Origin of the sequence: Limimaricola cinnabarinus LL-001 (assembly GCF_000466965.1) — a bacterium.
Classification (GTDB): domain Bacteria; phylum Pseudomonadota; class Alphaproteobacteria; order Rhodobacterales; family Rhodobacteraceae; genus Limimaricola; species Limimaricola cinnabarinus.
This window is the reverse complement of sequence record NZ_BATB01000001.1, coordinates 169,171-209,957: the sequence shown is the minus strand read 5'-3', so window position 1 is coordinate 209,957 and position 40,787 is coordinate 169,171. Positions and strand designations below refer to the sequence as shown.

General features: G+C 68.2%; 42 protein-coding genes and 4 pseudogenes (1 of these 46 running past the window's edge). 22 read left to right on the top strand and 24 right to left on the bottom strand.

The window, feature by feature from the left end; genetic code table 11:
- Window positions 1-51: 51 nt before the first annotated feature.
- The 3 genes and pseudogenes from MBELCI_RS22435 to MBELCI_RS00980 all read right to left on the bottom strand — a co-directional run bounded on the left by MBELCI_RS22435 (window position 52) and on the right by MBELCI_RS00980 (window position 1,850).
- Window positions 52-393 carry a hypothetical protein gene (locus MBELCI_RS22435; RefSeq protein WP_045319521.1) on the bottom strand — a complete coding sequence of 114 codons (342 nt, stop codon included), beginning with the start codon at window positions 391-393 and terminating at the stop codon, window positions 52-54.
- Window positions 394-525: 132 nt separating this feature from the next.
- Entirely contained in the window at window positions 526-882 is a 357-nt protein-coding gene (locus tag MBELCI_RS22430; protein ID WP_369385333.1) for a MarR family transcriptional regulator, read from the bottom strand.
- Between the two features lie 360 nt (window positions 883-1,242).
- Window positions 1,243-1,850: pseudogene (locus MBELCI_RS00980) on the bottom strand (response regulator transcription factor).
- 256 nt (window positions 1,851-2,106) lie between these two features.
- Between MBELCI_RS00980 and MBELCI_RS00975 the strand changes: the two are divergent.
- Window positions 2,107-2,682, top strand: a complete 576-nt coding sequence (locus tag MBELCI_RS00975; RefSeq protein ID WP_021692258.1) for a putative pterin-binding protein — start codon at window positions 2,107-2,109, stop codon at window positions 2,680-2,682.
- Window positions 2,683-2,734: 52 nt separating this feature from the next.
- On the top strand, window positions 2,735-5,302 hold the full coding sequence (locus MBELCI_RS00970; protein WP_021692257.1) for a PAS domain-containing hybrid sensor histidine kinase/response regulator: 2,568 nt from the start codon (window positions 2,735-2,737) through the stop codon (window positions 5,300-5,302).
- A gap of 28 nt (window positions 5,303-5,330) precedes the next feature.
- Here the strand turns inward: MBELCI_RS00970 and MBELCI_RS00965 are convergent, their stop codons facing one another.
- A complete protein-coding gene (locus MBELCI_RS00965) occupies window positions 5,331-6,125 on the bottom strand; it encodes a lytic murein transglycosylase (protein WP_045319520.1) in 795 nt (264 codons plus the stop codon).
- A gap of 103 nt (window positions 6,126-6,228) precedes the next feature.
- Between MBELCI_RS00965 and MBELCI_RS21410 the strand changes: the two genes are divergently transcribed.
- Window positions 6,229-6,534: a hypothetical protein gene (locus MBELCI_RS21410; protein WP_235047544.1), complete on the top strand. Its 306-nt coding sequence runs from the start codon at window positions 6,229-6,231 to the stop codon at window positions 6,532-6,534.
- Complete coding sequence (locus MBELCI_RS00960; protein ID WP_235047543.1) at window positions 6,492-7,322, top strand: S1C family serine protease; 831 nt, start codon at window positions 6,492-6,494, stop codon at window positions 7,320-7,322. Before MBELCI_RS21410 ends, MBELCI_RS00960 begins: the two co-directional genes overlap by 43 nt.
- 16 nt (window positions 7,323-7,338) lie before the next feature.
- On the opposite strand, the gene MBELCI_RS00955 is transcribed toward MBELCI_RS00960, so the two are convergent.
- Entirely contained in the window at window positions 7,339-7,836 is a 498-nt protein-coding gene (locus MBELCI_RS00955; RefSeq protein ID WP_131505493.1) for a hypothetical protein, read from the bottom strand.
- A gap of 88 nt (window positions 7,837-7,924) precedes the next feature.
- Window positions 7,925-9,640, bottom strand: a complete 1,716-nt coding sequence (gene metG / locus MBELCI_RS00950; protein ID WP_021692252.1) for a methionine--tRNA ligase — start codon at window positions 9,638-9,640, stop codon at window positions 7,925-7,927.
- 185 nt (window positions 9,641-9,825) lie between these two features.
- Here metG and MBELCI_RS00945 point away from each other — a divergent pair.
- From MBELCI_RS00945 to MBELCI_RS00930, 4 genes and pseudogenes are all read left to right on the top strand, one after another.
- Window positions 9,826-10,865 (top strand): annotated as a pseudogene (locus tag MBELCI_RS00945) (aldo/keto reductase).
- A gap of 128 nt (window positions 10,866-10,993) precedes the next feature.
- Complete coding sequence (locus MBELCI_RS21405) at window positions 10,994-11,218, top strand: hypothetical protein (protein ID WP_021692250.1); 225 nt, start codon at window positions 10,994-10,996, stop codon at window positions 11,216-11,218.
- Window positions 11,215-11,535, top strand: a complete 321-nt coding sequence (locus MBELCI_RS21400; RefSeq protein ID WP_021692249.1) for a lipocalin family protein — start codon at window positions 11,215-11,217, stop codon at window positions 11,533-11,535. Before MBELCI_RS21405 ends, MBELCI_RS21400 begins: the two co-directional genes overlap by 4 nt.
- Before the next feature lie 3 nt (window positions 11,536-11,538).
- Window positions 11,539-13,164: a carnitine 3-dehydrogenase gene (locus MBELCI_RS00930; protein ID WP_021692248.1), complete on the top strand. Its 1,626-nt coding sequence runs from the start codon at window positions 11,539-11,541 to the stop codon at window positions 13,162-13,164.
- Here the strand turns inward: MBELCI_RS00930 and MBELCI_RS00925 are convergent.
- From MBELCI_RS00925 to MBELCI_RS00905, 5 genes are all read right to left on the bottom strand, one after another.
- The gene (locus MBELCI_RS00925; protein WP_045319519.1) at window positions 13,058-13,705 is read right to left on the bottom strand and encodes an NUDIX hydrolase; all 648 of its coding nucleotides are present in this window, start codon (window positions 13,703-13,705) and stop codon (window positions 13,058-13,060) included. The genes MBELCI_RS00930 and MBELCI_RS00925 overlap by 107 nt on opposite strands.
- Window positions 13,705-14,106 (bottom strand): DUF983 domain-containing protein, encoded by a 402-nt coding sequence (locus MBELCI_RS00920; protein ID WP_021692247.1) that lies wholly within the window; start codon window positions 14,104-14,106, stop codon window positions 13,705-13,707. Before MBELCI_RS00920 ends, MBELCI_RS00925 begins: the two co-directional genes overlap by 1 nt.
- Before the next feature lie 197 nt (window positions 14,107-14,303).
- On the bottom strand, window positions 14,304-14,876 hold the full coding sequence (locus tag MBELCI_RS00915) for a fasciclin domain-containing protein (RefSeq protein WP_021692246.1): 573 nt from the start codon (window positions 14,874-14,876) through the stop codon (window positions 14,304-14,306).
- Window positions 14,877-14,969: 93 nt separating this feature from the next.
- Window positions 14,970-15,677, bottom strand: a complete 708-nt coding sequence (locus MBELCI_RS00910; RefSeq protein WP_021692245.1) for an HAD family hydrolase — start codon at window positions 15,675-15,677, stop codon at window positions 14,970-14,972.
- Complete coding sequence (locus MBELCI_RS00905) at window positions 15,674-15,952, bottom strand: DUF3572 domain-containing protein (protein WP_045319538.1); 279 nt, start codon at window positions 15,950-15,952, stop codon at window positions 15,674-15,676. The genes MBELCI_RS00910 and MBELCI_RS00905 overlap by 4 nt, the downstream gene beginning before the upstream one ends.
- A 176-nt stretch (window positions 15,953-16,128) precedes the next feature.
- Between MBELCI_RS00905 and MBELCI_RS00900 the strand changes: the two genes are divergently transcribed.
- Window positions 16,129-17,517 carry a diguanylate cyclase gene (locus tag MBELCI_RS00900; RefSeq protein WP_045319537.1) on the top strand — a complete coding sequence of 463 codons (1,389 nt, stop codon included), beginning with the start codon at window positions 16,129-16,131 and terminating at the stop codon, window positions 17,515-17,517.
- Here MBELCI_RS00900 and MBELCI_RS00895 read toward each other — a convergent pair.
- Window positions 17,514-18,407, bottom strand: coding sequence for a zinc ABC transporter substrate-binding protein (locus MBELCI_RS00895; protein ID WP_235047542.1), 894 nt, complete (start codon window positions 18,405-18,407; stop codon window positions 17,514-17,516). The genes MBELCI_RS00900 and MBELCI_RS00895 overlap by 4 nt on opposite strands.
- A gap of 149 nt (window positions 18,408-18,556) precedes the next feature.
- On the opposite strand from MBELCI_RS00895, the gene MBELCI_RS00890 reads away from it, so the two are divergent.
- From MBELCI_RS00890 to MBELCI_RS00875, 4 genes are all read left to right on the top strand, one after another.
- Window positions 18,557-19,027 carry a transcriptional repressor gene (locus tag MBELCI_RS00890; protein ID WP_021692241.1) on the top strand — a complete coding sequence of 157 codons (471 nt, stop codon included), beginning with the start codon at window positions 18,557-18,559 and terminating at the stop codon, window positions 19,025-19,027.
- The gene (locus tag MBELCI_RS00885) at window positions 19,024-19,782 is read left to right on the top strand and encodes an ATP-binding cassette domain-containing protein (protein ID WP_021692240.1); all 759 of its coding nucleotides are present in this window, start codon (window positions 19,024-19,026) and stop codon (window positions 19,780-19,782) included. The genes MBELCI_RS00890 and MBELCI_RS00885 overlap by 4 nt, the downstream gene beginning before the upstream one ends.
- Window position 19,783: 1 nt before the next feature.
- A complete protein-coding gene (locus MBELCI_RS00880; protein WP_021692239.1) occupies window positions 19,784-20,578 on the top strand; it encodes a metal ABC transporter permease in 795 nt (264 codons plus the stop codon).
- 91 nt (window positions 20,579-20,669) lie between these two features.
- Window positions 20,670-21,179 carry a CAP domain-containing protein gene (locus MBELCI_RS00875; RefSeq protein ID WP_235047541.1) on the top strand — a complete coding sequence of 170 codons (510 nt, stop codon included), beginning with the start codon at window positions 20,670-20,672 and terminating at the stop codon, window positions 21,177-21,179.
- A 4-nt stretch (window positions 21,180-21,183) separates the two neighbouring features.
- Here MBELCI_RS00875 and dtd read toward each other — a convergent pair whose 3' ends face one another.
- The 10 genes and pseudogenes from dtd to MBELCI_RS00835 all read right to left on the bottom strand — a co-directional run bounded on the left by dtd (window position 21,184) and on the right by MBELCI_RS00835 (window position 29,449).
- The gene (gene dtd / locus MBELCI_RS00870; protein ID WP_021692237.1) at window positions 21,184-21,627 is read right to left on the bottom strand and encodes a D-aminoacyl-tRNA deacylase; all 444 of its coding nucleotides are present in this window, start codon (window positions 21,625-21,627) and stop codon (window positions 21,184-21,186) included.
- Window positions 21,624-22,537: pseudogene (locus MBELCI_RS00865) on the bottom strand (carbohydrate kinase family protein). The gene dtd and the pseudogene MBELCI_RS00865 overlap by 4 nt, the downstream one beginning before the upstream one ends.
- Window positions 22,538-22,612: 75 nt before the next feature.
- Window positions 22,613-23,737: a TFIIB-type zinc ribbon-containing protein gene (locus MBELCI_RS00860; protein WP_021692235.1), complete on the bottom strand. Its 1,125-nt coding sequence runs from the start codon at window positions 23,735-23,737 to the stop codon at window positions 22,613-22,615.
- Window positions 23,738-23,792: 55 nt separating this feature from the next.
- Window positions 23,793-24,913: pseudogene (locus MBELCI_RS00855) on the bottom strand (SPFH domain-containing protein).
- 21 nt (window positions 24,914-24,934) lie between these two features.
- Window positions 24,935-25,546: a DUF2927 domain-containing protein gene (locus MBELCI_RS22425; protein ID WP_369385331.1), complete on the bottom strand. Its 612-nt coding sequence runs from the start codon at window positions 25,544-25,546 to the stop codon at window positions 24,935-24,937.
- Window positions 25,543-25,890: a hypothetical protein gene (locus MBELCI_RS22420; protein WP_369385330.1), complete on the bottom strand. Its 348-nt coding sequence runs from the start codon at window positions 25,888-25,890 to the stop codon at window positions 25,543-25,545. The genes MBELCI_RS22425 and MBELCI_RS22420 overlap by 4 nt, the downstream gene beginning before the upstream one ends.
- Before the next feature lie 53 nt (window positions 25,891-25,943).
- Window positions 25,944-27,134, bottom strand: a complete 1,191-nt coding sequence (locus MBELCI_RS00845; RefSeq protein WP_021692232.1) for a toxic anion resistance protein — start codon at window positions 27,132-27,134, stop codon at window positions 25,944-25,946.
- Complete coding sequence (locus MBELCI_RS00840; protein WP_021692231.1) at window positions 27,134-28,030, bottom strand: 5-bromo-4-chloroindolyl phosphate hydrolysis family protein; 897 nt, start codon at window positions 28,028-28,030, stop codon at window positions 27,134-27,136. The genes MBELCI_RS00845 and MBELCI_RS00840 overlap by 1 nt, the downstream gene beginning before the upstream one ends.
- Window positions 28,030-28,242: a hypothetical protein gene (locus tag MBELCI_RS19710; RefSeq protein ID WP_021692230.1), complete on the bottom strand. Its 213-nt coding sequence runs from the start codon at window positions 28,240-28,242 to the stop codon at window positions 28,030-28,032. Before MBELCI_RS19710 ends, MBELCI_RS00840 begins: the two co-directional genes overlap by 1 nt.
- A gap of 67 nt (window positions 28,243-28,309) precedes the next feature.
- A complete protein-coding gene (locus MBELCI_RS00835) occupies window positions 28,310-29,449 on the bottom strand; it encodes a pseudouridine synthase (protein WP_081698450.1) in 1,140 nt (379 codons plus the stop codon).
- A gap of 60 nt (window positions 29,450-29,509) precedes the next feature.
- On the opposite strand from MBELCI_RS00835, the gene MBELCI_RS00830 reads away from it, so the two are divergent.
- The 9 genes from MBELCI_RS00830 to ribD all read left to right on the top strand — a co-directional run bounded on the left by MBELCI_RS00830 (window position 29,510) and on the right by ribD (window position 38,695).
- Window positions 29,510-29,965, top strand: coding sequence for a nucleoside deaminase (locus MBELCI_RS00830; protein ID WP_021692228.1), 456 nt, complete (start codon window positions 29,510-29,512; stop codon window positions 29,963-29,965).
- A 77-nt stretch (window positions 29,966-30,042) separates the two neighbouring features.
- A complete protein-coding gene (dnaG, locus tag MBELCI_RS00825; RefSeq protein WP_045319518.1) occupies window positions 30,043-32,010 on the top strand; it encodes a DNA primase in 1,968 nt (655 codons plus the stop codon).
- A 156-nt stretch (window positions 32,011-32,166) separates the two neighbouring features.
- The gene (gene rpoD, locus MBELCI_RS00820; RefSeq protein ID WP_021692226.1) at window positions 32,167-34,161 is read left to right on the top strand and encodes an RNA polymerase sigma factor RpoD; all 1,995 of its coding nucleotides are present in this window, start codon (window positions 32,167-32,169) and stop codon (window positions 34,159-34,161) included.
- Window positions 34,161-34,550, top strand: a complete 390-nt coding sequence (locus MBELCI_RS00815; protein WP_021692225.1) for a hypothetical protein — start codon at window positions 34,161-34,163, stop codon at window positions 34,548-34,550. The genes rpoD and MBELCI_RS00815 overlap by 1 nt, the downstream gene beginning before the upstream one ends.
- Window positions 34,551-34,683: 133 nt before the next feature.
- Window positions 34,684-36,231, top strand: a complete 1,548-nt coding sequence (locus tag MBELCI_RS00810) for a DNA recombination protein RmuC (protein WP_021692224.1) — start codon at window positions 34,684-34,686, stop codon at window positions 36,229-36,231.
- 129 nt (window positions 36,232-36,360) lie between these two features.
- Entirely contained in the window at window positions 36,361-36,606 is a 246-nt protein-coding gene (locus MBELCI_RS00805) for a hypothetical protein (RefSeq protein WP_021692223.1), read from the top strand.
- 3 nt (window positions 36,607-36,609) lie between these two features.
- Complete coding sequence (locus tag MBELCI_RS00800; RefSeq protein ID WP_021692222.1) at window positions 36,610-37,026, top strand: secondary thiamine-phosphate synthase enzyme YjbQ; 417 nt, start codon at window positions 36,610-36,612, stop codon at window positions 37,024-37,026.
- A 116-nt stretch (window positions 37,027-37,142) separates the two neighbouring features.
- Complete coding sequence (nrdR, locus tag MBELCI_RS00795) at window positions 37,143-37,607, top strand: transcriptional regulator NrdR (protein WP_021692221.1); 465 nt, start codon at window positions 37,143-37,145, stop codon at window positions 37,605-37,607.
- The gene (gene ribD / locus MBELCI_RS00790; RefSeq protein ID WP_235047540.1) at window positions 37,604-38,695 is read left to right on the top strand and encodes a bifunctional diaminohydroxyphosphoribosylaminopyrimidine deaminase/5-amino-6-(5-phosphoribosylamino)uracil reductase RibD; all 1,092 of its coding nucleotides are present in this window, start codon (window positions 37,604-37,606) and stop codon (window positions 38,693-38,695) included. The genes nrdR and ribD overlap by 4 nt, the downstream gene beginning before the upstream one ends.
- Before the next feature lie 7 nt (window positions 38,696-38,702).
- On the opposite strand, the gene MBELCI_RS00785 is transcribed toward ribD, so the two are convergent.
- Window positions 38,703-40,640, bottom strand: a complete 1,938-nt coding sequence (locus MBELCI_RS00785) for a capsule polysaccharide biogenesis protein (RefSeq protein ID WP_021692219.1) — start codon at window positions 40,638-40,640, stop codon at window positions 38,703-38,705.
- Between the two features lie 62 nt (window positions 40,641-40,702).
- Window positions 40,703-40,787, bottom strand: the 3' end of a protein-coding gene (locus tag MBELCI_RS00780; protein WP_021692218.1) for a polysaccharide biosynthesis/export family protein. The gene runs 1,049 nt beyond the window's last position; 85 of the gene's 1,134 nt are visible here — the last part of the coding sequence; the start codon falls outside the window, past its right edge — the gene reads right to left on this strand; its stop codon occupies window positions 40,703-40,705.

The window sequence follows — 40,787 nt, the reverse complement described above, 5'->3', positions numbered from 1 at the left end:
ATTTGCGCAACATCGCCGTGAAGATCAGCAGACAGCAAATCGTAGCTTACGTCAGTGCCCTGAAACCGGGGAGCACCTCAACGCGCCATGACGCTGCATGAACAACAGGCATGGATGAGTTATTATCGCGCGCTGGGCGCACGGCTGGGCATTCGCGACATTCCGGACGATCTCGCGGGGTTTGCCGCGTTCAATGCCGAGGTCGAACAGCGCCGCATGCAGTTTGCCCCGAGCAACCGCGTCGTGGGTCAAGCCACGCTCGACCTGCTGCTCGGCTTCTACCTGCCGCGACGGCTGTTCGGACTCGGGCGGCCGGTGGCGCTGGCGCTGATGGATGCGCCGCTGCTCGCCGCGATGGGCCTGCCCGAGCCGCCGCCGCCCGCAACTGGTCACGGCGCGGCGGCGCGCGAGCTATCCTGCGGGCTACGAGATCGCCGGTCTCGGGGTTTGGCCCTCGAGGGCCAATCGGAGCCTGTCCTGCGGGGCGAACGGGACCATGGCAAGGGAGCGGAAGCTGACGAGCCGCTAGAGGTCGGGACGCGCGGCCGTGGCCGGCGCGGCGTCGGGAGCTTCGAGCGTGTCTGCGAGGTAACGCGTGATCTTGTCGACGGCCCGGGTGAGACCGTCGAGTTCGGACTCATCGAGAAGTTCGGTGAATACCCTCTGGCGGTCGAGCAGACCCGGCTCGAAGGTGGCGAGTGCTGCCTGCCCCTCGGGGGACAGGCGCAACAGCCTTTTACGGCGGTTCGCGGGATCGGGCTGCTGCTCGAGCAGCCCCTGCTGCAGAAGATCCGATACAGACCGGCTGATCTGCGCACGGTCGATGACCATCAGCCGGCTCAGATCCGCCGCCGTGGTTTCCTTGAAGATACCGAGAACCATGAGGATGCGGTAGGAGGTCAGGCTGGTGTCATGCACGGCCAGCTGGCGCGCGGCATGGGTATCGAGCAGCTTGGACAGGCGGCTGATGCGAAACGACAGGCGCTGCTCGAGCTCGGTCAGGGCCCGAAGCCGTTCGGCCATGCGCCGCGGATCGTTCATCATCGCCATCTGGCCGCTCCACCCCCGCCGCTCCGGGCCGCCGACATCCCGGGTCCGACCCTAGCAAGCCGCCGCGGGGCCGTCCATCTGGGGAGAAGCCGTTGCCATGCCATGCCTTCCGCCGGTGCCGGAAACGGCCAAACGAAAGCCCCGGCCGCATCCTGCGGCCGGGGCTTTTCCGGATTCCCGATTTGACAGATGTCAGACCATTTCCTGATCGCGCGCCATCATCGCCGCCTGAGTGCGGTTCTTGGCGCCCATCTTGCGGCACAGCGTCTTGACGTGCAGCTTGACCGTCACCTCCTGGATGTCGTGGTCGAGCGCGATCTCCTTATTGGACTTGCCCTTGGAGATGCCTTCGAGAACTTGTCGCTCGCGCGGGGTAAGGTGCGACACCGCCGGGTTGTCGGCCTCCTTGGCAGTCATGAAATCGACGGGCACATAAGTTTCGCCCATCACCATGAACTTCACCGCGTTGGTCATCGAGCGGGCCGACATGGTCTTGGGAAGGAACCCCGCGGCTCCGGCGGCCAACGCCTCTTCGGCGACGTTCTTGTCGGCGCTGCCGGAGATCAGGCCACCGGGTTGCCACCGCTGGCCTCCAGCGCCGCGCGCAGGCCCTCGAGCCCTTTCATCCCGGGCATCCGGTAGTCGAGCAGCACCAGTTCGAACGGGCCGTTCCCGGTGATCTGTGCCATCGCCTCGTCGAAGCTCGCGCTCTGCGTGGCCTTCATGCCGCAATCGCGCTCAAGGTAGGCGGCCATCATCTCGCGCACCAGGTCATGGTCGTCTGCGATCAGGATACGCATGATCCGTCCTCTCGTGTCGTTGCGGTCCGGCGGTCCGGTATCCCGCGCCAAGGTGGTCCCAAGTCAGGGTAGCAGAAGAGATAAGCTGCGAAACGGGCGAATCCGAGGCCATCCTACATAATTCCGCGTCCAAACCCGTCCAATCCGGGGCATTGTCGCCACGTTCACGCCATCGCGGCACCACAAGGATTCGTAAAATGCTTCTTGATGACGCATGTTGAACGCGTCGTCGTAGAGGATCTGGAAAGGAGCCGACATGCAGATGGTCTACGCTGGCGCCATCGTCGGGCTGACCTTCACGGGGCTGGCGCTGGTCGGGTGGAACATGCCGATGTTTTCGAACGCCGAGCACGAAGCGACGGTGACCGAGGTGCCGCGACCCGCGGCGGCGGGGTCGTCGGCGACCGAACCGGGCGTGCTCCGGATCGGCCGGGGCGACGAGGGCGCGGTGAGGTTCGACCTGCAGGATCTCGATGCGCTGCCGCAGCTCGTGTTCGAGACAGGCACGATCTGGACCGATGGCGTGTCTACATTTTCAGGCGTGCCGGTGGCGGCGCTGCTCGAGAAAGCGGGATTGGAAAAGACGCTGGAACAACCCGATGCGACGTTGGAGCTGATTGCGCTCAACGATTACCGGGTGCGCATTCCGATGGACGAGATCGGCCCGGAACTGCCGATCATCGCAACGCGGATCGACGGCAAAACCGTACCGGTCCGTGACAAGGGGCCTTACTGGCTGGTTTACCCCTATGATTCCGATCCGCGGTTCCGGACCGAGGACGTCTATGCGCGCAGCATCTGGCAACTGGCGAAGATGGTCGTGATAGAGTGAGCGGGAGACGCATGTGAGCGGTTCGGGAGCGTTCCGGCGCGAGCGCTGGCAAATGAACGCACGCACCGGCCTTGGCGTGGCCGCGGCGATCGTCCTGACGGCGGTGCTGTCGCTCGGATGGATGTTGGGACGTCAGATCCGCGAGCTTGAAGGCGCGGGCATCGACAACACCCAGTGGACGCTCGCGCAGCTCGAACTCGAGACCGCAATCTTCGCGCGCGACGTGATCGGCGTGGCGCAGGAGGCGCAGGAAAACGCCGACCGGCTGCGGTTGCGCTTCGAAATCCTGATCAGCCGCCTCGGTCTGGTGCGCAGCGGCAAGATCGGCCGCTCGCTGGTCGAATATCCCGGTGTCCCCGCATTGCTGGAGCAGATCGACGATTACGTGGCACGGGTCGACGCGCTCTTCGCGCAGGAACTGAGCGAAGCCGATCTCGTGCGGATCTATCGCGAAACCCTCGCGGTGCAACCGATGATGCGCGAGCTGTCGCTCGACGGGCTCGACATCCTTGCCGAGATTGCGGAGGTCTATCGCCACCGGGTGCGCCAACAGGCCGAGCTGACGGCGCTGTCGGGAGGGTTGCTGCTGATCCTTCTAGGGGCACTGCTGCGGCTGATCGACGTGCAGCGCCGCCGTGTGCTCGAGCGGGATCGGGTGCTGTCGCGCACGGCGGAGCGGCTGAACTCGGTGATCGGCTCCTCGCTCGACGCGATCGTTCTGGCCGATCACGACGGCATCATCACCGATTTCAACCCGGCCGCCGAGGAGATCTTCGGCTGGCGCAAGGAGGAAATCCAAGGCAGTTCGGTGATCGACACCATCGTGCCGATCGCGCGCCGCGAGAACTTTGCCCAACGGATCAAGGATTTTCTGCGTACGGGGCAGGGGGAGCTGATCGGGGCCGGGCGGGTCGAGCTTGCCGCACGCCGTCGCGATGGCGAAGTGTTTCCCATCGAAGCCGTCCTGACCAGCGTCGAGGGTCCGAAAGGACCGGTCTTCATCGGGTATCTGCGCGATATCACCGATCTCAAGGCTGCTCAGGCGCGACTGATCGCGGCGCGCGACACCGCCGAGCGGGCCGACCGCGCCAAATCGCGCTTCCTGTCGGTGATGAGCCACGAGATGCGCACCCCGCTCAATGGCATCATGGGCGTGCTCGACCTTCTCGAGACATCGTCGCTGGCGCCCGAACAGCGCCGCCAGATCGGCGTGGCGCTGGCTTCGGCCGAGATCCTGCTGCAGCTGGTCAATGAATCGCTCGACATCACCCGTATTGAGACCGGCGAGGAGACGATCGAAGCGCAACCCTTCGCGCCGGGGCCGATGCTGCAGCGCCTCTTGTCGGTGCTGCGACCGCTCGCCGCGGAAAAGGACCTGCCGCTCGACTTGGAAGCCGAGGAGGCGGATCTTGGCCTGTGGTACGAGGGCGATCCGAACCGCGTGGCGCAGATCATCACCAACCTCATCGGCAACGCGATCAAATTCACCGAACAGGGCCTGATCGAGGTGACACTGGGGTTGGAGCCCGACCGCATCGAGATTGCCGTGCGCGACACCGGCATCGGCATCGCGTCCGAGGATATCGAACGCGTCTTTGCCGAATTCGTGACCCGCGCCCGTCCGGAGGGACGCCAAGGCCGCAGCGACGGGCTCGGCCTCGCTATCTCACGGCGCCTCGCGCGGCTGATGGGCGGCGACATCACCGTGTGCAGCACGCTCGGAAGGGGCAGCACCTTCCAACTTACCCTGCCGCTGCACCGGGTGCCGCCGCCGCTCGAAATGCCGGTGCCCGAGCTGATCGCCCCTGCGTCGGGAGCGGCCCGCCTGTCGGTACTGGTGATCGAGGACAACGCCGTCAACCGCATGGTATTGCGCGGCATGTTGCACCAGTTCGGCCACGAGGTGACCGAGGCCCAGAACGGCGCCAAGGGGCTTGAGCGGCTGCGCGAGCAGAGATACGACGTCGTGCTGATGGATTTCGAGATGCCGGTGATGGGAGGCATCGACGCGACCCGCGAGATCCGCGACGGTCTGCCGGCCGACCGGCAATCGCCGATCATTGGCCTGACCGCGCATGGCTCCGCCGAGGCGCGCGCCGCCGGGCTCGCGGCGGGCATGAACGAGGTCTATGCCAAGCCGTTGCGGCTGCCGGTGCTGCGTCGCTTGCTTGCCGCCTTTGAAACCGTGCCGACCGCCGCCACCCCCGATATTGCGTCTGCACCCCCCGCAGAGTTCGTGATCGAGGCCGCTACATCGTCGAGCGCCCAGGCGGCATTGTTCGATATCGACGATTTCGACGATATGGCCGAGATGCTGGGGGCCGAACATCTGGTTCGCGCGCTCGACGCCTTTGAGGCGGATTGGCGTGACTGCCTGCCGCGGTTGACGGGCGACAAGCCTGCCGAAGAGGGCGTGGTCGCCGTGGCGCACAAGTTGCGCGGGGGGGCGGCGATGCTCGGCCTGACCGGTCCGGTCGAGACACTGGGCGAAATGGAAACCCGCGCCCCGACGCTTTATTCCAACGAAGAGGTTGCGGTTCTGCGCCTGCAGATCGAGCGGTCCATCGCCGCGGCCCGGCAGCGGGTCGAAACGTTAGAGCCGAGCGGGGCGGAGGCCTGACCTCCACCCCGCCCGACAATCGACCGGATCAGCCTTGAATGCGCGCCGCCATCAACGCGATGGCCTTCTGGTAGACGCCCGCCGCGTTCCATTCCTGGATCACCGCGAAGTTGGGCTGCCCCTCCTGATAGCCCGCGCCCGGCTGCCAGCCCTTTTGGCGCAGGAAATTGGCGGTCGAGGCCATCGCATCGCTCAGATCAGTGAGATCGACCCGGCCATTGCCGTCGCCATCGACGCCATAGCGCAGGATATTGCCCGGCAGGAACTGGGTATGGCCCAACTCGCCATGCATCGCTCCGGTTGAGCCGGGCGACACCGCGCCGCGATCGACAAGCATCAGCGCCGCCAGCGCGTGCTGCGAGAAGAACTCGGACCGGCGGCAGTCATAGGCCAGCGTCGAGATCGCCGAGAGCACGTTGCTGTCGCCCATGAAGCCGCCAAATCCCGTCTCCATGCCATGGATCGCGATCAGCACGCTTGCCGGTACGCCATACTGGCTCTCGAGGCTCTGCCAGAAACCGGGATTGGAGGCGAGCTTCTTGCGACCTTGGGCGACGATGGTGTCGGCGCCGCGCACCTGCAGGAACTTGTCAAGCGAATAGTTGAAGCTCTTTTGATTGCGGTCGGCATTGATGGTGCGCTGGGCATAGCTGGTCTGGGCCAGCGCGTTCAGCCCGGCCTGTCCGACACCCTGCGCGGCGGCCTCGGCGGCGAATTCCTGTTTCCAGCGTTCGAAGCCGGGGGCGTCGTTGCCGCAGGTGGCGGCGGCAGCCGAGCCCGCGCCGAGCCCGAGCGCAAGGAGGGTGGAAAGCACGTGTCGCAATGGATAACTCCCATGACATGGATGGCGGCCCTATCAGAGGGCCGGTTTGCGAATGGACCTAGCACGGGTCCGTGCAGCGACAACGCCAAAGCCGGGAGGGATCATGCGTGCCAGTCTCGTGGGGGTGATCCTCGCCCTGATGCTCATCGTGGCCTTCATGGCCGGGCGCCAGACCTCGACGCCGCCCGCCGCGCCGCCGGCCGGGACCCTGTCGGTTTCGGCCGAGGCTGCATCGGCGGAGGCGCGCACCATCGCGGTATTCCGCGCCGCGCGCGACAGCGTCGTGGCGATCACCACATCGACACGGATCGTCGATCCTTCACCCGCCGCGCGGGCGAGACGCCGCTCGGCTCCGGCTCGGGGTTCGTGTGGGACGAGGCGGGCCATGTCGTCACCAATGATCACGTGATCCGGGAGGCGAGCCGCGCCACTGTGCAGCTCGCCGACGGACGGTCGCTGCCCGCCCGCGTGGTGGGACGTGACCCCGGCCATGATCTGGCGGTGCTGCGCATCGAAGGGCGTGATCTGCCGGCCCCCTTGCCGCGCCCCGAGGCGGGCGAGGGCGCGCTTCAGGTCGGGCAATCGGTGCTCGCGATCGGCAATCCCTTCGGGCTGGACTGGACCCTCACCACCGGCATCGTCTCGGCGCTCGATCGCGAGTTGCCGGGCGAGGCGGGGCGCATGATCCGGGGCCTGATCCAGACGGACGCCGCGATCAATCCGGGCAATTCCGGTGGCCCGCTGCTCGATGCGCGCGGCCGTCTCGTGGGGGTGAATACGGCGATCTATTCGCCTTCGGGCGCAAGCGCGGGGATCGGCTTCGCGGTGCCGGTGGCGGTGGCGGCACGAGTGGTGCCGCAGCTCATCGAGACCGGGCGCTACGCGCCGCCGAGCCTCGGTCTGGGGTTCGACGCGCGGATCAATGCCGCCGTCAATCGGCAGGGGCTGACGGGGGCGCTGGTGCTGGAGGTCGCGCCGGGGTCGCAGGCGGAGGCTGCCGGGATCGTCCCGGCGCGGCTGGCGCGCGGCGTCTTGCTGCCGGGCGACGTGATCAGAGCGCTAGATGGTGAGGCGGTGGAGGGGCTCGACGACCTGCTGGCCCGGATCGACCGCCGCCGCGCGGGCGAGGAGGTCACGCTCAGCCTCGAACGCGACGGTCGCCGCCGCGAGGTGACGCTGACGCTGAGATCCGGCTGACGCTGAGAGCCGGCCGCTAGGCGCGCCCGCGCTCGCGGCGAGGCCCGCCCCAGATGCCGCCCAGCGCTGCGGCGAACAGCCCGGCCAGGGCCATCGTGCCAAGCACCGGATCGCCAAGGCCCGCCGGAGCGGCCCCGACAAGCTCCGGCACCACTTGTTGCAGCGTTTCGGGGGCAAAGATGGCGGCGGCCGTGACGATCACGAGCAACAGCGCCCAGACGGCGACACCGTGCAAGGCCGCGATGCGGCGGCGTGCGGTTCCCGCGAGCGTGGCAGCGCTCCACCCCGCCCCGATCAGCGCGGGCAGCGGCAACAGCATGGGCCAGAGACCTCCCGGCGCGGGCAGGGCCCCGGCCACGCCACGCCACAGAAGCAACAGCGGCACCATCAACGCCACGCCGATCAGCCCGCCGACCAGCACCGCGCCCCAGGACAGGCCGTCGCCATGCGACACCGGCTCCGCCCCGATCAGGCTGCCGCGCGTGGTGGGGATCTTTCGGAGGGTCTGGCTCATCATGCGCTCCTGTGCTGCGGTCTCACACTAGCGCGATCCGCTCGGGGTCGATCCAGTCCCTTTCAACCGCAGCCGGGAGATTTTTCGCTTAAGCGCTTCGCTTGCCAGCGAAACGCGTCTGCCAATCCTCGCGCTCCTCGTCGGTGATCTTGCGGAAGGTCACGTCGGGCACGCTGAAGCCATGGCCCACCGGCAGGGTGGTGAGCGCCTGCGCCACGTCGCCGGGCCAGGCGTCGTCATCGCTGCGCATTGCCTCCATCAGCTGCGCGCTGGCGTCAGGAATGAAGGGCGCCGAAAGCACCGCATAGAGCCGGATCAGGTTGAGCGCGAGGCGGATCTGCATCGCCGCCGCCTCTGGGTCGGTCTTGAAGCTCGCCCAAGGCGCCGCGTCCTGCAGGTATTCGTTGCCGGCAACCCAGATCGCTCGCAGCTCGGCCGCGGCCTTGCGCACCTCGATCGCGTCCATGTGGCCCTCATAGGCGCGCACCCGGCGTTCGAGATCGGCGATGAGCTGCTCCTCTCGCGCCCCATAGGCCCCGCCCGCAGGCACCTCCTCGCCGAACTTGGAGCGGCAGAACTTGGTGACTCGGCTGACGAAGTTGCCGAGAACGTCGGCGAGATCCTTGTTCACCGACTGCTGGAAATTCTCCCAAGTGAACTCGGCGTCGGAGCTTTCGGGCGCGTGGGACAGAAGCCACCAGCGCCAGTAATCGGCGGGCAGCACCTCCAGCGCCTGATCCATGAACACGCCGCGCCCGCGTGAGGTCGAGAATTGCCCGCCATCATAGTTCAGGTAGTTGAACGACTTGATGTAATCGACGAGCTTCCACGGCTCGCCCGAGCCGAAGATGGTCGCCGGGAAGGAAAGCGTGTGGAACGGCACGTTGTCCTTGCCCATGAACTGGGTATAGCGCACGTCGTCGGCGCCGCGGTCGGTGCGCCACCAGCGCTCCCAATCCGCGCCCTTGCCGGCATCGACCCATTCCTGCGCGCAGGCGATGTATTCGATCGGCGCGTCGAACCAGACGTAGAAGACCTTGCCCTCCATGCCGGGCCACTCATTCTCGCCCTTCTTGACCGGGATGCCCCAGTCGAGGTCGCGGGTGATGCCACGATCCTGCAGCCCGTCGCCGTCATTGAGCCACTTCTTGGCGATCGAGGTGGTCAGGATCGGCCAGTCGGTCTTGCCGTCGATCCACTCCGACAACTGGCCGCGCATGCCGCTCTGTTTGAGGTAGAGATGCTTGGTCTCGCGCGGCTCCAGATCGGTGGAGCCCGAGATCACCGAGCGCGGATTGATCAGGTCCACCGGGTCGAGCTGCTTGGTGCAGTTGTCGCACTGGTCGCCGCGCGCGCTTTCGAATCCGCAATTGGGGCAGGTGCCCTCGATGTAGCGATCGGGCAGGTACCGGCCGTCGGCCTTTGAATAGATCTGGGTCTCGATCCGCTCTTCGATCAGCCCGGCCTCGTCGAGACGGGCGGCGAAGGCTTGGGTCAGACGATGGTTCTGCGGGCTGGAGGAGCGACCGAAATGGTCGAAGGAGAGCCGGAAGCCACGCGCGATCTCGGCCTGCGTCTCGTGCATCTCGGCGCAGAATTCGGCCACCGGCTTGCCGGCTTGGGCGGCGGCCAGCTCGGCCGGGGTGCCGTGTTCGTCGGTGGCGCACAGGAACAACACCTCGTGACCGCGCCCGCGCTGGTAGCGCGCGAAGAGATCGGCGGGAAGCTGACTGCCCACCAGATTGCCCAGATGCTTGATCCCGTTGATGTAGGGGATGGCCGAGGTGATGAGATGCCGTGCCATGCTGCTGGTGTCCTTCGCTGCGTCCGCTCCCCCTGTAGCGATCCCGTCCACGCAAGGCCAGTGGGGCGCGCACCGCCCCGGGAACAGTGGGGCGCGACGGCTTGCCGTCGGGCGCGCGCAGCCCTACCTCTGCGCCTCGCAGACCGGACGGATGAGACCGGCACGAGGACAGGAAGGCCCCGAACATGAAGAAGATCCCCCTTGGTCGCAGCGGTATCGAGGTCAGCGAATGGTGTCTCGGCACCATGACCTATGGCAGCCAGACCCCCGAGGACGACGCGCACCGCCAGCTCGACATGGCGCTCGATGCGGGAATCGATTTCCTCGACGCCGCCGAGATGTATCCCGTGAACCCGGTCAAGGCCGAGACCGTGGGCCGCACCGAGGAGTTCATCGGCAATTGGATCGAAAAGAGCGGCAAGCGCGACGCCTACAGGATCGCCACCAAGGCCGCCGGTCCCAACCCCGGCTGGGCCCGTGACGGCAAGGGTTATGACGGCGGCAACATCCGCGAGATCGTCGAAGGCTCGCTCAAGCGCCTGAAGACCGACGTGATCGACCTCTATCAGCTGCACTGGCCCGAGCGCGGCTCGTATCACTTCCGCCAGTACTGGAGCTTCGACCCTTCGGGTCAGGATCCCGAGCGCACCCGCGATCACATGGACGGTGTCCTTGCCACGCTCAAGGATATGGTCGCCGAGGGCAAGATCCGCGCCTTCGGCCTGTCGAACGAGAGCGCATGGGGCACCACCCGCTGGATCGACCGCGCCGAGGCGCAGGGCGGCCCCCGCGTGGCCTCGATCCAGAACGAATACTCGCTGCTGTCGCGGCTTTATGACACCGACATGGCCGAGATGGCGGTGAACGAGGATGTGCTGCTGCTGGCCTATTCGCCGCTGGCCTGCGGCTATCTCACCGGCAAGTATCAGGACGGCATCCCCGAGGCTCGCGCCTTGCGATCAACGGCGATCTGGGCGGGCGCAAGACCGACCGGGTGATCCGGGCCACACAGGCCTATCTCGACATCGCCGATCGCCACGGCCTCGACCCGGTGCACATGGCGCTGGCGTGGCAGCGCACGCGGCCCTTCGCGGTTTGCCCGATCTTCGGCGCGACCAATGTCGATCAGCTCGAGCGCATCCTCGCGGGACGCGACGTGGTGGTGTCGGACGAGGTGGTGGCCGAGATCAATGCGGCGCACAAGCAGCACCCGATGCCCTATTGAGCCGATGACGGAGCCCGTGCGAGGCTCGGGCTCCGTTTGCTCGCCGATCCACACACCGATCCCTCCGCCGTTTCACTGGCCGACCCGCGCCGTGATCCGGCGGCCCCCCGCACCGACAGGAGACCGCCGTGATCCTCGCCCTATCATTGCGGCTTCGCCGCCCCGCGCCGAGACGGGTGCTCGCGGCGCTTTTGATGCTCGCGGCCTGCGGTGCGGCCGAGCCGCCTGTTCCTGCGGCGCAGGCCCTTGTGTCCCGTGCGGTTGGCGCGCCGATCGCCTCGAGCCTGCGCGGCACAGCCCCCGACCTCAACGGCGACTGGATCGTCGCCTCGGCTATCCTGGCGGTCCGGTGAGCCCCGGTGACCGGGTGACGCTCAAGCTCGATGCCTCCGGCAGCGGTGTGGCGCGGATCGTGGGGGCGGGCGAGGCGCGCCTGCGCGCAGTGACATCCGAGGGCCGGGGCCGCTTCGAGATCGGCGGTCAGCCCTGGTGGCTCCTGTGGACCGACGATGATTTTCGCACCGCGGTGATCGGCGCGCCGGACGGGGCCTATGGCTGGGTCATGAACCGGCCCGGTCAGGCCGGGGCCGACCGCAACCGCGCGGCGGTCGAAATGCTCGATTTCAACGGCTACGACACGGGCGCGCTTTCTACCGCGACGGGGGGCTGAGCGATGGCGGTCACGGGGGCGAGGACGGCGGCCATCATCGGCGGCGGGGTGATCGGCGGCGGCTGGGCCGCGCGGTTCGCACTGATGGGGTGGAACGTTCGCATCCACGATACCGACCCGGATGCCGCGCGCAAGATCGGCGCTGTCATCAAGCGCGCCCGCGCTGCGATGCCGGGCCTGTGGGACGTCGCCCTGCCCGACGAGGGCAAGGTGAGCTTTCACGACGACCTTGCCGAGACGGTGTCGGGGGCGGAGTGGATTCAGGAGAGCGTGCCCGAGCGGCTCGATCTCAAGCACGAGATCTACGCAGCGATCCAAGCGGCCTGCACCGAGACCGCGATCATCGGCTCATCGACCTCGGGGTTTCGCCCTTCGGAGCTGTCGGAGGGGGCCGCACGGCCGGGCCAGATCATCGTCGCGCACCCGTTCAACCCGGTCTACCTGCTGCCCCTCGTCGAGATCGTTACCGGCCCCGGCACCGGCGACGCGCGGATCGAACGGATCCGCACCACCCTGCGCGACATCGGGAGCCACCCGCTGTTTCTGCGCCGCGAGATCGACGCGCATATCGCCGACCGGCTCCTCGAGGCGGTCTGGCGCGAGGCGCTGTGGCTGGTCTCGGACGGCGTGGCAGACACCGCCGAGATCGACGACGCGATCCGCTACGGCTTTGGCCTGCGCTGGGCGCAGATGGGGCTGTTCGAGACCTACCGCATCGCCGGGGGCGAGGCGGGGATGCGGCAGTTCCTTACCCAGTTCGGCCCAGCGCTGAAATGGCCGTGGAGCAAGCTCACGGATGTACCCGATCTCACCGACGAGCTGGTCGAGACCATCGCCAGCCAGTCCGAGGCCCAGTCTGGCGCGTATTCCATCGCCGATCTGGAGCGCATTCGCGATGCCAATCTCGTATCGATCCTGCGCGGGCTCAAGGCGCGCGACTGGGGCGCGGGGCGTCTCTTGAACGCCGCCGACCGTCGTGTCGGCGGCGCGCCCAAGGGCCTCGATGCGATGTCGCTCACGGGACCGCTCCCCACGGGGGCGCGCGCCGTGCCGCTCGACTGGAGCGACCACAACGGCCACATGACCGAACACCGCTACCTGCAGGCCTTCGGCGATGCGACCGACCGGTTTCTCGCGCTGATCGGCTGCGATGCCGACTATATCGCCCGCGGCCAAAGCTTCTTTACCGCCGAGACCCATATCCGGCATCTTTCGGAGGTCCGGGCCGGGGCGCGGATCACGCTCGACACGCAGCTTTTGCTGGCCGAGGGGCGCCGCGTGCGGATTTTTCATCGGATGTGGGCCGACTCGCGGCTGGTGGCGACGGCCGAGCACATGCTGGTACATGTCGATCTCGAAAGCCGCCGCGCCGCTGCACCACCGCCCGATCTTCGGGATCGTCTGGCCCGCATCGCCAAGGCGCATGCGCATCTGCCGCAGCCTGAGGGCGCAGGGCCGCGATCGGACGACCGATCACGCGCAAAGGCGCGCAGGAGGCGGACGAGCCGGAGTAGGGCGATCTTCAGGGCCGGATGTCCGCCTCCATGGTGCCTTGAAAGAACGGCATCGGACGGGCCGGGTCGGGATCGTCCAGACGCGCCCGCACCTCGCGCAGCGCCAGCTGCGTGATCCGCGGCAGGTCGAGCGCCTCGCTCTGTGCCAGCGGCACCCAATGCAGATGTGCCAGCTCATCCTCAGCGCGGTCGAAATCGTCGGGATCACTGGCGAGGTGGTCGGCGCGGGCCAGAAAGAACCGCGCGTCGAAGCGGCGCGGTTGCCCCGGCGGCGTCACGGCGCGAAACACCGGCACGAGAGCGGCGGCATCGGGACGGTGACCGGTGCGGGCGAAACCGCGCCAGCCCGGCGGCGCGTCGGGCCAGTGGGCGGGACGCCCGAGAATCTGGCCGGTCTCTTCCCAAAGCTCGCGGATCGCGCAGGCAGAAAGCGGGGCCGCCAACTCTCCTAAACGCGCGGCATGGGCCGGCTCGAGCGGGGCCGCGAAGCCCACGGTGGCATCCACCGGGTCGAGCGCACCACCCGGAAACACGTATTTCGACGGCATGAAGGCCGCACGCGCGCCGCGCCGACCCATCAGCACCGATGGGCCATCGGGCGTCTCGCGCAGCAGCACCACCGTCGCCGCGTCGCGGATCGGCACGGGGCCGGGCATCAATGCGCCTTGCCGAAGCCATGCATGCGTCGCGCCCACTGGATACCGACGACCACACCCTTGAGCCGGGGCAGAAGATAGAGCGACAGCGCCACGGCGCCTACGGTCAGCACTGTCGCCATGACCAGAGGGTCGGGGCGAAAGCGCGTGAAACCCACATGGATCACCGGGGCCAACAGGTGCCCCACGATCAGGATGGTCAGATAGGCCGGGCCGTCATCGGCGCGGTGATGGCGCAGCTCCTCGCGGCAGACCGGGCAGCGGTCGACCACCTTGAGATAGCCTTGGAACAGCCCGCCCTCGCCGCAGTTCGGGCACCGCCTGCGAAAGCCGCGCAGCATCGCGGGCCGCGTCGGGCGATCCTCGGTCTCGGCGTCTGGCTGGTGGACGGGCTCGCTCATCCGGGGCTCCTCGGGTGGTGGCGTCTGCCCTCCACATGCGCGCTCCGGGATGATTTTGAAAGACCGGGCATCCGGGTTGCGGCGCGATGCCGCGCGTGGGCGGGGCGCACCGTTCTTCGCAAGGCGGCCCGCCGCGCCATGCGCGACGGGCCTGTGGCCGGAGCGTGAGTGGAAGCTCCGACCGTCCCTTCGAAGGATTACTCGACCGCGGGCAGCAGCACGCCGTCGATCACGTGGATCACGCCGTTCGACTGCTTCACGTCGGCGACGGTCACATTGGCGGTGCGGTCCTGGCCATCGGTGATCATGATGGTTCCGTCTTCGCCTTCGGAGACGGTGAAGGTGCAGCCGCCGACGGTCTCGACTTCGTGCATGCCGCCATCATCCTTGATCATGCCGGAGATCGCGTCCGACATCGCATTGGCCGCGACGACGTGGCAGGTCAGGATCTCGGTCAGGCGATCCTTGTTCTCAGGCTTGAGCAGGTCCTCGACAGCGCCTTCGGGCAGGGCGGCGAAGGCGTCGTTGGTCGGTGCGAAGACGGTGAAAGGGCCTTCACCCGAGAGCGTCTCGACCAGATCGGCGGCCTGCACGGCAGCGACGAGCGTGGTGTGATCAGCCGAGTTCACGGCGTTCTCGACGATGTTCTTCTCGGGGAACATGGCGGCGCCGCCGACCATCGGGTTGCCGGTTTCGGCATGGGTCTCGGCCAGCGCGATGGTGGAGGTGAGGGCGATGGCGGTGCCGGCGAAGAGGGCCTTGAAAGTCATGATGTCGTCTCCCTGACATGTCCGGGGGCGATCATGCCCCTCGTGATGCCAGCAGACACGGCGGCCTCGGAGGCTCAGTTGCAGGCTGTGACATCACGGTTTCGTGATGCCTTGTTCGTCGAGCCAGTCGGGCAGCGCGCCGATGTGGTCCAGCACCAGATCGGCATGCGGCGCCAGTGAGTCCCGCGCCGCGAGGCCAGTCAGCACGGCGATCGCGGTCATCCCGGCGGCCCTGGCGGCGTGCAGGTCGTGCAGGCTGTCGCCGATCATCGCACAGGCTGCCGGTGCAAGGCCAAAGGCCGCGGCACAGGCGACGAGCTGGCCCGGAGCCGGCTTGGCGCCATGACCGCTATCGGCCCCCGCGACGAAGCCAAAGCGCGCGGAGAGTCCCGAGGCGTGCAGATGCGCGCGTGCCGGTGCTTCGGAATCGTTGGTCACGAGGCCGAGCGCCAGACGGCGCGCCGCGAGATCGGCGAAGAGCGGGCCAAGTGGCACGGCGGGCACCTGCGGCGCCTTAGCCGACCGCGCGTTCATCCGCGCGATCAGTGCCGCACGATCGCCGCCGGGCAGCAGGGGCAGCATCCGGTCGGCGATCTCGCCCGCGGTCGCGGCGATGACGATGCTGTCGGGCGAAAACCGACCCGCGGCCATGTCATAGCCCAATGCCTCGGCGATCCGCCGTGCGAGCGCCGCGTCGCCTCCGGCTTCGGCTTCGATCAACCCGCGCGACCAACCGCCCCATGTGGCGTGAAAGTCGAACAGCGTGCCGTCCTTGTCGAAGATCAGCGCCGCCGGTCTCACGTCCAGTGCATCCGCGCCGGACCCGCGAGCACCAGCATGGCGGTGTGCGGCTCGTCATAGGCATATCCGGCGGTATCGCAAAAGGCGGTGACCCAAGCGTCGTCATTGGTAAGGAACTCAAGCACCGAGGCCTGGAACCCCGGCTCGGCCGCGCGCGCGCGCAGATCTTCGGCGGCGGCCCCCGTCGCTCCGAGAAACACTGGCCACAGCTCGTCATCGGCGGCCAGCCATCCCAATGCGCCCAGCGCGATCACCTCGGCACGTTCCCGCTTCATCATCGTCTCCCCAAAGCCCTGCGAAAGCATTTGTTAACCATTCCTGACGACCCTGAGAACCGGGAGAGGGCGCAATCCCGATGATGGGTTCGATGATGGGCCCGATGATGGGGCAGCGATCGCGTGAGCGGATCGTCGGCCTGACCGGGCAGCATGGCCCGAACAAGGACACATTCATGTCGGGTCGTATCCTCATCGTCGATCGAATCGCAACGGAAAGAGCGCTTCAGGAGAGCGCCCTCATCGCCGTGGGGTTCGACTGTCTGCATTGCGACGGTTTCGAAGACGCGTTGGCGCGGCTGCCCGATCCGTCGATCGACCTGCTCTTCGTGCCCACCGCGCCGGGCGTTCAGACGGATTTCGACGCGACCCTCACCTTTCTGAAGAGGCTGCGCGCCGTTCCGAACGGTGTACGCCTGCCGGTCGTGGTGGCGGGACGCTGGCCTGCCGGGGGGGAACGGCTCGCGCTTCTGCTCGGCGGGGCCGACGAGGTGGTGGTGGCGCCGGTTTCGACCACGTTGCTGCAGGCGCGGATCCGCAACCTCTTGCGCGCGCGCGACACAGAGGACGAGCTGTCGCGCCGCGAGGCCACGCATCAGGCCTTGGGGTTTTCCGAAGCGGCGGCGACCTTTGCGCCGCGCCAGCGCATTGCGGTGATCTCGCCCGAGGCAGAACGGGGGATGACGGCCTATCGGGGCCTGCCGGAGCCGTTGCGCCGGATCGCGCCGCAAGACTCTTTCACGGAGGCCGGGCATGAGGAGGATCTCTTCGTGATCGACGGGGCCGGTCTCTGTCGGGCGGGGCATCCCGCGCGCGAACTCTACCGCATCGTGGCCGAATTGCGCAGCCGCTCGGCCACCCGCCGCGCCGCGCAGCTGGTGCTGATCCCCGAGACGAGCCGCGAGGCGGCGATGCTGCTCGATCTGGGCGCGGACGACATCGTGCCCGCCTCGGTCGAAACCGACGAGATCGCCTACCGTGCCCGTCGCCTGCTGCGCCGCAAGTCGCTTGCCGATCGGCTGCGCGCGACCGAGAGGCACGGCCTCGAAGCGGCGCTGACCGATCCGCTGACGGGGTTGTGGAACCGGCGCTACGCGCGGCCCCACCTGATCAGGCTGATCACCGAGGCGCGGTCGCGGTCGCGGCCGATCGCAGTAATGCTGCTCGACATCGACCTGTTCAAGGCAGTCAACGACCGCCATGGCCACGCTGCCGGCGACGAGGTGCTGGCGCAGGTCGCGCGGCGGCTCCGCGACGGGTTGCGACCGGCCGATCTTCTGGCGCGGATCGGCGGTGAGGAGTTTCTCGTGGCGATGCCCGACACCAGCCTCGAGCAGGCGCGCATCGCGGCGGACCGGCTGCGCCGCCGCATCCGCGACGCGCCGTTCCGCGTGGCGCCCGAGGTGTCGTGCCGCATCACCGTGTCGGTCGGCGTGGCGATGGGCCCGGGCCGCCCCGACCCCGAACAGGAGGCCGAGGCGTTGATGCGCCGCGCCGACGAGGCGCTCTACGCGGCCAAGGAGACCGGTCGCAACCGCGTCACGGTCAGCCTGAGCGCGGCCTAGCCAAGGCACTCCTCCAACGTCACGGCCAGACCTTCGATCAGCGCCGGGTAAAGATCCGGTCCCGGGGTGAGCATCAGGCCGTCGGGATCGGTCGGAGCGGTCGCGGCCGAACTGTCTTCGCGCAGCAGCGCCACCAGATCGGCGGGCGTTTCGGGATCGCTGAGCACGCAGACGATGCCGCCGATCTCGACCTTGTCGCGCAGCTCCGCAATCCGGGCGGGTCCCGGCGCCGAAGCGTCCGATAGCGCCAGAGCACCCGATGCAGGCACGTCGAAGCGGCGCTCGAAATACTGGTAGGCGTCGTGCGGCACCAGATAGGGCCGCCCCGACAGCGGGGCGAGCCGCGCCGCGATCCGCTCCGACATCGCCGTATCCGCTTCGATCGCGACCGTCGCGTTCTCGCGGTAGGTCCCGGCATTCTCGGGGTCGGTCTCGGCCAGCGTCTCGGCCAGCCGCTCCATCCATGAGGCAGCCACTACCGGGTCGAGCCAAGCGTGCGGGTCGGCTTGGGCCGCGTCCAACGCGTCATGGCCGTGCCCGTGGTCGTACCCTTCCCCTTCCCCTTCCCCTTCCTCTTCCTCCGTCTCGAAGGCCGGATCCTGGCGCAGTGGCAGCCGCTCCCAGCCCTCCAACTCCAGCACCGCGAGCGCTTCGGCCTCGGGGGCCAGCGCTGCGAGGCTGTCGGAGAACCAAGGCAGGAAGGCGGGGCCGGTCCAGACAACAAGGTCCGCTTGCGACAATCGCCGGGCATCCGACGGGCGCAGTGCCACATCATGCGGAGATCCACCCGGCGGCAGCAGCAGCTCGGGCGTGCCCACGCCGTCCATCACCCGTGCCACGAGGCTATGCAGCGGCGCGGTGTCGACGACGACCCGAAGCGGCTCGGCCAAGGCCGGTGCAGCCAGACACGTGAAGCAAGCAGCGAAAGAGACGGTAGAACGCATGGAGACCTCTTGAGCATTTCAGATTTGGAAGTTAGGTGCTATGTTATAACGTCACGATAGGTCAAGACCCGACCAGTAGCTTCGAGGAGACCGCCATGGCCGAACCCGGCTTTGCCTGCGGCGACCATGCCGCCTGCATCCGCAGTGCGATCACCGCCGCCGAGGCGGGATGCGCCGCGTCCGGCGCGCGGCTGACGCCGTTGCGCCGTCGCGTGCTTGAAATCCTGCTCGAAGGCCATGCGGCGATGGGGGCTTATGACGTTCTGGCACGGCTCGACGCCGAAGGCATGGGTTCCAAGCCGCCCGTGGCCTATCGCGCGCTCGGGTTTCTCGTGGATCAGGGGTTGGTGCATCGGATCGAACGGCTCTCGGCCTACGTCGCGTGCGCCCGTCCGGGCATGGCCCATGCGCCGGGCTTCCTGATCTGCCGCGGCTGCGGCGCGGTGGCGGAAACACAAGGTGCCGAAGGGCTGTCGCGCCCGGCGGCAGAGGCCGGTTTCGTGATCGAGCAGACGGTGATCGAGGCCGAGGGGCTCTGCCCGGCCTGCCAGGAGCGCGAGGCATGAGCGCGTTGATCGAGGCGCGGGGGCTGGAATTCGGTCCCAAGGGCGCACCGGTGCTGCGCGACGTGTCGCTGCGTGTCGAGGCGGGCGAGATCGTCACACTCGTGGGGCCGAACGGCTCGGGCAAGAGCACGCTTTTGCGGCTGGTCATCGGCGCTCTGGCGCCGCGGCGCGGCAGGGTGCGGCGCATGCGGGGGCTGCGCATCGGCTATGTGCCGCAAAGCCTCGTGCTCGACGCTTCCCTGCCGATCACCGTGCGCCGCTTTCTCGACCTGCCGCTGCGGGTCGGGGATGCCGAGGCCGAAGCGGCGCTCGATCAATCGGGCGCGGGCGGGCTCGGCGGGCGGCAGATGGCCGCGCTGTCGGGGGGGCAGTTCCAGCGGGTGCTGCTGGCCCGCGCGGTGCTGAACCGGCCGCAGCTTTTGATCCTCGACGAGCCGACGCAGGGTCTCGACCAGCCGGGGCAGGCCGCCTTCTATCGCCGGATCGAGGCGCTTCGGCGCGATATCGGCTGCGGCGTGTTGATGGTCAGCCACGAATTGCATGTGGTGATGTCGGCCTCGGACCGGGTGATCTGCCTCAATGGGCATATCTGCTGCGAGGGCACGCCGGCGGTCGTTTCCGCCGCCCCGGCCTATCGCGAGCTGTTCGGCACCGGGACGGGCGGCCAACTCGCGCTTTACCGTCACGAGCACGACCACGCCCATGAGGGTGGCGGCACCGCGCATCATCATCACCAACATCACGCCGAGGGCTGACATGCTCGACGATTTCCTGATCCGCGCGGGCCTCGCCGCGCTTGGCACCGCCTTGGCCGCGGGCCCGCTCGGCTGCTTCGTCGTCTGGCGGCGCATGGCTTATTTCGGCGATGCGACCAGCCACGCCGCGATCTTGGGCGTGGCGCTGGCGCTGGGGCAGGGGATGGCGGTGTTTCCGGGTGTTCTCGGCACCGCGATCGCCATGGCGATCGCGGTGCATGCGCTGGCGGGGCGGGGCCTTGCGCATGACACGGTGCTGGGCGTGCTGTCGCACGGGGCGCTGGCGGCCGGGCTTGTGGCCGTGGCACTTACCAGTGGAACACGGGTCAACCTCGAACTCTACCTGTTCGGCGATGTGCTGACCGTAACGCGCGGCGATCTGGCCTGGATCTGGGGCGGTGCGGCGCTGGTGGTGGGCGTTTTGGCCTGGCGGTGGCGCAAGTTGTTGACGGCGACGCTGTCGCCGGATCTGGCTCATGCCTCGGGAATCGCGCCGCGCCGCGAAGCACTGGTGCTGACCCTGCTCTTGGCGACCGTGGTGGCGGTGGCGATCAAGGTGGTGGGCGCGCTGCTGATCACCGCGCTTCTCGTGATTCCGGCAGCGGCGGCCCGGGGCGCCGCCCGCACGCCCGAGGCTATGGCGATGCTGGCACTGGGCATGGCGGCGGTTTCGGCGCTGGCGGGGCTTCAAGCGGCACTGTGGTTCGACACCCCCGTGGGACCTTCGATCGTCTGCGTCGCGGTGGCGCTCTTCGTTGGCAGCCTGCCGTTCAGGCTGCTCGGGGTCGCGCGCTGATGATTGCCCAGCGGCATCAGTAAAAATCGCCACGCCTTGCTCTTGCCTCAATTGGTTTGCGAACTAGCGCCAAATCGTTCGAGGAGAGCAGATGAGACGATCCCTGATGGTTGCGGCAGTCGCCGCGCTGCCTGCCCTTGGGCTTGTGCCCGGCTTCACCGGCCTTGCGGCCACCCCCGCTTCCGCCTCCGCAGGCTGCCTCCTGCCTGCGGAGGCCAGTGCAAGGGCGACGCGGATCGCCGCGGGTCTCAACGCCTTTCGCGCCTCGCAGGGCCTGCGCCGGGTGTCGCATGACCCCGAGCTGTCGCGCGCGGCGCAGGTACAGGCCTGCGATCTGGCGCGCAGCGGGGAGTTCGGCCATCGCGGCAGCGACGGCTCGAACCACCGGGTCCGCGTCGAGCGCACAGGCTACTGCGCCGGGGTCAGCGGCGAGAATCTTGCTTGGGGCTATCCCCGCGCGCAGCAGATCATCACCGGTTGGCAAGGCTCGCCCGGCCACCGCCAGGTAATGGCGCTCGATCGCGCGCAGGAGTTCGGCGTAGGCCTCGCGCAAGGGTCCAAGGGCCCGGTCTGGGTTCTGGTGATGGCACAGCCCTGCTGACGCCTCAGCCGGTGATCTCCAGCGGGATGGTCACCGGCCCGTCATTCACCAGTGCCACCTTCATGTCGGCGCCGAAGCGCCCGGTCTCGACCGGCACGCCCAAGGCCGACAGCTCTGCCGCCAGCGCCTCGTAGAGCCGCGCGCCGATCTCGGGCGCGGCGGCAGTCGAGAAACCGGGGCGGTTGCCCGTTCGCGTATCGGCGGCCAACGTGAACTGGCTCACCACCAGCGCCGCGCCGCCCGTGTCGAGAAGCGAGCGGTTCATCCGGCCGGCCTCGTCGCGAAAGATCCGCAACTTGGCGATCTTGGCGGCCATCCTGCTGGGCAGGGCATCGGTGTCGCCCTGTATTGCGCAGACCAGTACCAGAACACCCGGCCCCGCGCGCCCGATCACTGCGCCGTCGACGCTGACGCTGGCCTCCGAGACGCGCTGGACCAGAGCCTTCAAAGCTCGTCGGCCCAGGGCGGGTTGGCGCCGGCGCGGCTGACGGTGATGGCCGCGGCCTGCGCGCCGAGCGCCAGCGCGTCGCGGATCTGCGCTTCGGTCAGCGTGTCGATCGCCTCCTTGGTAAGCAGCCCAGCCCGGTGCAGGCTCACCAGACGCCGGCGTTGAAGGTGTCGCCCGCGCCGACCGTGTCGGCCACCTCGACCTTGGTGGAGGCGACGCTGACGGTGTGATCGTCGGTATAGCCGGTGGCGCCCTTGGAGCCTTCGGTGATGCAGACGAGGGCGGGGCCCTTGGCGAGCATCCGGCGTGCCAGATCGGCGGTGCTGCCCTCGCCCTCGAGCCAGTGCAGATCCTCGTCCGAGACCTTCACGATGTCGGCGCGCGCGATCATCCGCTCGATCCGGGCGCGGTAGGCGGTCTCGTCGCGGATGAAGCTGGGGCGAATGTTGGGGTCGATCATGGTGACGCGGGTCGCGCTCTCGCGCGTCTGCAGCGCCTCGTAGGCGGCGCCGCAAGGCTCGACCACGAGGGAGATACCGCCGAAGAACAGGGCCTCGGCGCCCGGTTCCGGCAGGTCGTCCTCCGACAGCATCCGTCCGGCGGTGTTCTCGTCATAGAAGCTGTAGCTGGCATGGCCGTCGGTGAGCTTCACGAAAGCCAGCGTCGTGGGCCGGTCAGAGATATGCGCCGGGAAGGTATCGACCTTGGAGGCTTCCAGCGTTTCACGCAGCAGGTCGCCGAACATGTCGGACGAAATGCCCGAAAAAAAGCCGACCGGCGCGCCAAGGCGGCCCATGGCGATGGCGGTGTTGAACACCGCGCCGCCGGCATAGGGCGCAAAGGCGGTCTCGCCGCTTTCGGTGCGACGGGGCAGCATGTCGATCAGGGCTTCGCCGCAGGCGAGGATCATCGGATTTCCTTCCGGAGTAGAGGCTGTCGGATCGGCGCGGACAATGCCGCCTGACGCGGGGTCGTGCAAGCGGGCTTACTGGTTGAGATAACCGAAATAGCCCAGAATCGCAGCCGCGATCAGGGCGGCGATCACCGCGAGGGCGATCTTCCACTTGGAATAGGGGCGCGCGCCCTGCACCTTGCCCGACCGCGCGTTGACCACGAAGGCGTAGCTTTGGCCCCGGTAGCGGTAGGCGGCGGTCCAGACCGGCAGCAGCACGTGCTTGAAGGTCACTCCGGACACGCGGGTGTCCAGCGTCTCGATCCGCTGCTGATCGCCCCCGATGTCGCGGCGCACGTCGCTCTGGATTACCTGCTCCATCACCGCACGCGCCTCGGTATAGGCGTCGTCGAGCTCGATCTGGTAGCCTTCGGCCATGAAGCCTGCGACATATTCGGGCCGGTAGGGCAGCAGGGCGGGCAGGTCCCACGGGCCGATCGCGTCGGTATGCGCCTTGGGCAGGGATTTCGAGCCGAGCACCAGCACGTCGTCGAAGAACCGCGCCACCCGGCCGCGCACGCGCCGCCAGCGGATGCGCGGCTCCTGCACCCGCACCTGTTTGCCATCGCGCATCACGGTGCGGGTGACGTAATAGGTGTCGCCGCGCTGGCCGCGATAATCGGTCTCGGTCTGGGCGTCGAAGGTCCAGAAGGGCACGTAGATGCCGTTCATCCGCCGCCCCTTGCGGGCATAGGCCTTGAGGCCGTTGGGCGCGAACCACAGGCTGCCGAGCCATGCGCTCAGCGCCTCGTGGGCGCGGCTCTCATCGATCTCGAAGGGCAGGAGCGCGCGCGGCTTGATATGGCGATGCGTGCCGGTGTCGGCCACCACGGCCGTGTCGCAATAGGGGCAGCGCGTGGCATGGGTGCCGCGCGCGAATTCCACCTGCGCGCCGCAATTGGGGCAGGAGGCGGTGCGCGTCTCCTCGATCTGCGACACCGGCACGTCACCGCGCCGGGCGCTTTCGAAGTCGATCTCGCGCGTGGCGTCGGGATCGCGCAGCGGCGCGATCGCCTCGCGGTGGCCGCAATGGCCGCAGGCCAGCTCCGTGGTGCCGGGCGCGAAATGCATGTCGCTGCCGCAGACCGGGCAGGGAAAGCGATGCTCCTCGACCACGCCGCCGGAAGGGGCGCGGGAGACGCTGGGAATGCCGGTCATGCGGACCTCTCGGATGGCGTCACGCGCGTGGTCACGGTCAGTGTCACGGTTGACGTCACGAGGCGGGCGGTGCCGGAGGCGGGGGGGGCGGCATCACGGTGAAGAGCTGTGCCAGCTCGTCCACATCCTCGGCCCGCTTCCAGCCGTCCTGACCGGCGGTCCAGACGAGGGTGTCGCGCCCAAAGCCGCCCTCGGTCACCATCCGGCCCAGCCGCGCCTTGGAGAAGGGTCCTGAGGTCTGACCGTTCACCGCGAGGTGCCAGACATGCTCGGCCGGCGGCGGCGGCGGGGCGGCATGTTGCTGCGGTTGCTGCATCTGGTGACCGGGCATCGGCCCCCACGGCCCCTGTCCCGCGACCATGCCCATGCCAAAGCCCATTCCCGCCCCCATCGTCCCCGACGGGTTGGCCGCAGCGGTGGTCATCGCCTCGGCGGCGGAATACTGGCCGAAACGGTTCAGGTCGCCGACGATCCCCATCGAGGTGCGCTTGTCGAGCGCACGCTCCACCGCTTCGGGGAGCGAGACGTTCTCGACGTAGAACTCCGGCAGCTCCAGCCCGTATTGCGCGACCACCGGCGCGATCGCCTCGCGCACGACCTTGCCCAGATCCCCGGTATTGGCCGCCATGTCGAGCACGGGGATGCCCGATCCGGCGAGCACGCGGCTCGCCTCCTGCACCACGATGTTACGGATCTGGTAAGAGATCTCGGAGGTGGTGAATTCGCCATCCGTGCCGACGATCTCGCGCAGGAACAGGGCGGGATCCTTCACCCGCATCGCGTAGGAGCCGAAGGCGCGCAGGCGCACCGGCCGAATTCGGGATCGCGGCACATCACCGGATTCTTGGTGCCCCATTTCTGGTTGGTGATCCGGGTGGTGTTGACGAAGTAGACCTCGGATTTGAACGGCGACCGGAACCCGTGATCCCAGTGCTGCAGCGAGGTCATGATCGGCATGTTGTTGGTCTCGAGCATGTAGAGACCCGGCTTGAACACATCCGCCAGCTGGCCTTCATGCACGAAGACCGCCGCCTGACCCTCGCGCACCGTCAGCTTGGCGCCGTACTTGATCTCGTGGCCCTCGCGCTCAAAGCGCCAGACCATCGTGTCGCGGCTGTCATCGGTCCAATGGATGACGTCGATGAACTGACCTGACAGAAAATCGAGTATGCCCATGTGTCGTCTCCCGTGTTGCGCTCAGGCGTTGCCGCCCAGCAGTTCCGCCGCGATCTCGCGCGCGATTGGCGCGGCCTCGACGGCGCTCATGCCGGGGCTGAGCCGCCGGTCGTAGAGCATCTTCAGAAGCAGTTCGTCATGCCGCGTCAGCAGGCCGAACTCCTCGTCGTCGTTGAAGATCGAAGGCCGCGCCTGCGGGCTGTCATTGGCGAGCCCCATGCCTTGGGCCAGCTCCTCATGGATGCAGGCGAGGCGCAGCATGTCGGGATGCTCGCCCCGGATCAGCGCCACGGCGCGGCTGTAGGTGTTGCCGCCATCGCCCGAGAAGGCGATGACAAGGCACAGCGTCGAGCGCGGCGGGTTCAGGAAGGCCCGCACCGAGCTTTCGGCGATGCCAGGCACCATCTGCCTCAGCCTGTCCTCATAGCCCGCGCGGTCATCCTCGTTCAGGATCAGCACCGAGAAGTTGCCTTCCGCCGCGGTCTGGGTGATCGGCACGCCGGTGAGCCGCGACAGCCGCGCACCATAGGCGGCCACGGCGTTGCGGTCGCGCACGCGCTGCTTGGCGGGCACGGTGTCGCCGAACTGCACGTCCATGCGGATCGGGTTTTCCCAGCGGCGCAGACGGCTCATCGTCGCCTCGGCGCGCAGGGTTTCGCCATCGGCACGTACTCATCGAACAGCGCGATACGGATGAAATTGCGCGCCAGCATCGTGTCGGTGAAGGGCGTGTCCGGCCCGCCACCATCGCCGCGCAGCAGCCCTTGGGTTACAAGGTCCGATTGCAGCCGCGCGTAATGCTGCGACAGAGCCTGGCTCGCAGCGGAGCGCGTGGGTTCGGGCGTGACGGCGGGGCGGACGGGCGGTGCAGGCGCGGCTGCGGGGGCCGTCGGCTGGGGGATCTTGGCCGCTGGCTCTTCGCGCGGCGGCGTTACCGGCACGAGTTCGGCCTCCGAGGCGCAGCCCGCCACGAGCATCAGGCCAATGCCCCGCAAATCGACCTGACGGACCGTGCTTGCATTGCCGTGCCTTATCCGCGCGGGGTGGTGCCGGATGATCTGGGCGTGCCGGGCGCCGCGCGGCTGCGCGCCGAACCCAGCGCCGTTTTCAGCTCGCCCTCCATGCGGCGCAGCTCGGCCTCGGCCTCGGCGCGGCGGCGCTTGCCCTCGTCGGCGATGTCGAGGCTCTCATCGATGGTGGCGATCAGCTCGGCATTGGCCGCCTTTACCGCCTCGATGTCGAACACGCCGCGCTCCATCTCGGTGCGGATCGCCTTGTTGGCGCTGCGCAGGTTCTCGGCGTTCGAGCGCAAGAGGTCATTGGTGAGGTCGTTGGCCTCGCGCACCGCGCCCGCCGCCGCTGCCCCGCGCTGGATCGTTACCGCCTGCGCGAGCTGGGTCTCCCACAACGGCACGGTGTTCACGAGGGTGGAATTGATCTTGGTGACGAGGCTCTTGTCGTTCTCCTGAACCAGCCGGATCGAGGGCAGCGACTGCATCGTTACCTGCCGCGTCAGCTTGAGATCGTGCACCCGGCGCTCCAGATCGTCGCGTGCGGCGCGCATGTCGCGCAACTCTTGGGCGGCCATCACCTGCGCCTCTTCGGGGGCGGCCTCCATCTTGGCCTGCTGCGCCGGGATCTCGGTGGCGTCGATTTTTGCCAGCCGCGCCTCGCCCGCCGCGATGTAGAGCGCCAGCTCGTCGTAGAAAGCGAGGGTCTTGTCGTAGAGTACGTCGAGGCTCTCGATGTCCTTCATCAGCGCGTGCTCATGGCGCAGCAGCTCGTCGGTGATGCGGTCGATCTGGCCCTGCACATCGCGGAACCGTTCGGTGAACTTGGCCAGCGGCTTGGCTTTGCCGGTCAGCCTGTCCCACAGGCTGCGCTTGCGATTGGGGTCGAGTTCGGCCACGTCGAAGCCGCGGATTGTGGCGACGATGTCGCGCAGGCTTTCGCCCGCCGGACCCACATCCTTGTTCTGCACGCCCTGAAGCATCGATTGGCTGATCTGCTGCAACTCGGCCTGCGCGCCCGAGCCGAAGCGCACGATGGAGTTGGTGTCGCCGAGGTCGATTTCGCTCATGCGGCGGCGGATCTCGGCGCTCTGCTCGGGTGCGGCGGCCTCGAGCGTCAGCTCGCCGCCGGGATCGGGCAGGCGGATCTGGTTCAGGGTCTCGATCTCGGCCACGCGGGCGGCCGCGGCATCGCGGGTCTTGTCGGACATCACTCGTTCCCTCTTTCAGACGGGGCCACAACGCCTTCGCGCGCCAAGCGGTCCCGCAACACGCGGATCTCGATGTCCATGTCAGTCCGGTCCGAAAGCAGCATCGTCTCGGTCCGGGCCGCGAAGTTGGCGTCGAGATCCGTCAGGAGCGATTCATACTCCGCCCGCGCGGCACTGTCGCGACCCCGCGACCACAGATCGGCGAATTTCACCGAAGCGTCGCGCGCGCCCATCAGATACACCCCCAAGTAACGCCGTGCCTGCGTCAGGTCGCGCGGATCACGCTCCACGGTGCGGATCATCTCGCGCGCCCGGGCCTGAAACGCGGCGACGCGCTCGTCGAGCGTGCGGTCGCGCAACCCCGAGATCGCCTCGCGCATCTGCGCGAGATAGCTTTCGGCCTCGTCCACGACCTTGGCGACGCGGTCCTGCTGGTGATCGTCGACGCCGTCGATGCGCTTGTCCGACATCGGGTCGATGCCGAAGGCTGCGACATGCAGCCCGCTGGCGGCGATGCCATAGAGAAGCGGGCCGAAGAGACCGCCATCACCCGACCACGCGGCCAGCGCCACGCCAAGCCCGGTCAGCCCGGAGGCCATCATCTTGCGCGGCCAAGCGGGGCGGCGCGCGACGGGGCGGGCCCGCCATTCGGCCTCGGCCCGCAGGCCGTCACGCAGCAGGAAGGTGGCGGCGGTCAGCACGCCCGCGCCGACCAGACCCGCAACGAGGCCGGCAGGTCCGGCGCCGAGCGAGAACAGCGCCAGCAGAGCGGGGGGCACGAACAGCAGGTTCACCCGCGCGCCCGCCGGATCGACGCGGGCGGTGTCGCGCAGATCGGGGGCAGGGCTGCGGGTCTGCGGATCGGGGCTGTAGCGCCCGCCGAAGCGCCGGGCCATCAGCCGGCTCCCAGAAGGCCGGTCGCGGTGCCGGCCATCAGGGCCAGCAGCACGAGATAGGCGATGGTACGGAATGGCGCGGGCATGGCGTCCTCCTGTGTGGCAGGCAGCGCCGAACGCCGCCGCGATCCGCCGCGGATCGCGGCGAGGATCTGCGCCCCGGCAAAGACCAGCGCGGAGGCGACAAGGAGCAGCAGAATCAATCGCGTCATGGCCGGGCGGTCCCTTGGCTAGGCCCTTCAGATAATAGGGGGCGTCGCGCGGCTTTTCGAGGGGCGCTCAGCGTTTCGGCGGTTTCGGCCCGCGCCCGCCTCCGGAACCGCCCCCGGGGCCGCCTTTGGGGCCGCCACGCGCGGCGCGGTCGCCTTTCGGGCCGGAGCGATCGGCGTCGAAGCCGGACCGCCCGCCTTTCGGGCCGGTGCGGTCGGTCCTCGAGCCGGGCGTCTCCGTCCTGGCACCGGCCTTGGCACCGGCGCGCCCGGACTTGAACCCGGGCCGGTCGCCATCGCTCGCGACCTTGGCACCAAAGACGCGGCCCGTGCCGCCGGTCGACCGTTTCGTTTCGCTGGCCTGCTTGCGCGCGCCGCCCGGTCCCTTGGGGCCGGTGCCGGTGCCGGTGCCGCGCAAGCCGGGCTTGGCCCCGGGCGTGCCGTCGGGACGACGGCGCTGGACCTTGGGGCTGTCACCTTCGCCCAACTGCTCCCGCAGCACCTTGGGCCGGATTTCCTCGACCTCGCCGGGTTCGAGATTGCCGATCTGGAACGGCCCGTAGCTGATCCGGATCAGCCGGTTCACCGTCACCTCCAGCTCGGCCATGGCGCGGCGGATCTCGCGGTTCTTGCCTTCGCGCAGGCCGATGGTCAGCCAGGCGTTGGCGCCCTGCTGGCGATCGAAGGTCACCTGCATCGGCTGATAGTCGACGCCCTCGACTGAAATGCCCTTGCGCAACCGGTCAAGCTTGTCCTCGCTCACCGAGCCGTTGATCCGCACCCGGTAGCGCCGCAGCCAGCCGGTCGAGGGCAGTTCGAGCTTGCGCTTCAACTCGCCGTCATTGGTGAGCAGCAGCAGCCCCTCGGAGTTGAGGTCGAGCCGGCCCACGCTCATCACGCGCGGCATGTCCTCGGGCAGCTCGTCGAAGACGGTCTTGCGGCCCTTCTCGTCCGAGGCGCTGGTCACGAGGCCCGCAGGCTTGTGATAGAGCCACAGCCGCGCCGGTTCGGGCGCGGCCAAGGGCGCGCCGTCAACGGTGATGCGGTCCTTGGCGGTGACGTTCAGCGCCGGGCTGAAGATCCGCTCGCCGTTCACCTTGACGCGGCCATCTTCGATCATGCGCTCGGCCTCGCGGCGCGAGGCCACGCCGGCGCGCGAGAGAACCTTGGCGATCCGGTCGCCTCGGGGGTGTCGTTCTTGTCCATCCATTCGCCATAACCGCTTGCGCGCGCCCTTGCCAGCGCCGCGCGACACCGGGCATCAGGGATCATGCGGTTTCGATCCCACATGGACCTCGCGCTCGCCGAGGCGCGCGCCGCCGCCACGCGCGGCGAGGTGCCCGTGGGCGCGGTCGTGGCCGATGCCTCCGGCAGGGTGATCGCACAGGCCGGCAACCGCACGCGCGAACTGAGCGATCCCACGGCGCATGCCGAAACGCTGGCGATCCGCGCGGCCTGCGCGGCCTTGGGCTCCGAAAGGCTCACCGGCTGCGCGCTTTGGGTGACGCTCGAGCCCTGTCCGATGTGCGCTGCCGCCATCTCCTTTGCCCGCATCGCGCGGCTGCATTACGGCGCGGCGGACCCCAAATCGGGCGGCGTTGAACGGGGGGCGCGCGTGTTCTCGCATCCGCAATGCCACCACAGGCCCGAGGTTTTCGACGGCATCGCGGCGGCCGAGTCCGAGGTGCTTTTGAGCCGGTTCTTCGCCGGGCTTCGAAAGCCCTAGGCACACCGTGCGAGAATTGATCGATCGCGGCGGGGCGGGTTCTGGACTTGGGGTCGCGCGGGCCCGATATTGGCGCCATGAGTCTGCCCCCTGGTTTCCTCGAAGAATTGCGCACGCGCCTCAGCCTCGGCCAGGTGGTCGGGCGTAAGGTTGCGTGGGACATGAAGAAGTCGAACCAGGGCAAGGGCGATTTCTGGGCGCCATGCCCGTTCCACCAAGAGAAATCCGCGAGCTTTCACGTCGATGATCGCAAGGGCTTCTACTACTGCTTCGGCTGCCATGCGAAGGGCGACGCGATCTCTTTCGTGCGCGAGACCGAGAACGTCGATTTCGTCGACGCGGTGAAGATCCTCGCCGCCGAGGCGGGCATGCCGATGCCCGAGCGCGACCCGCAGGCGCAAAAGAAGGCCGACCGCCGGGGTGAGCTGGTCGAGGTGATGGAGCAGGCGGTGCAGTGGTTCCGCATGCAGCTTCGCACCACCTCGGCCAGCAGCGCGCGCGACTACCTTGTCGGGCGCGGCCTCGACGAGGCGGCGCAGGCGCGCTGGGAGTTGGGCTTCGCCCCGGACGACCGCGCGGCGCTGAGCCGGGCGCTCAAGGCCAAGGGCATCGCCGAGGAGATGATCGTGGCGGCGGGGCTCGCCGCGCGGCCAGAAGGCGGCGGCGCGGTCTATGACCGGTTTCGCGGGCGCATCATCTTTCCCATTCGCGACGGGCGCGGCCGCGCCATCGCGCTGGGCGGACGGGCAATGGACCCCAACGCACGGGCGAAATACCTGAACTCCCCCGAGACCGAACTCTTCGACAAGGGGCGCAGCCTCTACAACCTCGCCTCCGCCCGCGAGGCGGCGGGCAAGGGCGCGCCGCTCGTGGTGGCCGAGGGCTACATGGACGTGATCGCGCTCTCGGAGGCTGGTCTGCAGGCCGCCGTGGCCCCCTTGGGCACCGCCGTCACCGAAAGCCAGCTTCAGCTGATGTGGCGGGTCCACCCCGAGCCGGTGATCGCGCTCGACGGCGATGCGGCGGGGCTTCGCGCCGCGCGGCGGGTCATCGACCTCGCGCTGCCGCTGATCGGCGCGGGGCAGGGGCTTAGATTCGCGCTGATGCCCGAAGGCCTCGACCCCGACGATCTGATCCGCGCCAAGGGGGCGACGGCGATGCGCGAGGTCGTGGCGCAGGCACAGCCGATGGTGCAGCTGCTGTGGCGGCGCGAGACCGAGGGCCACGACTTCGACAGCCCCGAGCGGCGCGCGGCTCTCGACAAGAGGCTGCGCGATGCCACCGCGCTCATTCGCGAGCCGGATTTGCGCGGGCATTACGAGGCCGAACTGAAGCGCCTGAAATGGGAGCTGTTCAACCCGCGCCGCCAGTCCGGGCCGACCCGGATCGACCGGGGTGGACGCGGCGGTTTCTTCAAGCCGAACCAGCTGCCGCTCGCGCCGAGCTCGGCTGCGCGCGCCTCGATGCTCGCCACCGGTGGCGTGGTCGAGGATCACCTGCGCGAGGCGGTGATCCTCGCCACGCTGATCGCCACGCCCGAGGTGCTGCACGAGTTCGAGCCCGCGCTTGAGCGGATGGATTGCCGTGACCCCGATCACGCGGCCTTGGCGCATGGCATTCTCGCCTGCCACCACGAGAGCGATCTGCGCGGCGCGCTTGAGGCGCGGCTTGGGCAGGATACCCTTGAAACCCTGTTCTCCCAACGCCATGTGGCGATCAGTCCGGGGGTCCGCAAACCCGGCGATGCCGATGTCGCCCGGATGTGTCTGGCCGAGGAGCTGGCCAAGCTCGATGCCCGCCGGGGCCATGCCCGCGAGCTGGCCGAGGCGGTCGAGGACCTGTCGGGGCTGAGCGACGAAGGGCTGACCTGGCGCCTGTCGCGCGCGGCCGAAGCGCTCGACAAGGCGGGCCGCGGCGACGGAGAGGATACGACCGAATACGAATACGGGACCAACGGCGCACTGATGCGGCGCGACGAGAGGTCCGAATTCGACGCTCTTCTGGGGACCATCGCCTTCGGCAAAAGCGGTCCCAAGGGGAGTTGAGACGCGGCCCGTCGCACCGATTCGGCGATGGTTGTTGCGAATGCATGAAAGAATCGGGCGCGGGGAGGTTGCGAATCGCCGCCCTTGCGGGTTGATTCGGGCAGTCCGAATCACTGCCCGCGCTGGACAGGACGTTCACCGAACGAGGAGCCCTTCATGGCCGCGAAAGATACCGACGACCGCAAGGACGACGACCAGGACGGGGCGATGACGCTCGACATGAGCCAGGCGGCGGTCAAGAAGATGATCTCCGAAGCGCGCGAGCGCGGCTACATCACCTATGACCAGCTCAATCAGGTCCTGCCCCCCGATCAGGTCTCCTCGGACCAGATCGAGGATGTCATGTCGATGCTCTCGGAGATGGGCATTCAGGTGACCGAGGCCGAGGAAAGCGAAGAGGCTGATGACGGCGGCTCGCGCGAGGTCGCCACGGTGGGCGGCAACCGCGACGTCACGCTGGCGGGGGCCGAGGCCGAAAAGCTCGACCGCACCGATGACCCGGTGCGCATGTATCTGCGCGAGATGGGTTCGGTCGAATTGCTGTCACGCGAAGGCGAGATCGCCATCGCCAAGCGCATCGAGGCTGGTCGCAATACGATGATCGCGGGCCTGTGCGAAAGCCCGCTCACCTTTCAGGCGATCACGATCTGGCGCGACGAGCTTCTGTCCGAGGACATCCTGCTGCGCGACGTGATCGATCTCGAGACCACCTTCTCGGGCCAGCTTGGCGAGGAAGAGGGCGAAGAGCCGGTGGTCGAGTCTGGCGCCGCGCAGCCCGCCTCCTCCGGAGGCGAACGCTCCGAGGGCCGCTCCGAACTCGACGCCGACGGCAATCCGATCAGCAACAACGACGATGACGACGAGGACGACGAGCAGCACAACATGTCGCTCGCCGCGATGGAGGCCGCGCTCAAGCCGCGCGTGCTCGAGACGCTCGATACCATCGCCGAGAACTTCTCGCGCCTGTCGGACATGCAGGACGCGCGCATGTCGGCGACGCTGAACGAGGATTCGACTTTCTCGAACGCCAACGAGGTCGAGTATCAGACGCTGCGCTCGGAGCTGGTGGTGCTGGTCAACTCGCTGCACCTGCACAATAACCGCATCGACGCACTGATCGACCAGCTCTACGGCATCAACCGTCGAATCATGTCGATCGACTCGAGCATGGTGAAGCTCGCCGATCAGGCCCGCATCAACCGCCGTGAGTTCATCGACGAGTATCGCGGCGCCGAACTCGATCCCACCTGGATGGAGCGGATGGCCGAAAAGCCGGGCCGCGGCTGGCAGGCGCTGTTCGAGCGTTCGGCCGGCAAGATCGAGGAGCTGCGCTCCGAGATGGCGCAGGTCGGTCAGTATGTCGGCGTCGACATCGGCGAATTCCGCCGCATCGTCCAGCAGGTCCAGAAGGGCGAAAAGGAGGCCCGTCAGGCCAAGAAGGAGATGGTCGAGGCCAACCTGCGTCTCGTGATCTCGATCGCCAAGAAATACACCAACCGCGGCCTGCAGTTCCTCGACCTCATCCAGGAAGGCAACATCGGCCTGATGAAGGCGGTGGACAAGTTCGAGTATCGCCGCGGCTACAAGTTCTCGACCTATGCGACGTGGTGGATCCGTCAGGCGATCACCCGCTCGATTGCCGATCAGGCCCGCACCATCCGGATCCCGGTGCATATGATCGAGACGATCAACAAGCTGGTGCGCACCGGTCGCCAGATGCTGCACGAGATCGGCCGCGAGCCGACGCCGGAGGAGCTGGCCGAGAAGCTGCAGATGCCGCTCGAGAAGGTCCGCAAGGTGATGAAGATCGCCAAGGAGCCGATCAGCCTTGAGACGCCGATCGGCGACGAGGAGGACAGCCAGCTCGGTGACTTCATCGAGGACAAGAACGCGATCCTGCCGTTGGATTCGGCCATTCAGGAGAACCTGAAGGAGACCACGACGCGGGTGCTTGCTTCGCTCACCCCGCGCGAGGAGCGGGTGCTGCGGATGCGCTTCGGCATCGGCATGAACACCGACCACACCCTCGAAGAGGTCGGCCAGCAGTTCTCGGTGACGCGCGAGCGGATCCGTCAGATCGAGGCCAAGGCGCTGCGCAAACTCAAGCATCCGAGCCGGAGCCGCAAGCTTCGCAGCTTCCTCGACCAGTGATGGCGCATCGCAAGATCACGCAACTCACCCGGCAGCGCGCTTTCGCGACGATCAAGGTCGTCGCGGAGGCCATGCTCGCCGGTGAAAAAGCGATCACTTATTCCGAACTGGCCAATCGGCTTGGTATGTCCAAAGTCAACGGGCAGGGCCTCGCCAGCTACCTCAATGAGGCGGCGGCAATCTGTGCCGAGCACAAGCTGCCAAACGTCTCCTGCGTCGTGGTCAGCAAGGACAGCTTCGAGCGCGGCGCGCCGATGCCCTCCGAAGGCTCCTTCAGCGACAACCACTACGCCGCCTCGGGGCTGACGCGCGAGGATGTGCCCGCCGAGCAGGAGCGTGTGCGCCAGTACGACTGGCGGTCGCTGCCGACCCTCGATCTCGACGACTGACCGCACCGGCGCGCTTGGGCCATGAGGGACCGGTGGCGCGCCGTCGGTCCCGATCGGCCGGGCGCTTCAACGCCGGGTTGACGGATCAAGGTCGAACCGTGAACATCGGCGCAGTTCCAGCCAGGATGTTCCCATGCCCACCGATCCCCTCATGCTCGTTTCCCTTGGCGCGGCCCTTGTCTTGCTCCTTGCCCTCGTCGCGGCCCTCACCGGGCTCAGGGCCGCGCGTGCGGCCCTTGCCGCCTTGCGCGCCGATCTCGACGCCGGGCGGCGCGAGGTCGAGGATCTGCGCGGCAGTGCCGGGGCCGAGCGCACGCGGCTCGAAGAGCGCGAGCGACAGCTTTCGGCGCTCAAGGAAGAGCTGACAGCGGCCCGCAAGGCCCAGTTCGAAAGCGATGCGGCGCATGGCGAAACTCGGTCGGCCAAGGCGGCGCTCGAGGAGGCCAGGCGCGGCCTGGAGCAGACGCGCAACGACCTGAAGGGGCAGCTCTTGAGCCTCACCGCCGAGATGCGCGAGTTGCAGGAGCGTCATGCGCAGCTGCAATCCGACCACGCCACGCTTCAGGCCCGCAGCGCGGGCGAGATCGAGGCCGCCGAGACGCGCATCTCCGAGCTGAAGGAGTTGCGCGAGGAGATGTCGCGCCGCTTCGAGGAACTGGCGACCAAGACCCTGCGCCAAACCGGCGAGGATTTCTCCAAGGCCAACACCCGGACGCTCACCGAGCTTCTGACGCCGTTCCGCGACCACGTCTCGCGCTTCGAGACGGAGTTGCGGCAGGTGCATGGCAAGGCCGACGAGGAGCGCGCGCGCCTCGGCAAGCAGATCGAGATGCTGACGGTCCAATCCGAAACGATCCGCTCGGAAGCCGCGGCGCTCACCCGCGCGCTCAAGGGCGACAAGCAAAAGCAGGGCGCTTGGGGCGAGATGATCCTCGAACGCATCCTCGAAAGCTCCGGACTGGAGCGCGGCACGCATTACACCGTGCAAGAAAGCCGCACCGACGAAGACGGGGCGCGCTGGCGACCCGACGTGGTCGTCAGGATGCCGCGCGGCAAGAGCCTCGTGGTCGACAGCAAGGTGAGCCTGATCGCCTATGAGGCGGCGGTGAACGCCGAGACCGAAGACGAGCGCAAACGCCACCTGCGCGAGCACGTCGCCTCGGTGCGCCGTCACATCGACCAGCTCGCCGCCAAAGGCTACTATGCGATGCAGGACGGCTCTGTCGATTATGTGCTGATGTTCATGCCGATCGAGGGCGCGCTCTCGGCGGCGCTGTCGGAGACGGGCGACCTGACCGCCTATGCGGTATCCAAAGGCGTGGGCGTTATGACCCCCACGACGCTGATGGTGACGCTGCGCACCGTCGATCACATCTGGACCGTCGAGCGACGCGAGAGCAACGCCGAGGACATCGCCAAGCGCGCGGGGCTGCTCTACGACAAGGTCGCGGGTTTTGTCGGCAACATGGAGCAGGTGGGCCGCGCGCTCGGGCAGGCCAGCCGCGCGCATGAGGATGCGATGGGGCAGCTTTCCTCGGGGCGTGGCAACGTGCTGGGCCAGATCGAAAAGCTCAAATCCATGGGCGCGCGTACCCAAAAGAACCTTGGGGTGGAATTCGACGAGGCCGGGGACGATGCCCCCGAGCCGCTTTCCCTCGACGCGCGAGAGCCTGCCGAATGAGCGTGGGCAGCACATGCAAGGCGTGAGTGTTGCCACACCGCCACTGGTCTTGCGGCTCGCGTAAACTATTCGGAAACCTTCTCCGTGCTCCGGTGTTTGTCATGCAGGATCGAGACGGGAGAAACCGCCATGAAAAAGCCGATTGCCATCGCCCTCGCAGCTGCCCTCACCATGCCGCTCATGGGCATCGCCCCGATCCTGTCCACGGCCGCGGGCTTTGCGGACGTGACCGAACCCGCCGCGCGCTATGACCTTGATGGTGCGATCGACATCCCTGTGTCGGCGGCCGAACTCGACGAATGCCGCGCCACGCTGGAGCAGGTCTTTGTCGGAACCGGCGGCAACCCTTCCGTGCGTTGCGTCATTGCAGGCTGATCCTTGCACGCAAGCTTTGAGATCGACACGCATGGCCCGGGTCTGACCGAATTCACGGACCGGATCACCCGCTGGGTTCGAGAAGCAGCGTCGGACGAGGCGCTCCTTACCCTCTTTGTGCGCCATACTTCCTGTTCGCTTCTCATTCAGGAGAACGCCGATCCGGAGGTTCAGACCGATCTTGCGGCGTATTTCCACAGGCTGGTCCCGGCGTCGAACGATCCATCAATGGCCTATCTCACACATACCTACGAAGGGCCGGATGACATGCCCGGCCATATCAAGGCGGCCCTGCTGCCGACCTCGTTGCAGATCCCGGTGATCGACGGGCGCATGACACTCGGCACTTGGCAGGGGATCTATCTTTTCGAGCATCGCACCCGTCCGCATCGGCGCGAGGTGGTCGGCCTGCTGCGCTGAGGCCGCCCGCGCTATCTGGTGTGTCCGCTGCGACCCCTACCCAATTCTTGGGCATCCTCCTATACTGGCGGTGGAATGCGGGCACTGGCCCCCCAAGAGACGTGACGAGGATCCGGATGCGCTGCCCGTTTTGTGGAAATGTCGATACGCAGGTCAAGGATTCGCGCCCGGCCGAGGACCATGCCGCCATCCGCCGCAGGCGGTTCTGCCCCTCATGCAGCGGACGTTTCACCACCTATGAGCGGGTGCAGCTGCGCGATCTCGTGGTGATCAAGACCAATGGGCGGCGCGAGGAGTTCGACCGCGACAAGCTCGAACGCTCGATCCGCATCGCGCTGCAAAAGCGCCCGGTGGAGCCCGAGCGCATGGACCAGATGATCTCGGGCATCGTGCGGCGGCTCGAAAGCATGGGCGACACCGATATCCCCTCTTCGAAGATCGGCGAGATCGTGATGGAGTCGCTCGCCCGGATCGACACGGTGGCCTATGTGCGCTTTGCCAGCGTTTACATGAACTTTCAGGCCGTGGGCGATTTCGATCGCTTCATGTCCCAGCTTCGTCCCACACCGGCCAGCAAGTGAGCGTGGCGCGGGACCGGCGCTTCATGGTGCTGGCGCTGTCGCTGGGGCGGCGCGGGCTGGGGCGGGTCTGGCCCAACCCCAATGTCGGTTGCGTCATCGTGGCCCAGGGCCGGATCGTCGGGCGGGGTCGCACTGCCGATGGCGGCAGGCCGCATGCCGAGACGCAGGCATTGGCACAGGCGGGCGCGCAAGCGCGCGGAGCCACGGCCTATGTCACCTTGGAACCTTGCGCGCATCACGGTCGGACGCCGCCCTGTGCCGAGGCGCTGGTGGCGGCAGGCGTGGCGCGGGTGGTCGTGGCGGCGCACGATCCTGATCCGCGTGTCGCGGGCCGCGGCATCGCGCGGCTGCGCGTGGCGGGGATCACGGTCGAGACGGGGCTGATGGTGGACGAGGCCCGGCGCGACCTATCAGGGTTCCTGAGCCGGATCGAACGGGGCCGCCCCTTCGTCACCCTCAAGCTCGCGGCCAGCCTCGATGGGCGCATTGCCACCGGCACCGGCGAAAGCCGTTGGATCACCGGGCCGCGGGCGCGGGCGCGGGTGCACATGATGCGGGCGCGGCACGATGCGGTCATGGTCGGTGGCGGCACGGCGCGGGCCGATGACCCGATGCTCACCGTGCGCGGACTTGGCATTGAGCGTCAGCCGGTGCGGGTGGTGGTGTCGCGCAGGCTGGATCTGCCGCTGGACGGCGCGCTCGCGCGCAGCGCCGCGACCGTTCCGCTCTGGCTGTGTCACGAGACGTCGGTCGATGCGGCGCCTTGGACGGCGCAGGGCGCGGTCAGCCTGCCTTGCACGCTGGCGAACGGGCAGGTCGATGTCAGCGCAGCCCTCGCGGCCTTGGGCGAGGCGGGGTTGACGCGGGTGTTCTGCGAAGGCGGCGCCGCGCTGGCGGCCTCGCTGCTCGCCGCGGATCTCGTGGACGAGCTTGCGCTTTTCACCGCCGGCTGCGCGATCGGGGCCGAGGGCACGCCCGCACTCGCCGCAATGGGGATCGACCGATTGGGCAATGCGCCGCGTTTGGAACTGGCGGCGCAGGAGCGGGTCGGGGCGGATCTGATGAGCCTCTGGCGCAGACCGGGCTGACGCGCCCTCAGCGCCGCCAGAGCGGTGCGGCCGAGGCGAACGCGCCCTGCAGCTTGGCCAGCGCGCGCAGCCCCGGCCGGTGCGCGGTGATGCCGGCAGACAACCTGTCGAGCACCAGCTCCGGCGGGCAGGGGCGTCCGGTCAGTGGATCGAAATAGCGCGGCCAGCCGATCAGCGCCGCATGGGCGAGCCCCATGAGATCCGGGCGTGCCCGGCGGCGCGGACAGGGCGGGCCGAGGTCGCGGGTCAGGCCCCAGCCCGCATAGAACGGCGTGCCGAGGCAGGTCACGGGCCGCCCGCGCAACAGCGCCTCGAAGCCGATGCCCGAGGTCATGGTCCAGACCTCGTCCACCGCGCCAAGTGCCTCCAGCGCGTCCACGCGGGCAAGGACCGCATCGGCATGGCGCAGGGGATCAGGCACCGCGCCGGGCCGCAGCCCTGCCTCGATGTCGGGGTGCGGCTTGTAGAGGATCACCGCGTCGGGATTGGCCGCGCGCACCGCCTCAAGCAGCGCGAGATTGCTGCGCACCGGGCCCGCGCCAAGCCGGATGGAGGCGTCATCCTCGACCTGACCCGGCACGAGGATGCGATGACCAGCTGGCAGGTCGGGCAGGGGGGCGCCCGCGAGGTTGTATTTCGACAGCCCCGCCGCGCGCAGTCGCGTTACCAGCCGTTCCGCGCGCCGTCGGTCGGCGTCGGACAGGCCCTCCGAGGCCGCGATGAGCCGTTCCATCCGGCTTTCGTGCGAGGGATCGTAATGCAGGCCGAGATCGTCAAGCCCGAGGCTCGCGGGGGGGACCAAGGCCGCGCCCAACCCGCGCGAACGCAGGAACCCGTCCTCGACCCGCACGGCGCCCCGGGGCGCGGCGCGGTCGCCCCAAAGCATGAGGCGGCGTCCCTGCCGGGTCGCCAGGTTGGCGGCCCGCTCGGGAGGATCGACGAAGCGGACCGCCCGTGCCGTGCCAAAGCCGCGCTGTAGGTGACGCCGCTTCCACAACCGCATGCCGCAGGCGACCCAGCCTGCCCGGTCCTCGCGCCACGCACGGGTCTCGGCCTCGAAGCTGTCGAGCGCGCGCTCGAAGTCGCAGGCGCGGTCCATGTGCGGGTCGTGCCAATGCGGATAAAGGATCATCGCGGTGGCGAAGATCTGCGCGCGGGTCAGCTGCCGCTGCCGTCGATCCACCGGGGCGCGGTCCTCGGTCAGGCCCCAGCCCGTATAGAAGGGCTGACCGTGGATCACCGGGCGATGGCCCGCAAGGATCGCCTCGAACCCCATCTGCGAGGAAAAGGCATGCACCGCGATGGCCCCTTCCAGAAGCTGCCATGGTGAGACCGGCGCGTCGCAAAACCAGATGCCGGGGCCAAGATCGGTTTCGCGGAAATGGCCCGCGCGATAGCCCTGCTGGCTCTCGGGGTGGGTCTTGATGACGATCCGCGCCCCGGGATGCGCCTCGCGCGCCTCGAACAGCATTTCCAGAAAGCTGTTGCGATCGCCCCGGCTCGCGCGGACCGCCGCGTCCCCCGCGGTCTGGTCGATCACCAGCACATAGCCTGGATCGGGCAGGGGGGCCTCGGGATCGAAGCCGGAATATTTGGAAAGCTCCGCCGCGCGCAGGCGCGCCATGCCGTCGCGCGCCCGATCGAGAAGAGCCGTATCGTCGAGCGGATGCGTTGCGAGAAGGGTTTCGAGATCGCTGGTCTGCGTGGGGTCGAAATGCGCACCCGCGTGATCGATCAGCACGCCCAGCGGCGGCGCCCCGGCACGACCGGGACGGATCGAGCGCAGGAATGCGTCCTCGATCCGCACGACCCGCGCGCCGCGCCGCGCCGCGATGGCGGTGCCGCGCCACGCCGTCGGGCTCGCGCCCCAGACAGCGACGAGATCGCCCGGCCCGGGCAGGCCGCTGCGCACCGCATAGCCCGCCCCGCGCAGCCGCGCCCGCATCGGTCGCGTCAAGAGACCGCCATTGTAGACGTAGAGGCAGCGCGGAGTCCGGACCGTCAAGCTCAGCGCACGGCGTCGGTGGCGTTACGCGTCGTCGTCAGCGTGCCGGTCAGTCCACCGATCACCCGGCCGAACTCGACGATCGGG

Bases quoted from the DNA above. Each gene is read 5' to 3' on its own strand.
- MBELCI_RS00845 (WP_021692232.1), bottom strand. From the start codon at position 27,134: ATGTCCGACAAGACCCGCGATGCCGCGGCCGCCCGCGTGGCCGAGATC.
- MBELCI_RS22420 (WP_369385330.1), bottom strand. From the start codon at position 25,890: ATGCTCGTGGCGGGCTGCGCCTCGGAGGCCGAACTCGTGCCGGTAACG.
- MBELCI_RS00810 (WP_021692224.1), top strand. From the start codon at position 34,684: ATGCCCACCGATCCCCTCATGCTCGTTTCCCTTGGCGCGGCCCTTGTC.
- MBELCI_RS00885 (WP_021692240.1), top strand. From the start codon at position 19,024: ATGAGCGCGTTGATCGAGGCGCGGGGGCTGGAATTCGGTCCCAAGGGC.
- MBELCI_RS00805 (WP_021692223.1), top strand. From the start codon at position 36,361: ATGAAAAAGCCGATTGCCATCGCCCTCGCAGCTGCCCTCACCATGCCG.
- MBELCI_RS00930 (WP_021692248.1), top strand. From the start codon at position 11,539: ATGGCGGTCACGGGGGCGAGGACGGCGGCCATCATCGGCGGCGGGGTG.
- MBELCI_RS00840 (WP_021692231.1), bottom strand. From the start codon at position 28,030: ATGGCCCGGCGCTTCGGCGGGCGCTACAGCCCCGATCCGCAGACCCGC.
- MBELCI_RS00970 (WP_021692257.1), top strand. From the start codon at position 2,735: ATGAACGCACGCACCGGCCTTGGCGTGGCCGCGGCGATCGTCCTGACG.
- MBELCI_RS00830 (WP_021692228.1), top strand. From the start codon at position 29,510: ATGCGGTTTCGATCCCACATGGACCTCGCGCTCGCCGAGGCGCGCGCC.
- MBELCI_RS00835 (WP_081698450.1), bottom strand. From the start codon at position 29,449: ATGGATGGACAAGAACGACACCCCCGAGGCGACCGGATCGCCAAGGTT.
- dnaG (WP_045319518.1), top strand. From the start codon at position 30,043: ATGAGTCTGCCCCCTGGTTTCCTCGAAGAATTGCGCACGCGCCTCAGC.
- MBELCI_RS00955 (WP_131505493.1), bottom strand. From the start codon at position 7,836: ATGAGCCAGACCCTCCGAAAGATCCCCACCACGCGCGGCAGCCTGATC.
- metG (WP_021692252.1), bottom strand. From the start codon at position 9,640: ATGGCACGGCATCTCATCACCTCGGCCATCCCCTACATCAACGGGATC.
- MBELCI_RS00880 (WP_021692239.1), top strand. From the start codon at position 19,784: ATGCTCGACGATTTCCTGATCCGCGCGGGCCTCGCCGCGCTTGGCACC.
- nrdR (WP_021692221.1), top strand. From the start codon at position 37,143: ATGCGCTGCCCGTTTTGTGGAAATGTCGATACGCAGGTCAAGGATTCG.
- MBELCI_RS00900 (WP_045319537.1), top strand. From the start codon at position 16,129: ATGTCGGGTCGTATCCTCATCGTCGATCGAATCGCAACGGAAAGAGCG.
- MBELCI_RS00785 (WP_021692219.1), bottom strand. From the start codon at position 40,640: ATGCGGGCGCGGCTGCGCGGGGCGGGCTATGCGGTGCGCAGCGGCCTG.
- MBELCI_RS21410 (WP_235047544.1), top strand. From the start codon at position 6,229: ATGCGTGCCAGTCTCGTGGGGGTGATCCTCGCCCTGATGCTCATCGTG.
- MBELCI_RS00920 (WP_021692247.1), bottom strand. From the start codon at position 14,106: ATGAGCGAGCCCGTCCACCAGCCAGACGCCGAGACCGAGGATCGCCCG.
- MBELCI_RS00860 (WP_021692235.1), bottom strand. From the start codon at position 23,737: ATGACCGGCATTCCCAGCGTCTCCCGCGCCCCTTCCGGCGGCGTGGTC.
- MBELCI_RS00975 (WP_021692258.1), top strand. From the start codon at position 2,107: ATGCAGATGGTCTACGCTGGCGCCATCGTCGGGCTGACCTTCACGGGG.
- rpoD (WP_021692226.1), top strand. From the start codon at position 32,167: ATGGCCGCGAAAGATACCGACGACCGCAAGGACGACGACCAGGACGGG.
- MBELCI_RS00915 (WP_021692246.1), bottom strand. From the start codon at position 14,876: ATGACTTTCAAGGCCCTCTTCGCCGGCACCGCCATCGCCCTCACCTCC.
- MBELCI_RS19710 (WP_021692230.1), bottom strand. From the start codon at position 28,242: ATGACGCGATTGATTCTGCTGCTCCTTGTCGCCTCCGCGCTGGTCTTT.
- MBELCI_RS22425 (WP_369385331.1), bottom strand. From the start codon at position 25,546: ATGAGCCGTCTGCGCCGCTGGGAAAACCCGATCCGCATGGACGTGCAG.
- MBELCI_RS00875 (WP_235047541.1), top strand. From the start codon at position 20,670: ATGAGACGATCCCTGATGGTTGCGGCAGTCGCCGCGCTGCCTGCCCTT.
- MBELCI_RS00815 (WP_021692225.1), top strand. From the start codon at position 34,161: ATGGCGCATCGCAAGATCACGCAACTCACCCGGCAGCGCGCTTTCGCG.
- MBELCI_RS00890 (WP_021692241.1), top strand. From the start codon at position 18,557: ATGGCCGAACCCGGCTTTGCCTGCGGCGACCATGCCGCCTGCATCCGC.
- MBELCI_RS00925 (WP_045319519.1), bottom strand. From the start codon at position 13,705: ATGCCCGGCCCCGTGCCGATCCGCGACGCGGCGACGGTGGTGCTGCTG.
- MBELCI_RS00905 (WP_045319538.1), bottom strand. From the start codon at position 15,952: ATGAAGCGGGAACGTGCCGAGGTGATCGCGCTGGGCGCATTGGGATGG.
- MBELCI_RS22430 (WP_369385333.1), bottom strand. From the start codon at position 882: ATGGTTCTCGGTATCTTCAAGGAAACCACGGCGGCGGATCTGAGCCGG.